This window comes from Catonella sp., assembly GCF_052173895.1.
Taxonomy (GTDB): Bacteria; Bacillota; Clostridia; order Lachnospirales; family Lachnospiraceae; genus Catonella.
In genome coordinates, this window is the sequence record NZ_JBQMXS010000009.1 from 1 (window position 1) to 57671 (window position 57671).

Genomic DNA, 57671 nt, shown 5'->3' on the forward strand with positions numbered 1-57671 from the left:
AAAAATCAGAATAGCTAAGGATATGAAGAAAAAAAGTCTGCCTTTTAGCTTGATTGCAGAAATTACCGGCATTTCTGAAAAGAAGATTATGGCTCTGTAACATATTTAATATCGCTCTTATTCTAGACTATAACAAAAGAAACAATATAGTTTCAGGATATGTACACTGCACTAAAAAGGCTCTCCACATTCAATAAAAAACTTGCAGAGAGTCCTTAAAAAATCTTAATTAATTTAGTAATTAGCCACAATGTTATTCTACATACTTTTAGAGATACCTTCGATTCATATCCTATCCAAAAAGGAATACTGATAGAGGTTTTACCCCTCTTTATTATGGCAAGAAAAAGTTATTCTATGAAAGTTTGTTATATATCTTATTACCAACAAACTGAACAGCCTGTACAAATATAATTAGAATTAAACTTGTAACTACCAGATACGCTGTATTTCTGGACTGATAACCATAGCGAATAGCAACATCCCCCAGACCTCCTGCACCAAGGGCTCCACCCATAGCCGAATAGCCTATTACAGAAATAAGCGTTAAAATTATACCGGAAATTATTCCCGGAACAGCCTCTTTTATAACTACCTTTCTTATTATCTGCATATTGGTCGCACCCATACTCCTTGCAGCCTCTATAACTCCCTTGTCCACACTGCGCATAGCTGTTTCTATGACTCTTGCAACAAAGGGAATAGTGCCTATTGTAAGCGGAACTATTGCTGCTGTTGTACCTATAGCCTTACCTGCTATAAATCTTGTAACCGGTATAAGGATAACCATGAGTATGATGAAAGGAAAACTCCTAAAAATATTTACTATAAAATCTAAAACACCATAAACTGCCTTATTAGGACTTAGTCCATCACTAGATGTGAGGGTGAGTACTATAGCAGGAATAAATCCCAAAACTACAGCAAAAAATGTTGAAAAAATACTCATATACAAAGTTTCCACGCAAGCTCTTAACACTACTTCATTCATCAGATTACCTCCCATTTCACACCCTGCTCCTTAAGGAAGGCAAAGACCTTGTCTTTTTCCTCCTCCTTAATCTGCACTGTAAGACTTCCAAGTACCGTTCCCCTAAAATCATCAAGTCTAGCCCAAATGATAGATGCCTCAACTCCAAGCTCCCTTGCCATCATTGCAATTACAGGCTTTCCAGCAGTTTCATTATCAAAGAAAATATGCATATTGATACCACCTTCCGGCAACATATCAAGATTTTCTCCAAGAAAATTTTTAACATTTTTATCCGGATTTATAAATATATCCTCCGGTTTACCCTCTGCAACCATTTTACCGTCTTTAAGAAATGCAACCCTTTCGCAAATTTGTTTTACCACATCCATCTGATGGGTTACAACTATAATTGTTATACCCATTTCTTTATTTATCTTCTTAAGTAAATCAAGGATTTCCCTTGTTGTCATAGGGTCAAGTGCAGAAGTTGCCTCATCACAAAGAAGTACTTTAGGATTTAAGATGAGTGCTCTTGCTATAGCCACCCTCTGTTTCTGACCTCCTGAAAGTTCGGATGGTCTCTTGTCGATTTTATCTAAAAGCCCTACCAACTCAAGCATCTTAGTAACCCTCTCCCTTACCTCCGGAGAATTCTCTTTCTTTCCTTCAAAAACCAAGGGAAGAGCTACATTCTGATATACATTCTTCCTTGATAAAAGATTAAAGTTCTGAAATATCATTGCCACTTCTTTTCTAAGTCCATTTATTTCAGTTGTATTTAATTCTTCAACCTTTCTTCCTAAAACCTCCACACTGCCTGCACTAAAACTTTCAAGCCTATTAAGACAACGGAGCAAGGTTGATTTTCCAGCCCCACTATGCCCAATTATCCCATAGACTGTACCGTCTTCAATCTGAAGACTCACATCACTCAATACCTTTATATCCCCATAATTCTTCTCTAAATGATTGATTTTTATCATGTCTTCTCCATTTCTCTCTAAAGTCACATAGATAGGCTATATCTCCTATCAGAAACATAACCTATCTATAATTTTTCTATGGTTTTAGAATGCAGGAATTACCGACCCCTGATACTTCTCCTCTATAAACTTCTTAACTTCATCAGAGGTAAAAGCCTTTTTAATTGCCTGAATTTTCTCAGAATTTTCACTTCCTTTTTTTACTACCAAATCGTTGAAATACTGTTTTATAGATGCTGAATCAGTACTTTCAAGTATGAGGGAATCATTTTTAGGATTGAATCCTGCTCCAAGAGCATAGTTTCCATTGATAACCGCTGCATCTACATCGCTTAAAGTTACAGGAAGACTTGCTGCCTCTATTTCAGAAAAATTAAAGTTATGAGGATTCTCCTCAATGCTTGTAAGATTATAAAGTTCTTCTGTTTCTTTAAGTTTTATAAGACCATTGTCTGAAAGTAAGGCAAGAGCTCTGGATTCATTTGAACCGTCATTAGGAATTGCTATGGTTGCACCGTCTTTAAGCTCTTTAATGTCCTTAAGAGTCTTTGAATAGAGTCCCATCGGCTCAAGATGAATTTCTGCAACTGCTACAAGGTCAAGTTTTCTTTCCTTATTTTCATTTTCCATGTATCTGGTAGTCTGATAATAGTTCGCATCAAGCTCACCCTCCTGAACTGCTGTATTTGGCTGTACATAGTCATTAAACTCTACAACCTCAACCTTATACCCCTCCTTCTCAAGAGCAGGAACTACAGCTGCCTCTACTATCTCTTGATGAGGAACAGGAGTTACTCCTATCGAAATCTTCTTGTCATCAGACTTAGAATTTCCTAATGCTCCACAGCCTGCAAGCGATAAGACCAAAACTCCCGAAAGAACTAACGCTCCTATTTTCTTAAAACTAGTTTTTCTCATATATCTTATCCTCTTTTCTTTTGATGTTTTGTTTTATTTTCTATGAGCCATATTGTATACTATTCTTCTTGGTATTACAAATACATTATACCAATACTTTGTTATAAAATATTTTTATAATCTTTTTATTACCATATACAGATAAGATATTATCGTGTATAATAATACCTATAAAATGTATAATTGTATACAATATGTTAGGAGGAGGTCTATGGCTTACAAACTAAGTATTACACCTGAAATTGAGAGGCTTACAGAAATATGTCTAAATAATTCACGAATCAATACTGAACTTTATAAAGAACTTGATATAAAGCGAGGACTTCGTGATATTAACGGTGCAGGTGTAAGGGCAGGTCTTACAAAGATTTCAACTATCAACTCTTTCAAAATGATAGATGGAGTGAAGACTCCCTGCGAAGGAGAACTTTATTATAGAGGTATAGACATCCATGAGCTTACTGATGGATTTATAAATGAAAAACGCTTTGGTTTTGAGGAAATGACTTATCTTCTCCTCTTCGGAAAGCTACCTACAGATAATGAGCTTGCTGATTTTATAAAAGAGCTTGCAAGCCAAAGAGCCCTTCCACGCAACTTTGTAAGGGATGTAATTATGAAAGCACCTAGCAAGGACATGATGAATACTCTTGCAAGAAGTGTACTTACCCTTTATTCTTACGATTCACTTGCAGACGATATTGCTCTGCCAAATGTTATGCGTCAATGCCTCAACCTCATAGCAGTCTTTCCTATGCTCTCGGTTTATGGCTATCATGCCCATAATCATTATAATAATGGCAAGAGCCTTTATATACACCAGCCGAAAAGATCGCTTTCTACAGCCGAAAATATCCTCAGACTCTTACGCCCTGACAAAAAATATACTGAAATAGAGGCAACTGTACTTGACCTTGCTCTCGTACTCCATATGGAACATGGCGGCGGTAACAACTCTACCTTTACTACTCATGTAGTAACTTCATCAGGAACAGATACATACTCCGCCGTAGCCGCTGCCCTCGGCTCTTTAAAAGGCCCTAAGCATGGTGGTGCAAACATAAAAGTTATGGGTATGTTTGAAGATCTTAAAAATACAGTAAAAGACCTTACTGACGAGGATGAAATTGCCAATTACCTCAGAGGACTTTTACATAAAGAGCATTTTGATAAAAAGGGACTGATCTACGGTATGGGGCATGCTGTATATTCCATTTCTGACCCTAGAGCAAATATTTTCAAGGGATATGTAGAAAGGCTTGCAAAATCCAAAGGAAATGATGCAGACTATGCTCTTTACAGCCTTGTAGAAAGGCTTGCACCAAAAATAATTGCCGAAGAAAGACATATATACAAGGGAGTAAGTGCAAATATCGACTTCTATAGCGGTCTTGTTTATCATATGTTAGGACTTCCTCCTGAACTCTACACCCCTATCTTTGCCTGTGCAAGAATTACAGGTTGGAGCGCTCACCGACTAGAAGAACTTATCAATACCGATAAGATAATAAGACCTGCTTATGTAAGTGTACAGGATAACGAATCCTATGTATTAATGAAGGATAGATAAAACTTATCAAAAAATCAGGCTGTATACTAACAATAAAAATTAGTACACAGCCTGATTTTATCAGCTAAGCTCCACCTTAATTGCATCATAAGGCTTGAACTCATCGTAAAGATCATAAATATTATGTCCTGTATATTCACTCAATAGACGTTCATTAAGTGAATAATATCTTACAAATCTTTTATCCGAAATAGCCGTCCAATGCTCTATGTTCCAAGTCATATATCCATCCGGATCTGTCGTATTTTCTTTAAGAAATACATCCACCTGTCTTCCGGCAACCATTATATCAATCAATCCCTTTTCATCAAGTTCCACTGTATTTTTATTTACAGTGTCATAGACCTTTAACTTTTCCATTTTTCTTCTCCTTGTAAAATATTGGATTTTCTCAAATGATATTTTTACAGAATATCATAGAAATATCTAACATGATATGCCTATTTATAGTTAAAGTCAATAATTAAGTTTATACTTAAACGTTTACTATAATTTAACCCTCATTATCACATCACCTTTTCTTACCTTTCCTGTTTCCCTATAAATAATTTCTTTACATTCATTCGGATTACAGATAACAATAGGTGTAATTATACTATATCCTGCCCTCTTAATACTCTCAATGTCAGCAGTTAAAAGGAGAGTTCCGGTTCTTATACCTGCTTTTCTGCTCACTTTAGCCTCAAAGCCAACTCCTCCTAAATTAACTGTATCTATTCCAACATGTATGAGTATTTCAACTCCCTCTTTAGTGGTGATGCTTATGGCATGAAGAGTAGGAAAAATAGAATTAACTATGCCTCCTACCGGCGAATATACATTACCATCTTCAGGGATTATGGCAACTCCTTTCCCTAAAGTCCCCACGCTGAATGTAGTATCAGGCACATTTTCAATACCTATCAGCTCACCACTCATAGGTGCCAGTATCTCCAATTCTTTCTTTTTTAGAAACATAACCCCTCCATATATACAAAGGCTGCATTTCCCTCTCAGTTTATTCTATATAACTTTGATAGAGAAATGCAACCCTTTAACAAAATTTCTAATACAATTTTTTAATATTCATTATTAGGTTTAGCTTTTCATTTATAACATCTTATTTACTTCATCAGCAACAAACTGCACCTTAGGTCCTATAACTACCTGAACTGAAGTCTTGCTAGGTCTTATTATACCTGCAACACCTGCAGATTTAATCTTCTTTTCATCAACTGCTGTATAGTCCTTAACTTCAATTCTAAGTCTTGTAATACAGTTATCAACTGATGTAATATTAGCTTTTCCGCCAAGTCCCTCAATGATGATTTTTGCTACTTCTGTAAAATCTCCATTTGAAAGTACTGCTTTCATTTCTTCTGCATTATCAGCATCATCTTCTCTTCCCGGTGTCTTAAGATCAAACTTAACTATAGCGAATCTGAATACTACATAGAATACTACAGCTGCAGCTATTCCTAAAGGAATTATGAGCCAGGTCTTCTGTGCAAGTGGAAGCTGTGAGCTGAATACAAGGTCAGTAAGACCTGCTGAGAAAGAGAAACCACCTCTAAATCCAAGAGCAACTGTTACTATTGTAAACACACCGTAAAGTATAGCATATACTAAGTAAAGAGCTGGAGCAAGGAACATAAATGCAAATTCAAAAGGCTCTGTAACACCACAGATAAATGCACAGATAGCTGCTGCTCTTAAAAGTGATAATGCATATTTTTTCTTTTCAGGCTTAGAAGATCGAATCATTGCATAAGCAGCCGCAGGAAGACCGAACATCATACAAGGGAAGAAGCCTGACATGTACATACCTGTAACCCCAGGTGTACCTGTATTTCTCCAGAAATTTCCAAGGTCATTGATTCCTGCTGCATCAAACCAGAATACTGAGTTAAGCGCATGGTGAAGGCCGAAAGGAATAAGCAAACGGTTAAAGAAGGCATATATACCTGCTCCTACCGCTCCAAGGCTTACTACCGACTTACCAAAACCTACAAGTCCTCCGTATATTACAGGCCAAATAAAGAAAAGTATACCTGATACCACTACCGACACAAGTGCTGTAACAATAGCTATGGAACGCTTACCTGAGAAAAATGCAAGAGCATCAGGAAGTTTTGTATTCTTAAACTTGTTATAGCATACTGAACCGATTATACCTGCTAAAATACCAATGAACTGGTTCTGTATTTTACCAAAAGCGACATTTGCTTCTGCCTGTGTTATAATAGCGATTGTACCCGGATTAAGTAAGGTAGTCATCATAAGCCATGATACAAGACCTGCAAGTGCTGAAGTGCCGTCTTTATCATCAGCCATACCAACTGCAACACCTATGGCAAAGAGCCATGACATGTTGTCAATAAGAGCTCCACCGGCTTTAATTAAAAAGAAACCGATAATTTCAAGTGTACCTGTGATATCACCACCCTGCATAGCATGAGGTGAAATAGCATAACCGATACCCATAAGAATACCTGCAACAGGAAGGCAGGCAACAGGCAGCATCAAAGAGCGACCTAATTTTTGCAAATACTTCATCATAATATTCATTCCCCTTTCTTTGCTAAACCCAAATTATTTTTGTCTTTAGAAATTTTCTTTCAAAAAAGCCTCAAGTACTCTTGCAGCCTCTTCTTCATCTTCACCCTCAGCAGAAATCACAACACTGTTTCCCTGCTTTACACCAAGGGCCATAACCGCCATAAGCCTTTTTAAATCAGCTTCCTTCCCGCTTTCTTCATTCAGAATTTTAATATTGCTTTTAAAGGATGCTGCCTGTTTTACTAAAAGTCCGGCCGGTCTGGCGTGTATCCCCGCCTCAGCCTTAACGGTATAAGTAATAGATTGCATACTCTCCTCCTTTCTTATATATTTCTTACGGCTTTTCTAAGCGAAAGCACCTTTGAAGGAGATACTGATAATTCATCAATTCCCATATCTACAAAGGTTTTGGTAAGTTCTAAGTCACCTGCAAGTTCGCCACAAATTCCTACCCATATACCATTTTTATGTGCGTTGTCGCAGGCCATTTTAATAAGAGAGAGAATAGCCTTATGGTGAGGCTTATAAAATTCTCCCAATTTCTCATTCTGCCTATCTACTGCAAGTGTATACTGTGTAAGATCATTTGTGCCAATACTGAAAAAATCTACTTCCTTTGCAAGTTCATCACTAATAAGTGCTGAGGCAGGAGTTTCTATCATAATGCCAAGTTCAGGACTCCCAACTTCCTTACCTTCTAAGATAAGCTCTTCCCTAACTCTTACTGCAATTTCCTTTATCTTCCTTACTTCATCAACAGAAGTTATCATAGGAAACATAATTCCTACATTTCCAAAAGCTGCTGCCCTATACAGTGCTCTAAGCTGAGTCTTAAACAATCCTTCATTATTTAGACAAATTCTGATAGCCCTATAACCAAGTGCAGGGTTTTCTTCTTCCACCAATCCAAGGTAATCCACCTTCTTATCTGCTCCAATATCAAGAGTCCTTATAATTACCTTCTTTCCTTCCATCTTTGCTATTGCTTGCTTATAGCTTTCGAACTGTTCCATCTCACTAGGGGCTTGATTTCTTCCAAGATACAAAAATTCACTTCTGAAAAGTCCTATTCCACCGGCATCATTTTCAATAACTGCATCTACATCTTTTTCGCTGCCGATATTTGCGTAAATATTAATCTTTCTGCCATCCTTTGTTACATTGTCTAACCCTTTTAAAGTATTAAGTTCTGCCCTTGCAAGACCTAGTTCTGCTTTAAGTTTTCGGGCATTTTCAATAACCTCGTCACAAGGCTCTACATAAAACTTCCCTGCCACTGCATCTGCAATAGCAAATTTACCATTGAATTTTGATAGATCTTCTAAATTAAAGTCTACATTAACAAGTGCCGGTATATTCATACTTCTAGCAAGGATAGCCGTATGAGAATTAGAAGAACCTTTCTCTGTGACAAATGCCAAAACTTTAGACTTATCCAAGTTAATTGTTTCTCCGGGAGTAAGGTCTTCCGCCAAAATAATAACAGGCTCACTACTTTCAAGCGACACCTCAGCCTTTCCCGTAAGCTTTCTAATTACTCTTTTAGAAACATCTATTACATCTACAGATCTGGCCTTCATATAGTCATCATCCATATCTGCAAATGTTTTTGAAAATAACTCTCCTGTAGCAAATACTGCATACTCAGCATTTACTCCCTCATCCTTTATAAGCCTCTCTATATTTTCAATATAATCCAAATCTTCAAGCATCATCTTGTGAATGTCAAAAATCAGTGCATTTTCCTCTCCAACCTTATCTATTGCATCATTATAGAGAGTTTCTAGCTCTTTCTTTGCAAGATCCAGAGCATCATTAAGCCTTTTTAATTCCTTATCAGTATCTTCTACTGACTTTTTTTCAGGCTCACTCTCTTCTTTTGCAAATACTGCTATATTGCCAAGTGCAACTCCCGAAGATACACTATTCCCCCTAAATTCTTCCATTATGTCCTCCTGATTATATCTGAATCTTCATGATTTCATCACCTTGTTCTACATCCCCAGGTGCTGAATAAGTTATATTTTTGAAATCATCAGGATTACATACTATTATAGGTGTTTCCAAGGTATAACCCTTAGCTTTGATACCTTCAAAGTCTGCCACAATCAAAAGATCTCCTGCCTTTACATGCTTTCCATCTTCTACCTTTACCTCAAAGCCTTCTCCCTTAAGATTGACAGTATCCATTCCTATATGTATAAGTAAGTCCACACCCTCTTTAGTTGTAATGCCAACTGCATGTCCTGTTATAAAAACCGTTGTAATCTTTCCGTCAACAGGAGAATATATTTCATTTCCCTCAGGTATAATTGCTACACCTTTTCCCACCATTTCCTCACTAAAAGTCATATCCGGCACATCTTTAATACTGATAAGCCTTCCTTTTACCGGTGATACTATTTTTACTTCCTTCTTCTTAAAAAACATGATTTTCCTCCCAAATATTTAATCAAATAAATCTTTAACTCTTTTTATCTGAATTGTAAAATAAAGTTTTTCTTCTTCTGTAAAACAACATTTATACTCTTTTTTAACATAAGTATTTATTTTTTCTGTCAGTTCCCACTCATTAGGATAATTCTCTTTTATAAAGTTATAGAGTTTTTCATCGCATTTATCTTTAATCGGCTGTGCCATCACAAGACGGCAACTAAGCATTTTCAAACTGGTTGCAAAACTATCCTTCTCCATTCCTTCTTCTTTTAAGCCGGTTATCTTTTTAGAAATTATGTCCAGCATATCACCTGTCATTTTAGTTATAACCCAAGTATCACGAACTTTAATACCAAATTCTGCATTTACAAAATGAATAGCTATAGCTGCTGCCTCTTCTTTAGGAAGTTCATAACCAAGTCTTTTATAAATTAATTCCACAGCCTGCGTACCAACTACATATTCTTTTGGGAAAAACCTTCTCACCTCATTTTCCATAGGTATCTGAAAAAGCTGTCCCTCTTCTTTTCTCCTTATCGCAAAGCTAATGTGATCAGTAAGCGTAAGATAAATATTAGGATGGAGCTCTGTATCCAGTTTTTCTTTTGCAAATGAAATTATCTCATTTGACACCTGTAAATATTCGGGTGGAATACTTACTAATAAATCCTTAAACTGCTTTAATGCTGCCTCATCTTCTATGGTAAAAATTTTATCTATCTCTACATCTAATAAGACATCACCCTTTTTTCTACCAAAAGCAATTCCTCTCCCCATAACAACAACTTCTTTGCCGTCATCATCCCTTGAGCTTACAACATTATTATTGATAATCCCTTCTATAATCAATGTACTTCTCCCAATATAAAACACCGTCTGCCTGTTTTTGTTGAATAAAAATTCTAAGTAAATTTCCTATTCAATAAAAAAAGCCAAACTTTACAGAATATTAACCTGTCTGTAAAATTTGGTTTTGCCCTTATCGGTAACAATCCGTCAAAATTTATAAAATTATTATACTATAGTATTGTTACATTGTCAATATTGTTATACATATCACCTGTAATAACTTGACATAGCTCATTCCACTGGCAGTCTCCACATATTTCCTCCCTCTTCCCTGCAAGTAAAATATTGTCATACACTGCCTTTTTAAAATCTAAATACGGCAGAACCATCCCATCAGACAGTCCACACCTCTTTAGAACCTCCCTATCATACAACCCCACCTTATCTGCACTTTTACATACTCCACAAGCATTGTGCGGACATTTTGAACAAAGTTCATCCGTACCGACAGAAAGATATACAAGTGGATTCTCCTCAAGAATCGGTATCATCTCCTTCATATGAGCTGTAAATTCTTCGCTGTAGCCTTTACCTTTAAAAAATGCTATACACATCCCATGATGGGGACGGATTTTGTATTTATATTCCATTCATTTATCTATCCTAACATAAAATGTATTTCTTCCAGAACCCTGCTTGCGAACAAGTCCTTCTTCGGTTAATTTCTTTAATGATGCAAGAACTGAAGACCTTCCAATATTCGGACAATGTCTAATTACTTCCGCACTTGTGAATTTTCCGAGCTTTTCTTCTATATATTTTTTAACAATATCATAAGCTAAACTACCTACACCTGTCTCTTTTAATATTCCGGTTCTTTCCTCAAACTCCTTATAACAGGCTAATATAACTTGTAGCATATATCGTATAAAAGGAGTTGAATCATTTTCCCCTTCATGCCATTTATAATCTGATTCCTCAAGTACAGAATAATATCTGTCTTTTGTCTTTTCTATTTGCTTCTCAACACTTATATACTTTCCCACTTCGTATCCATTTTTATATAAAAGCAATAATGTAAGCAATCTACTCATTCTGCCGTTTCCATCATTAAATGGATGAATACACAAAAAATCGCAAATGAATGATGGTATCACAATTAGAGCATCTATTTCCTCGCTTGCCAAGACTTGTTCATAAGCAACACATATATTGTCTATCGCTTCCGGAGTTTCGTGTGGAGATACCGGAGTAAACCTTGTGCTAACACTTCCATCCGGCTGAGTTTCATTTATATAATTTTGTACATTCTTAAATCTTCCTCCATAGGAAACTCCTGATTTTTTAAGCAACTCCTTATGAAGCTGAAGTATATATGAAGAACGAATCGGTATATACTCGTAGCTTTCATGAATTGTATTTAATACATCCCGATATCCCATAATTTCATCTTCATTACGGTTGCGTGGTGTAGTTTTATCCTTAAAGAGCTGTTTCATTCTTGTACTTGTGGTAACTATTCCTTCAATTTTATTTGAAAACTCTGTACTTTGTATCTTTGCAATTTCCACAAGTCTTTCCAGCTCTACCGGCTTTTGTCTTACAAACAACTCCTGCCTACCTTTACATTCATGTATTTTTGCGATAAGATTCATTATATCAGTATCCCAAGTCTTTTTTGCAAGCTTTCTATAATTAAAATCTCTCATGTTATCTCCTTTCGTCCAAATTCATAGTCTTTAATCCAATTATAACAGTTTTTGGACTATATTGCAATTATATCGGACGAATATAATCTACTTTTCAACTCATTAATAAGCAGCTCACCCCAAGACACAACATATATTTCTATTATTACCTTAAGCAAGTTTATTATTACTTCTTAAACTCTTTTAATACATAACAATGTTCCACTTTTCCCACCAGCTTATCCCCTTCAAAATCAAGCTCTATAACATAAGGCATCCAGTCTATAATTCTTAAAAAATCATCACAACCAAAACCCTTATCATAAAAATTAAGTATTGTACTAAGTGCAGTTCCATGTGTACCAACTACAACTTCCTTATCTATATTATCTCTTAAAATCTCAGTCAAGGCTCTCATGTTTCGCTTCTGCACCATAGCAATAGATTCTCCGCCTTCTTCGTGATAATTATGGTCATCCCAGCGTTTCTGAAACATTCCATGATTGTTACCGTTTACTCCTTTTTCACGCTCTCTTAAATCTTCATCTGTTATTATGTCCTTACCAAAAAAATCGGCAGAATCAGCAATCGTATCCATACTTCTTTTATACGGACTGGAATAAAATGCGTCTATATGTTTATCTTTTAAAAATTCAAATACAATGGCTGAGTCTTTTTTCCCCTCTCCCGTAAGCGGTCTTGTTCTGTCATCTTCCCAAGCATGTTCAGGCTGTGCATGGCGCACAAAATAAATTTTTGTCATAATATATCTCCTCGTAATCAACTAGTTTTCTTCTTAATCCAGTTTACCACCAATCTGTTAACTTTTCCATATTTTACGAGTTCTATTCTGTATTTTTCAGAGTTTTTACCCGACACTTTTCAAAACTTTACTGGCTGTTTAATTTATTACACTTTTTCGTTGTAAAAAATGTGATATCAAAACACTTTTTCGTTGTAATTTTTGTTTTAATATAATATACTCTATATATAATTAGTTTTAAACTCTGTTTTGATTTTATATGGAGGTAGGCAATGTATAGGAAATTAATAGAAGAACTTTATAAATGGAAAGATAAAAAGAATCGTAAACCCCTTATTATCGAAGGTGCAAGGCAGGTCGGAAAAACTTGGCTTATGAAAGAATTTGGAGATAAGGCTTATTCAGACTATATCTATATAAATTTTGACTCCAACTCTGTAATGGCAGATTTATTTTCCACTGATTTGAACATCGAACGAATTATAATGGGGATTGAACTTTATTCAGGAAAAAAAGTCAATTCTGCTAATACTCTGCTTATATTCGATGAAATACAGGAGGTACCAAGAGCACTCGCCTCGTTAAAATACTTTTGTGAAAATGCCCCTGAATACCACATTATATGTGCAGGCTCTCTACTTGGAATTGCACTTCATAGTGGAACCTCATTCCCGGTTGGCAAGGTGGATTTTTTGAATCTTTATCCACTTACCTTCAAGGAATTTTTGATAGCTGTTAAAGGTGAACGCTTTGCTAAGCTGCTGGAAACCTCTGATTATTCAATAATTACTTCTTTTAAAGAAACTTATATTGAAACACTTAAACAATATTACTTTGTAGGTGGAATGCCGGAGGCTGTTCAAAATTTTATAGACGAAAAAGATTTTAACGAAGTAAGAAATATCCAAAAAAAAATACTTATGGCCTATGAGCAAGATTTTTCAAAACACGCACCAAATGATATAGTTCCTAAGATAAGAATGATTTGGAACAGCATTCCTTCACAATTGGCAAAAGAAAATAAGAAATTTATCTATGGACTTGTGCGTGAGGGTGGAAGAGCAAAGGACTTTGAAACTGCAATTATGTGGCTTAGCGATTGTGGACTCATTCATAAAATAAGCAGGGTAAATTCAGTCGGAATACCACTAAAGGCCTACGAAGACTTAAAAGCTTTTAAGTTATTCCTTGTGGATATCGGACTTCTTGGCTGTCTAACAGGTCTGTCCAGTCAGACTATTCTTTATAAAAATGAATTATTTACGGAGTTTAAAGGTGCAATTACGGAGCAATATGCCTGCCAACAATTAAAGTCCGTTTCTGACTTAGGACTTTATTATTACACCAACGACAGAGGTTCCTGTGAAATTGATTTTGTTATCGATACAGGCGAACAGGTTATTCCTTTAGAAGTAAAAGCAGAAATTAATCTAAAAGCCAAAAGCCTTAAAACTTATCGTGAAAAATTTAACCCTAAGCTCTCCATCCGTATGTCAATGGCTGACTATAAAGCTGAAGATGGCCTTATCAATCTTCCCCTTTATATGGGAGAAGATATTTTTCATATAGGCAAACTCCCTATATTATCTTAATTTTTTAGTATAATTTTTTTAAATTATTTACCATATATTTGACATAATAAAATATAAAAATAAAAATATTATAACAAGTTAAATATACCGTTAAAACAAGGAGGAAAGCTATGAAAAGTATCAGAAAAATTTTTCTGACTGTATTATCAGTTGTTGCAGTAATTACAGTATTTACAGCTTGTGGAAACAGTAAGGATAAAGAAAAAGCACAAGATTCGGTGAGCAAAGATTTAATTAAAAGCAATGTATCAGATGAAAAAGCAGGAAATGAGGATAATAACTTAAATTCTACAGTAGATGCTGATGTAGCAAGGATAGATAGTTCAAATACTGAAAAATCATCTAAAAATAAAAGTGAAGTGAAAAAGATTCGAATGGTCATGGTAGATGACAGGAAATATAGGGATATGGGCTGTGCTCTAAGTGTATTAAAATGTGGTACAGCAGATGGAGAAATTCGTACAAGCAATGATGAGTCCCCTAAACAAAATGATGAATCAAATTTTGGTACAGGATATAAATATCAGAAAGCAGGTATTAAATATTTATATGTGAAGATAGATAATAAATGGCAAGTTTTTCAAGATGGTGCAATAAGTTCTTTAGTAATACCTGAAGGTGTGGCACATTTTGAGGCGGAAATAATAGAAGGAGATAAGGAAAGAATATTAGTTAAAATTACAGATTTACCAAATGAATTTAACTATATTTTCGGAGATAAAAAGGTAGATGAAATAAAACCTGTACAGATAACTCTTAAAGATTTAGGTGTATCCAATGGTATTAAAAATATAAAAAAAGATAAGTTACCGGGTAAAAGGATACAGGTGTGGTTTAATGGGGAAATAAAGGGTGATAAGTCTGAGATGTCAAATCCTATAGAATTGGGAGAAATATATGATGCAGTATTGGCTGCGGAGGAAAAATAAAGCGATACCGCTACTCTTAGCATTTTCTCCTTAACCAACACTGCCTTCCGGAGAATGAAAAAACAAGAATTTATCTATTGCATAAAAATCCCCAAGACCGATGTTATTATCCAACAAAAGTCTTGGGGCATCTTACTTCTTAATCATCAAATTCGCTTACAATAGCAGATACCGTCTGCTTTGCATCACCATAAATCATAACTGTATTATCCATAGTAAAGAGAGGATTTTCTATACCTGAGAAACCTGTTCCTTTACCACGCTTAAGCACAAATACTGTTCTTGCCTGATGTGCGTTAATAATAGGCATTCCGTAGATAGGACTTGTAGTATCGTCAAGGGCGGCAGGGTTTACTACATCGTTTGCACCTATGACTATTGCCACATCCGTCATAGCCATCTGAGGGTTCATCTCATCTGCTGTTTTAAGCTTCTCATAAGGAATATCAGCCTCTGCAAGAAGTACATTCATGTGTCCCGGCATTCTTCCTGCAACCGGATGAATAGCAAAGTTTACTTCTGCACCGTTATTTTCAAGTTTTTCTGTAAGTTCCTTAACTGCGTGCTGAGCCTGTGCTACTGCCATACCGTAGCCCGGTATAAATACTACATTTTTAGCAGCTTCAAGTATCATGTATGCATCTTCAGTAGAAATAGCCTTCGCCTCTCTGCCATCTCCCTTGCCTGCACTACTGCTGCCTCCGCCAAAACTGCCAAAGAGGAGATTATAAAAACTCCTGTTCATCGCCTTACACATAATAAGTGTAAGTATGAGTCCTGATGTACCTACAAGACAACCCGATACAACAAGTACTGTATTATTTATAGCAAAACCTGCAAATGCAGCCGCAAGTCCTGAGAGAGCATTGAGGAATGAAATAATAACCGGCATATCTCCTCCGCCGATGCACACTACTAAGGTAAGACCGGCTATAAGATAGGTTGCAGTAACTAAAACAATACCATAGAAACCAAGCTCTCTATCTAAAAAGACATACATCACAATGCCGACTATACCTGCTATTACGAGTATTCCGTTCAATAAGTTCTTTGCAGGTATTGTAATCTGTTTCTTAAATAACTTTCCCGAAAGTTTACCCCAAGCAACAATAGAGCCTGTGAATGCAACTGCACCGATTGCTATTGTAAGACCGAGGGTAATATCGGTAAAGGCATCTGTCTTAGACCCATCGGTAGACATATACTGTGCAATAGCTACAAGAAGTGATGAAAGACCTCCAAAACCATTGAAAAGAGCTACAAGTTCAGGCATTCCTGTCATTTCAACCTTTTTAGACCAAATAGCCCCTATAATTCCTCCCACTGCTATTGCCAAAATGATATAAAAATAACCATTTTTTAATATGTCATTATTCCAAGAACCAAGTACATCCTTTTCACACATTACGGTAACGGTTGCAATAAGCATACCGACCGCAGACATAAAATTTCCTTTTCTTGCTGTCTCTGCTTTACCTAACAGCTTGATACCCCTGATAAAGAAGATGCAGGCTATCATATATGAAACCATTATTATGTTATTCATTTAACTCTTTCCTTTCTGCCTCATTATTTCTTTTTCTTAAACATACCAAGCATTCTGTCTGTTACCATGTAACCGCCGATTACATTGATGGTAGCAAATACTATTGCCAAAAATCCCAGTGCTGTACCTATTGGTCCTTCTATGTTTAAGGCTGTCACTGTAATTGCTCCAACTATGGTTATTCCCGAAATGGCATTAGTTCCCGACATTAAAGGAGTGTGGAGCTGTGATGGTACCTTTGCAATAAGCTCAACTCCGAGGAAACCTGCAATTACAAATACGAATATAAGCATTATCATAATCTGTATTTCCTTTCTTTATATAAATCTTTCATGGATGATTTTTCCATTCTGAGTCAAAAGACAGCCCTTCATTATCTCATCATCAAGATTAACTGCCAGTTCATTTTTCTCCTTATCATGGAAATGTGTTAAGAATGCACTTATATTGCCCGAAAGCATAAGAGATGCATCAAATGCCACCTGTCTTTCAAGCATATCACCTGACATAATAGTTACTCCATTTTCAGTAACTACATTTTCAAACAGCTTAGAACCCTCCACATTACCTCCGGTAGATACTGCCATATCTACTACAATAGAGCCCGGCTGCATACGGTCAAGCACATCCTTTTTTATAAGTACAGGTGCTTTTCTGCCAAATACCTTAGCAGTGGTAATAACTACATTTGCTTTCTCACACACCTTAGCCTGTGCTTCCTGCTGCTTAGCTATCTGCTCAGGAGTAAGCTCCTTTGCATATCCCTGCTCAGTCTGTCCCATTTCACCAAGGTCTATCTTCACAAAGTTTGCTCCAAGTGATTTTACCTGCTCTTCTACAACAGGTCTGGTATCAAATGCATCAACCCTTGCTCCAAGACGCTTTGCCGTAGCTATCGCCTGAAGTCCGGCAACTCCTACACCTATGATAAATACCTTGGCAGGAGAAATAGTCCCCGCCGGAGTCATCATCATCGGGAAAATTTTAGGAAGTTTTGCAGCTGCATTAATGACTGCAACATAGCCTGCAAGAGAGGCCTGTGAAGACTGCACATCCATCTTCTGAGCAAGTGTTGTTCTAGGTATCATTTCAAGTGAAACTGCCTGAATGCCACTGCTTGCAAAATTATTCAACAGTTCCTTTTCATTAAAAGGGTCTAAGTAACTTAAATGGAGAGTATCTTTCTTAATCCCCTCTATACTCTCAGGCTTTAATATACGCACTACTATCTCGCTGTCCACATATCCAACTTCATTGCTTGCCACAATCTCAGCTCCTGCCTCTTTGTAAGCCTCATCTGAGAAACCGGATTTAATACCGGCACCACTTACAACCTTAAAAGAAAAACCAAGTCCTATAAGTTTTTTAATATCAGCAGGCACCATAGCCACTCTTGTTTCCAGAGCATCAGCTTCTTTACAAACCAATACCTTCTTCATATATAATGTCCTTTCTAAAATATTATAATTAATGCGGATAGTATATAATAATAAGAGTATGTATTTCAACTTTTTTAGTTCATCAAATTTTATTTCGTTGTAATCTACTAAATTTATAGTTAGTTAAAACTAATTTTTATTCAATTATTTTATGATGTGGGCGTCAAAAATATAAAGGTTTGATACAAGCTTGCTTATAAGATAAGTTATTATCTTCCAGTACCCACATTATTTTAAAAAATTTAAGGTTATTTATAGAAGTTTATGTTTTATTCTAGAGCCTTTTAGTGTATAATATCCCTTGTATTACTATATTGAGGTTAGGAGGTATTATATGTTCCTTAAATTTAATTGCCTGTCCGAAGGAAATACTGAATCAACTGAGATTTGCTCATTCCAAGGAATAAGATTTAATAAAATAGGTTTTGCTGTACTTTCAACAGAACATGTGAGGCATGATTATCTTTTGCCTATGGATATTTCTGCTTATGACAACTTTTTAAGATTATTAGAAAAATCCATTGCGAGTGGAGCTACAATTATTGAAGTAACAGGCGGTAATGTCTACAGAGTTGTAAAAGGTAGTTTTCTTAATGTTAAAGAGGCTAAAACTGCCAATTTCAGTATCAGAGTATCTGACTCTAAGAAGTCATGAATTCCGAACTACAAAGCAGCAGATTAATTTTGCGCACATTAGATGAAAGCTATGCTCCTGCTGTTTGTAATTTTTATAATAAAAATTATGACTGGCTTTCAGCATGGGAACCCAATCTTTCAAAACACTTTCTTTCAATACCGGCGATGGAAAAATTTATGAAGGCTGAATTCAAAAATATGCTCTTAGAAACAAGTTTAAGATATTGGTTTTCTCTAAAAACTTCCCCTAACATACCTATAGGTTCTGTTAATTTTCAGGGCATTAAAAAAGGGGTATTTAAATCTTGTCAAATAGGATATAAAATTGACCGAGATTTTTCCGGAGAAGGGCTTACTACCGAGGCTGTAAGGTGTGCAATTTCACATTTATTTACTGACGAAAAACTTCATAGAATTGAGGCTCTTATCGCAACTGATAACCTAATTTCTATAAAAGTTATTGAAAATTTGGGATTTTCTAAAGAAGGTATCAAAAGAGAATGTGTAAATATCAACGGAAACTGGAAAAACTGTTTTCAGTACTCTTTATTAAATGGAGAATTATAAAAACGGAGTATGTCTTGCACATACTCCGTTTTTTGCTTTTATAAACTAAATTTAGATACTTCACTCTGAAGTTCCATCGCAATATTAGCAAGATTCTCACTAGCCTGTGAAATATCTGCAATAGACTGAACCTGAGTATCCACACTTGCTGATGCCTCTTCTGTTGTAGCCGCATTTTCTTCGGCTATAGCAGATAAGTTTTCAACAACCTTAATCACATTACTGTTTTCCGTTTCAATAGTCTTAGAAGATTCATTAATTTCATTTACAATTACCTTAGAATTTTCTACCGCCTTAGAAATCTCCTCAAACTTATAACTGGTCTCACTAACTTTTTCACTTTGCTCAGTAACCATTTTATTTGAATCTTCCATCATGTTAACCGCAGATTCCGCCTTTATTTTCAATTCATCAATAACAGCTCTGATTTCATTAGTAAATCCTGCACTCTGCTCAGCAAGTTTTCTAATCTCATCAGCAACTACTGCAAAGCCTTTTCCTGCCTCACCTGCTCTTGCTGCTTCTATTGCTGCATTCAGAGCAAGGAGATTAGTCTGGTCAGAAATAGACTGTATCATCTCAGATGCACTTGAAATCTTTTCAGTAGCCATACTGGTTTCATCTATTACACGACTAACCTTAGCTGAAACTTCTTTATTTTCATCCGAAATCTTGATAAGCTCCCTAAGTGTAGCATTACCTTCATTCTTGCATTTATCAATTGTTTCAGTTGCATCAGAAAGCTCATGTAAAGTTTCAATCATTTTACTAAGAAGTGAATTAGCTTTTTCAACCGAACCTGCAGCACTCTGTGTATCCTGCGCTTGACTTGTAGCACCATCAGCTATATTAGTAACTGCTACTGATACATCATTTGCCATATCAGAAGTTGCCTGAGCTGTAGCTGTAAGTTCCTCTGCCGTAGCTGCAGTATTCTGTGCATGAGAATTAATATTTGATACAATCTCAGTAAGATTATTGACCATGAGTCTGATAGATCTGACCATAGCGCCAATTTCATCCGGACTCTCTCTATACTTAGTAAGAATTTCTCTTTCTTCTGATGTATCCAGATTGTAATTAGCAAGCTTTCCAATAGCTTTTTCTATAACCGATATAGGAGTAGAAACATAATACTTTATAAGGAAAAATATTAAAACTGCAATTCCAATTATTGTGATAATATTTAAAAATATATTCAAATACATATTTTTAACTGCATCATGTGTAAAATTTGACATTGAAACTATGGCAGAAAATGCCCAGTTTGTATCTACACCTTCAACATCAACCGGTACAAATATAATTTGGGATTCTTTTCCTGTTGTTATTGATTTTTGTACTTCCAAAGCTTCACTGCCTGATTTAGCAGAATCAAAAAGTGTTTTTAAACCAGCGTTAGATGAAAGTGCATTTTTTAACAATAGCTCTTTATTGGTAGAATGTGCAGCAATGACTCCTGTATCTGAAAGCAATACTGTGAATTTATTCTCACTATTGCCCTCTTCAGCTGCAAACTCATCAGATAAGCCGGTTAGATCTATGTCTACATTTATTGCACCTATTATTTTACCACCAAACTTTATTGGCATACCATAGGTTGTAGCTATATTACCTCTAAGCTCATATGGCTCAAGCATAATAGTTTTACCTGAATTAATTACAGTAGTATACCAATCACTTTTGAAATGATCATCTTCAAAATTTACTTCATTTCCTGTAACATATACAGCAAAGGCTCCACTTTTATTTGCACCTTTGATATTTTTTGCATCTTTACCATCAAATGCATCATGGTCAAAAAATACACCCACACCACTTATATAGCTATTTTCTGAAATTACTGTTTTAAGAGTATCAATTATTACTTTTCTACTTCTTTTTCCTTTTTTATTGTTTTGCATCTCGGCCTTAATTACCGAATCAATACCTACTGCCGCCTGATAAGCTGATGAAAACTGTTTTTCTACTTTACCTGCCAACTTTCTTGTTCCTTCAAGCTCTATACTTCTCCTGTCATTTACATTGGTACTATAGCTGCTAACTGTATCATAAACTGTTTTTATGCCTAATACCACTAGCAATAATATAGCAATAATAAGGCTCAGTTTTACACCAACACTTTTAATACCTTTTGGAGCTGCCTGACTTTGTTTCATTTAATTCATCCTCCCAATATTTTTTCCTTATAATACATATGAGCTAATAAAACAACACACTTATCATCGTAGATTTACTTTATTCTACTATCAGAATCATTAATTTTCAAGCCACTTTATCCTATAAAACTATTTTCCTAATAAGCCTAATTTTACCTGAATTAATCATATCATTTTTATAACTAAACAACAAAAGAAACTCTTATATAGAAAGTAACTTTAGCTTTTATCCGGCTATAGCTTAAACTGAACTTCTATCTCTTCTTTTAATTTCTTCTGCCCTTTAGATGCAACTTTCTTAGTAATATGGAGGGTATAAACTTCGTCTTTTGCATAAGGCTCAAGAGGTTCTATCTGAACTTCATTTCTTGACGAATCATAGCTTATATCCACCTTAAGCATACCCGATGCTGAAGTCACATACATGGTATTGCTATTTACTGTCCTTGGGTCTAATGGAGTATTGAATCTCACCCTCCATACAAAATTACCTGTCTTAAATTTAAGCGACTGCCTTACCGCCATGTCAAGCCCTGATGTGGATTCAATATCAACATAATTTGACATAAGCATTATCCTCCAATTCATATAATTTTACGGCATTATTAAATGTTATTTTTATAACTTCTTCTTTTGAAACACCTAAAAGTCCGGCAATTTCTTCTGCCACATAGTTTATATTACCTGAATCATTCCTGTTTCCTCTATGTGGTACCGGAGCAAGATAAGGTGAATCAGTTTCAAGCACAATGTGTTTAAGTCCTAGTCTCTTGACTGTTTCCTTGGTTTTTTTAGCATTTTTAAATGTGACTACACCACCTATACCAATGTAAAAGCCAAGCTTTACAAACCTCTCTGCCATCTCCGGAGAGTAAGAATAGCAGTGTATCACCCCTTTGTTGTATCCAAATTCTCTGAGCAAATTATAGGTATCTTCTGCTGCATCCCTACTATGTACGACAACCGGTTTATTTAACTCTTTTGCAAGCCTTAGCTGTTCTAAAAACCAATACTTCTGTCTCTGTTTCAAGATGTCATTTTTATCACCGGCCTCTCTTTCAAAATAATCAAGTCCAATCTCACCAATCGCAACTACTTTAGGATTAAGTGCCAAATTCTTAATTATTTCTATGCCCTTCCCTTCAGGTAGTTCTTCAAGACAGCTTATTACATCAGGATGAACTCCCACTACAGCTAAAACCCTCTCAAACTCTTCTGCAAGTCTTACTGAATTTTTGCTGGTTTCTATATCTGCCCCTATATTAGCTATGAAAGAAATATCCGTAGCTAACAGACGGTTTATCAATTCTTTTCTGTCTTCATCATACCATTCATCATCATAATGTGCATGAGTTTCAAATATTTTATATTCCAAATCCGTTCCAACCTCTAATCAATTATATTGTTTGCAAGGACACTCACCTTGAACAGGCTTAAATTTAGCTCCCATTGAGTTCTTGTACTCATCATAACCAAACTTTACATAATTCAGATTCTTATACCCCTCGTCCTTAAGGAGATTAAATGCCATACCTGACCTATTTCCAAAATAACATATAAGATATATCTTATAGTTTTTGCCTGCATATTTATCTAAATAGCTTAACATTCTGACACCGCCATCTGTATAAGGCATATTTATAGATTTATCTATATGTCCGGCTTCGTAATCTTGTTCATCTCTTAAGTCTATCAATAATGTATGTTTATCACCAATTGCCTCGTTTAGCTCATCCACTCCCAAAATAATATTGTAACTTGGCTTTGGTGCGGTCAAAAGAACCGCTGTCACGGTAATTGATGCCAAGGTTGCTATTAGCAAAAATAAAATTATTCCTTTAACAATTTTTTTCTCTTCGTACATTAAACACTTCCTTTATCAAATTATTTTTTGGTAAATACATCACTGAGACAAGCAAATTCTTTTAGCGTAAGTGTTTCCCCTCTTATAAGCGGATTCTGCTTCTTACCTAAAATTTCCTGCATCTTAAGTATAGCTTCTGTAATCTCCTCTTTAGTAAAATCAAGTTCTGACGAATTGGCAATGCCATTTTGCAGCGTTTTTCTCCTCTGTGCAAATGATGCCTTTATCAACTTAAACATCAGTTCTTCATCTTCTACTTCTACTATCGGTGTTTTATGGCACTTAAGATTTACTACTGCACTCCCTACCCCCGGACGGGGCATAAAACAGTTAGGCGGTACAAAGGCTGCCAAATAAGGATTAGCATAATATTGGACAGCAAGTGAAAGCGCTCCGTAGTCCTTACTTCCGGGGCCTGCCTGCATTCTCCTTGCAACCTCCTCCTGCATCATAAGTGTCATATCGGTAACAGGCACTCTTTTTTCAAGCAAGGTCATAATTATAGGCGTAGTTATGTAGTATGGAAGATTGGAAACTACTTTTATAGGTTTTCCTTCATTCTTTTCCTTTACAAGCTCCGCTATGTCTACTTTTAAAATATCTTCATTGATGATTTCCACATTATCATAGGCAGACAGTGTATCCTTTAGTATCTTTATAAGTTTTCTGTCTATCTCTACTGCAACTACCTTTCTTGCTGCCTCACAAAGATACTGGGTTACTGTACCTATGCCGGGGCCTATCTCAAGTACAAGGTCTTCCTTTCCTATATCTGCTGCATCTACTATTTTTTCAAGCACATGAGTATCTATAAGAAAGTTCTGACCAAATTTCTTCTGAAATGTAAAATCATACTTTTTAAGTATCGCTATTGTATTTTGTGGCTGTCCTAAATCTGCCATTAAATCTCCTCTACTTAACGAATTTCTGCTCCACTTGGCATCATATTTTCAGGGGTCATAAGTGAAAGATTGCCCTCTGCATCCTCTGCACAAAGTAACATTCCCTGCGACAGGACTCCTGCAAGTTTAGCCGGCTTAAGGTTGGTAAGCACCATTACTTTTTTCCCAACCATTTCTTCTGCCTTATAATTTTTTCTAATTCCTGAAACTATCTGTAAAGTTTTACTTCCTACCTTAACCTGTGAACAAAGTAACTTCTTTGACTTAGGCACTTCTTCACACTTTATTATCTCTCCCACCTGAAACTGGCATTTCATAAAGTCATCAAACTCTATCTCAGGCTTAGCCTCTAAGTTAATTAGCTCTGTATCTTCCGGTTTAGTTTCTCTTCCAAGCAGTTTATCAAGCGACTCCTTAGCCTCTGTCTCGCTTATTTTTCCTGCTTTAAGCAGATTTTTTATAGCAATTTCTCCTGTCCTTACAAACTCTTCCTTCTGCCTTGCTACTATTTTTTCCGTTTCTGCAAGCACTTCCTTCACATCTTTTCTTGCAAAAAGCATTTCAGGATTCTCCGCCACCTTTGTACCTACTTTTAACAAACCGAATTTATCAAGGTCATCTAATTCTCTGAGTTCAGCGTTAAAGGCCTGTTCTATTTTTTTTGCCGTATTAGGCATAAATGATTCCAAAAGTGATGCACCTATAATTATGCTCTCTGCAAGATTGTACAGCACTGTTTTAAGCCTAGGTAATTTTTCTTCATCTTTTGCAAGTATCCATGGCTCTGTTTCATCTATATATTTGTTACAACGCTTAAACAAGGTAAAGATTTCTGTAATTGCATCTGCCACACGAAGTTCCTTCATTTTATCAACTACCTTATCTTTACAGCTTACAGCTAAGGATTTAAGCTCATTATCTACCACTTCTTCTACAGTTGTAGAATCCATTATTCCGTCAAAGTATTTATTACTCATTGCAACAGTCCTGCTTACAAGGTTTCCAAGAGTATTGGCAAGGTCTGAATTAAAACGCTCTACCATAAGTTCCCAAGTTATAACTCCATCATTTTCGTAAGGCATCTCATGCAATACAAAATAACGAACTGCATCCACCCCAAAAAGATTTGCCATGTCATCTGCGTATATAACATTTCCTTTGGACTTACTCATCTTCTCTCCACCCTGCAAAAGCCAAGGATGACCAAATACCTGTTTAGGAAGAGGTACATCAAGAGCCATAAGAAAAATAGGCCAGTAAATTGTATGGAAACGAATAATATCCTTACCTATAAGATGTAAATCAGCAGGCCAATATTTCTTATATAAATCACCATGGTTTCCATCAGTATCGTATCCAAGACCGGTAGTATAGTTAGTTAGTGCATCAAGCCACACATAAACCACATGGTTTTTATCAAAGTCTACCGGTATGCCCCACTTAAATGAAGTTCTGGATACACATAAATCCTGAAGACCCGGAAGTAAAAAATTATTCATCATTTCATTTTTTCTTGAAACAGGTCTTATAAAATCAGGATTATTATTTATATGCTCTATAAGTCTATTTGCATACTTGCTCATCTTAAAGAAATATGCCTCTTCTTCAGCAGGATGTACCTCCCCATGGCACTCAGGACATTTTCCATCTGTAAGCTGTGAGTTAGTATAAAATGCCTCACACTCAGTACAGTACATTCCCTTATAAGCACCCTTGTAAATATCTCCTTTATCATAAAGTTTCTTAAATATCTTCTGCACCTGTTTTTCATGGTCTTCATCGGTAGTACGGATAAATCTGTCATAAGTAGTGCCGCAAAGATCCCAAAGACGCTTAACCTCTCCTGCTACACTATCTACGAATTCCTTAGGTGTCTGTCCTGCCTCTATTGCCCTTGTTTCTATCTTCTGTCCATGCTCATCTGTCCCTGTCTGAAACCTTACATCATATCCTTCTTTTCTCTTAAATCTTGCAATCGCATCTGCAAGTATAATTTCATAAGTATTTCCAATATGTGGCTTACCCGAAGTATAGGCTATCGCCGTAGTAATATAGTATGGTTTTTTCTCTGACATTTTCTTCTCCTAATTCTTAATATAAGTTTACCATTTAGTCTACTTTCAAGACTTCAATTTGTCAACTATATCAATTTTTTCTCTTCTTTGCCAGCCAGCCACTAAAAGTAATAATATATGCTAAAAATATTATTCCAAATGTAGTACCGACCAGTATAGTTACCTTCTTGTTCCGCTTATGCTCAGTTTCCCTTGTAATTACTGCCCTTACGTTACTTTTATTGCCTGCACTGTCTATAGCCTGAATTTTTATATCGTTTTCTCCTATGCTAAGGTTCTGAGTAAAACTGAAACTACCCTTTTTCACTTCTTTCTTCTGACCGTTCATATTAAGCGTAACATCTTCCGAGCACTCTCCTGTCACATCTATTACATTTTCAGTAGTCACAGCACCATCTATTGCCTTTTCTAAAACTATCTTCGGACTTATGGTATCTACCTGAAGTTCCTTCTTGTAGTTTCTTATATTGCCGTTCTCTCCTGTAATACTTATTTCTATTACAACATATCCCTCCGGCAAAGAGAGGGTATAGGTACGGCTCTCCTCAGAACCGCTTACTTCAACTCCGTCATTCAGTTTAATATCTACCTTACATTTCCCTGCAAAAAGCACATCAATATCTACATCATTATTATTTACTGTCTGACTTTCCGGAAACCTTACCATTGCATTCGGACTGTTTCTTTCCGGCATATTGTAAAGTATAAAATCTCCATTATTACCATTTTGATTAGTATGGGCTACAAAATAAGCTACATTTTCTATCTCCTTAGGCACATCTGTAATATAGCTTGTTTCATCAGTATACTTCTCTGAAATAGTTTCCATAGTATAACCGTTGTAAAGTCTCACCAAATATCTTCCATTTTCAGTACCATTCCAGTTAATCTCAGCCTTATCATCCACATATCTTCCTGAAATTCCTTCTACTAAGGGCTGTTTACCTCTATCTCTCATAAACTCAATACCTGCCAGATACCTGTCTCCGGATACATAGACAGGGAAGTCTATTATTTTCTCAACACTCTTCTTTCCCTTTTTAGATATTATCTTAAAGTAATAATATCCTGAATTTGGCACTCTTACATTTATCTTCTCTTCACCACCTACAGATGTGCTTTTCAGATTTATTTTTGCCCAGTCCACATCAGTTTTTGCAGAAGAATAATATATAGTATGGTTAAGCTTTGCATTCTTATCAACGCCTGTAATACCGAATTTTACCGTTACTATGGCTCCACTGGTTGCCCCTTCCTGAACTTTATCCTGCTCTACCAAAAAAGAGTTCACTTTCAAGGCCTTACCCTTTTGTGGAGAGGCCTCTGTGTGAACTATTTTATCCATCATTATAATTGTTACAAAAAATAAAACCAAGAAAATCAAAAATCTAACATTTCTTTTTTTCATACGCTTACTAAGCCGGAAGTCAGGCACGAAATCCCCTATCCATAGATTCAGCATCTAAGAGTGTTTCATCTAAACTCAAACCTTTTCCATAAGTCATTCCTGCATAAACCTGCTGTGTATTTTCCATAACAGGTTTGGAATTATCAGACTTTGCTACTTCTCTGAAACTGTCTCCAAGTTTTATAATAACCTTTCTTGCGGCCTCTATCTCCTCTTTCTTTCCACTCACCAGTGCAAAGTTAAGACATCTGCTTACATAGATGTAAAGGCTTGCAAGATTTTTGCTTACCTCATAATTCATATCTAAGCTCACAAGCAGTTCTTTCACAAAAGAAACTGCTTGTTTTAATTCATTGCTAAAGCTTTCTTTATCACCGTTTGCCAATGCCTCTTCTGCCAAAGTGAGATTTTCTTCTATTATATCATATATTATTACAATTAGCTCACTTTTATTTGCAGAAGTTACTCTTCTCGTATATATTTTTATCGACTCAGCCTTCAATCAGCCTTCCTCCCTTAGCTTTGTAACAAGGTCAGTATAGTGTTAGGTCTTTCATTTGCCTGTGCAAGTACACTCGTTCCTGCCTGAGAAAGTACCTTCTGCTGCGTATACTCTGTTATCTCTGCTGCCATGTCTGTGTCCATTATTCTGGAAAATGCACTTGTCATATTTTCTGTAGTCTCATCAAGACTTAATATAGTATGTTCGAATCTGTTCTGGTACGCACCAAGTTTTGCCCTTTCAGCCGATACCCTGCTTGTTGCTATATCTACTCTTGATATAGCCCTTTCAGCCTCTTCTCTGGTTCTCAAATTAATTCCTTTAAGTCCAAGAGTCTCACTGTCAATCCTACCTATGCTTACATCAAAGCTGTCACCTGTATTTGCACCTACCTGCATTGTCATATACCCTGCATCTAGCACTGTTAGGTCAACCTCTCCACCTTTATCATTTTCAGTGGTGTAGTCCTTCACTTTAAGCTCCATTTCAAAGCCACCATTGTCTTTAACTATAACCTTATCTCCATCCGTCCTCACTGTTGCAGTTTTACTAAAGCCCTCAGCTAATTCAACAGTCGTATCAGTTCCTCTCTTAGGCTCATTCATCTCCGTAGGAAGTCCCAGTGCTGCTGCAAGATTTGTAGCATTATCCTCGGCTGATTCTAATACAGTACCGTCTTTATCCTTAACCTCTATTCCCTCTACCTTTATATCTATTTTTGCCTTACTTCCATACTGCTTGGATACTAAGAGCAGGCTGGCACCTCCTTCAAATTTTTCATACTCATAACCACCATACAATTCTTTTCCCTCAGCACTAGGACCGCCTCCATTTCCAATAAGGCTAAGACCTGCCCTCTCTGCTCCTTTAATTAGCTTTTCTCTCACTGAGTCAAAGCTTTCGCCTTTATTAATAGTTATTACTTCTCCATTAATAGTAATTTTTCCTGCTATGTTAGAATCCTCTCCAAAGGCACTCTCATCAACTGTACCTCCCTCATACACTGCTTTCTTTGGATCTCCAGTAACATTGAGCTTGTATTTGCCATGTGGCACTACATCTGTAGAACGAAGAACATCCACACCTTCATTCTTAGTAACGGATTTCCTACCAACTTCTCCATTCAAAAGATTTTTTGTATTAAAACCGGTAGTGCCGGATATTCTATCAATCTCATTATTAAGTTCATCTATTTCTTTTTGTATTGCATCCCTGTCTTCACCGGAATAAGTATCATTTGCTGCCTGTACTGCAAGTTCTTTCATTCTTATTAATATGGCACTAACTTCATTAAGAGCCCCTTCTGCCGTCTGAATAACCGAAATTCCATCTGCTGAATTCCTAGATGCTCTTTCAAGAGACTTTATCTGAGTTCTCATTCTCCTTGAAATAGAAAAACCTGCTGCATCATCTGCTGCCGCATTTATCTTATTACCTGACGAGAGACGCTCTGTACTTTGGGAAAGCCTTTTATCTACCCTGCTAAGATTTGTATTTGCCCTAAGAGCTGAAATATTATTATTAATCCTCATTTTACCTTCTTCTCCTAATCTCTTATTTTCAAAGCTTTCAAGACGTATGCTGTTACTGCCTTAGCTGTCTTATATATATCAGAAGTTTTAACGCTATCATAATATATATCGTCTGAATTTGTAATTTGTGAAGTCCCCCCACCTAAATGATATGAAATTTCTCCAACCTCCATATTAATTGCTGCCAAGTTTTTCTTAAGCATTTGCTCATTAAACTTAAGCTCATCAAGACTTTCTCTTGAATCAGTCTTAAAATAACCTGTAATTCTCTCATTTACAATTCTAAATTCTGATGTAACACTGCCCTCATTCGTAGTTAAAATTATAACCGCCTTGCCCTTATCTGCCTCTGCTCTTCCCTTTCTAATAGTAATTGACAAATCTGCAAGCTTATCCTCATCGTAAATAAATGGGATATCATAGGTTTTACTCTCCACCCTTTTAACCGATAATTCAATAGTCTTTTTAACTGCTACAAGTCCATTAAGTTTTTCATATGTAAGTTTCTCATCTTCCATTAGCTTAGTTACTTTTTTACTAAGTGCATCAGTAACAGCCTTTTCATTTTCTGCTGCAAAGCGGTCACTGTCAAATTCATCAATGAACTTAGCTGAAAGATTGTTGACCTTTCTTTTTTCTTCTCTTGACATTTCAGAAACAATCCCTATTAAACTTCTTCGTCCTTTTGAAATATCCATCTGCGCCAAAATGTTCGTAACTGTCATTTCAGCCCTTTCATCTAAAATTTTTTCTACATCTGTAGTCTTAAATTCTTTTGTAACTTCAGCCAGTTTCTCTTCATAATAAGAATGGTCGGTTTCTGATAAACTTTCTTTAATATTCCCTGCAAGCATCTTCATGTAAGCCCTGTCTATCTGACTATCAATCTTGGAACCATCACCTAAAATTTTTGTAAGTTCTCCAAAACTTTCATCAATTTTCTCATCAAAACCTCCTAATTTTCTAGTCCTTACTGCTGAAAGCATATTTCTAAGAGTGAGGCTCTGATTTGCAAGACTTACACTTCCTATCGCTGCATCATCACCTTTTTCAATCTGATTAAGCAGGCGATAAATCCCTATATAAGCCTCTCTTTCAGGTTCACTTACCTCTCCTGCCTTTTCTAGCTTATAGAGATAACGGCTGTAGTTTTCATCGTTTCCAACTATTTTTTCATTCATCTCTTTTGCCGCCTCAAAAAGCTCCTCCATACTCAGGTCAAGCGGATTTAATCCCGACTTTATAAGACCTGCAACTGTAGTCGGCTTAAGCTCTCTTAGTGCACTTTCTGTAAGCGATATCACAAACTTCATCTTAGTTACAGCCTCATAACTTACCTCTGCCTTGTTATATGCTAAAAGCTTTACCGCCTTTCTGTTTGCCTCTGTCAGCTCCAATTTATTTTCTTTTAAAACCTCATCTATATTGCCAAAAGCCTTACTGATACCATCTCCCAAATCAGTCCTAATTTTAGTTTCCCCTTTTTCATAAGCAATACCTGCCTCATGATAGGCTGTAAGGGTAATCTCCTCTTTATAAGCCTTAGATAATGCCCCTATTTTATATTCAGATTCATACTGCTTATTAAGAGCATAGGAGCGAATAGATACTACATTTCTTAAGAGTTCCAGCTGAGCATTGTCAACTTCCAACAATTCCCTACTTTCTGCCTTAACTTTATGCATATACTTAACCTGCTCATCACCGTCCAAAGTTTTAGCCCCTTCAAGCAGAGCCTCGTAATAACTTTTTTCCTCTTTTCTAAGTTGTTCTACAAGTCCTTTAAGGTCTGTTACATCTATTTTTATACCTTTATTTAACATATTTACTGCTGATTCTTCTGTAAGCTTAAGCCTTATTTCTTCCAAATACCTTCGCTGGCTGATTTCTGTAATTGTAACATCGGCAGTACGCCTAAAATAATTCATGACATAGTCTGCCTGTTTATTATTAGCAGTACCAATTACCGCATTTAAAACTTCCTTCCCTTCTACCAACCCTTTTACAAGTCTTTCAGTAAGTTTGTCATCTCCTTTTAAGCTTTCATTTTCATCCTTCAACTCACAAAGACTTAGATACTTGGCTATGTTTTCCGATGTGATTTCCATCTTTTTATTAAATAGCCAGCTTGCCGCCTCAAGATTCTCTTCATCTGCATTTATACCTTTTTTTTCTAAAAATGCTATTACTTGATTTTCAACTTTCTCCCATTCTTTGCTTTGCTCATAATTTTCTACATAACCCATAATATGCTCTGCCTTATATATGTTTGATACTGTTTCCGGCAGATTTTCTTCTATCATATAGCCTATAGCTGACTCTGTTATATTATTCACAATCTCTTTTGTAAATTTTAATGATTCTGAAAGTTTATCTATATTCTCTCTAGTTACAGCCATTCCCGAAGATGCGAGCTGTTTTGCAATTCTTGCATCTTCTACTGATGAATAAGAGATTTCTTTTATTTTTTCTGCATCCTCATCTAATTTTTCTGTCTGTTTTAAAAGATTTTCTTTATCTATCTTCCTATTAGCAACGATATTCTCTATACTCTTTTTAACTAAGTTTGCATCTGAATCTGAGGCAGATACTCCCTCTTCTTCCATCTGTTTCATTACATCCGGAGTCATTGCTTTTGTACTATATTCAATATCATAAACAGCCTTTTTTGCTTTTTCTTTAAAGTTCTGAAGTTCTCTATCTTCCTCTTTTAACTTGCCTGTCGCATCTCCATAAGAAATAACCTTAGTTCTGATATTTTTGTTAAATTCCTCACCAATGCTTATTTTATTGCCAACAGTTTCTTTCTCCTGAATCCCTTCTTTTTCATGAAGTCCTAATTCAAGTATCTTAACCTTATCTTTTAAGCCATTTATCTGCATAAGCACTCCTTTACCAAATTATTATACTTACAAGATATATTTCGGCAAAATTACTGCTTTTGTTAATCACAAAATAATTCACATTTCTATAAAGTTTTTATCTGTCTGAATATTCAAACTAATTTATAATTATAAAAGAAAAAGATAACATTACAAGGCATATAAAAAGGTAATATGCGTGTATTGTTATCTTTCTCTCAAACCATCCCCCGACATTTGATTTAATTTCGCTACAATCAATCTTCCTGCTCTCCTGTCGACATAGTTAGTTTACCATAACTTTGTGCGAATTGTCAATAAATTTAAATAAATTTTTAGAATATTTTGTATATTTCTCTTCTACTCAGAATAAGTCAATACTATTTTCTTCAATAAATCCACAATTTTAAACATAGCATCTACTGATACAAATTCATATTTTCCATGATAATTCATACCACCTGTGCAGATATTAGGGCAAGGCAGTCCCATATATGAGAGTGATGCTCCATCTGTACCACCCCTTATCGGTTCTACTCTCGGCTCTATTCCAAGCTCAATCATGGCTTTCTTTGCATTTTCTACAAGGTGCATATTTGGCTCAACCATTTCCCTCATGTTGTGGTATGAGTCCTCAATCAATACCTCCACTGTCCCTTCACCATATTTTGCATTAAGAAATTCTCCTACTTTTGCAAATAGAGCCTTTTTAGCCTCAAACTTATCTGCATCATGGTCACGAATTATATAGTTTAACTTAGTTTTTTCGGTATTTCCCTCTATCTCCGTAATATGGAAAAATCCCTCGTAGCCCTCAGTACAGTAAGGGTCTTCATATACGGGGAGCATAGTCTGAAATTCCATCGCTATCCTAATCGCATCCTTCATCTTCCATTTTGCAGAACCGGGATGAATAGACACACCATTAACTGTAACCCTACCACTTGCAGCATTAAAATTTTCGTACTCAAGTTCTCCCAGCCTGCCACCGTCAACAGTATAGGCATAGTCTGCACCAAATTTTTCTACATCAAAATATTTTGTGCCATTCCCTACTTCTTCATCAGGGGTAAAACCTATCCTGATTTTTCCATGTTCTATCTCAGGATGCTCTTTAAAATAAGCTACCATGCTCATAATCTCAGCAATTCCTGCCTTGTCATCTGCTCCTAAGAGGGTAGTTCCATCAGTTACTATAAGCCTTTCTCCCTTAAACTCAGGAAGGAAAGGAAAATCACTGACTTTCATAATTACATTTAGAGTCTCATTAAGCACTATGTCCTTGCCATCATAGTTATCTATCTCACGTGGCTTAATATTAGCACCTGACATGGCATCACTTGTATCCATGTGTGCAACAAAACCAAGCACCGGCAAATCTCTTTCTGTTGTAGCCGGCAAAGTTGCAAATACATAGCCATGGTCTAAAAGTTCTACCTCACTAAGCCCCAGCTCCTTAAGCTCTTCTGCCAAAAACTTTGCAAGTTCAAGCTGTTTGGCTGTACTTGGTACTTCCTCAACTCCATCCTTTGACTGTGTATCAAATGATACATATTTTAAGAACCTGTCTTTAACTGTTTTCATGGTATTCTCCTTTTCCTATTACTATTCTAGGGACGCTCAGAATTATAAAATGTCCAGACTCGCTCCGGCATCCGCTTCGCTTCGCCTAATGCGCTCGCTTAGGCATTTATAATTCTAAGCTGTAAATTAAAGTTTAAATGCAAGTAAAATTCCCTTCGCTTTTCGACTAAGGGGATAAAATTATAATACTTTTCGTAATCATTTCCAAAACTAAGCAAATAACATCTTTGTATTTCTCAATAATCAGCCCCGTTTGTAAGTGTGCTCGGAAGCGAATGCGCCCTCTCAGCTCTGAGCTTCCGAGTACCTTACAAAGGTAGGGGCGTGACTTAGTGGGTACAAAGCTGCCTACTTAATTTTATCTCCCTTAGGCAGTTCCCTCTTTGTCCCATAATTCAGGATTAGCATACTTTGCCAGGGAGCCTTTCGCAGCCTCGGTGGTTCTGGTTTTTTTCGGACTTTCTTCAATAAATTCATCCAAAATTGTAATTATCACTTTTTGATTTTTCTTTGCCTGTATCTTTTCCAATGCCTGTACAGTATTGCCATCATAATATCCACTTAGTGTAAGCATAAGCATCTCCTCCTTTTCTTCTATTAATCACTCTCAACAAACAACCTACTTAATTTTATCTCCCTTAGCAGCCCTCTTTTTAAGTTTGAACTTAGCTACCTTATAGCTGTCACCATCAAATTCTACTTCTGTAGTAGCACTGACCTCAACAGCCACGCCTTTCACCTCATCATCTTCGGCAAGACTAATTCCCTTAACTCCTCTGCCGCTTTTCTTCATTTCAACCACTTCATCAAGGAGGTAGGAGAGTCCAAGCTTTTTCTTTGTGAGCATATAAACCCTTAAGTCATGTGAAAGTATCTCTGCAGCACTTAACACCCTTACACTTAGCAGTTCATCTCCCTCTTCAAGCTTAGTTGCAAGCATTACTGAACGGTTTGTGTCAAATTCCACACCCGAAACAAGCTTTACAAAACCTTTCCTAGTAGCAAAGAAAACCATAGACTCAAAAAGCTCTGCAAAAGAGGTATAAAGTATAATCTCCTCCTTGCCAACCTTTGAGATATTGTGTACTAATATTCCCTTGTCCCTAAGCCTTACCTTAGGTATGTCCTTAGCCTTGACCTGATGCATATTTCCGCTTGCTGTAAATATACAAATTCTGTCAGTATTCTTTATCAGGATTTTAGTCGGATACTCGTTAAGAGCCTCTTCATTTGCCTTTGAAATACTGCTTACATCAACGCTCTTAGCATAACCAAAGCGGTCTATCAGTACATATACATCTTCTTCTTTTACTTCTTCCACATAGACCTGCTTCTCCTCATTTAAAAGCTCAGTACGTCTTGGCTTCTCAAAGTTTTTTACATTTGCCTTTAAATCAATCTTTATTACCCTATGAAGTTCTTTTCTATCTGATAATATTTTCTTATATTCTTCAATATTATTTTTAAGGTTTTCTGCCTCTAACGAAAGCTTTAAGACCTCAAGCCCTATAAGTCTGCTAAGCGGCATAGCAAGTATTGCATCAGCTTGTGGCTCGGTAAAGTCAAACCCCTTCGCAGCCTTTTTTGATGCCTCACTCTTAAACTTTATTTCCGCTATATTACCATTTACAAGACAGTCCTTTGCCTGCTTTATAGACTCTGAACCTCTAAGCACCTCTATAATAAGGTCAATTACATCTACAGCCTTAATAAGACCTTCCACAACCTCTGCTCTGGATTTTGCTTTTTCCAGTAAATGTGTATATTCCTTGGTATAAAGCTCTTCTTCAAAGCCCAAAAATTCTTCTAAAATTCCCTTTAGTGAGAATACCTTTGGCTGCTTATCTCTTACTGCAAGCATATTTACTGAATAGGTATCTTCCAAAGGAGTTTTCTTAAATATTCCGTTAAGGAGGTTTTCTACATTTCTTCCCTTCTTAACCTCTACCACTATACGTACATCTGATGAAGATTCATCCCTTACATCTGCAATCTCATCAAACACCTTATCCTTCATAAGGTTTACAAGACTTTCTACAAGCCTAGACTTGTTACCTGTTGAGGTAAAAGGAATTTCAGTTATAACTATATTTTTCTTGCCATATTCACCATCTTCTATTACATACTTGCCTCTTACACGAAGCCTGCCCTCACCGTTTTCGTAAATATTTGCAATCTCGTCTGCATTGGCTATGATACCGCCGGTTGGAAAATCAGGCCCCGGTATATATTTCATCAATTTTTCTGTGGTAAGTTCAGGATTGTCAAGGAGGGCTATTGCTCCCCTTATAATCTCTCCCGGATTGTGTGGAGGTATATTGGTAGCCATACCTACAGCTATTCCTGTAGTTCCGTTTATCAGAAGAAATGGGAGCTTTGCAGGAAGTATAACAGGCTCTTTTTCTCTCTCGTCAAAGTTTGGCACGAAGTCAACAAGATTTCTGTCAAGCCCTGTAAGCAGGTTCATAGCTCCCTTTGAAAGCCTAGCCTCCGTATAACGCATAGCCGCAGCCGAGTCACCATCTATAGAGCCAAAGTTTCCATGTCCGTCAACCAGCGGCACTGACATAGACCATTCCTCAGCCATATGCACAAGGGCATCATAGATAGAAGAGTCACCATGCGGATGATATTTACCCATGGTATCTCCGACTATACGGGCTGATTTTCTATGCTGTTTATCCGGTGCTAACCCCAGTTCATTCATAGCATAAAGTATTCTTCTCTGAACCGGCTTAAGACCATCTCTTACATCAGGCAGGGCTCTTGATATAATTACGCTTACAGAATAATCTCTGTAGGAATTTTTCATTTCCTCAGAGAAATCCTGAATTATAATGTTTTCTTCTGTTACCATACTTTCCACTTCCTATAAATTAGTCCCGATTATCTACAAACTTTTATTATATGTCCACCTTCGCATATTTCGCTTCATTCATAATAAATTCCCGTCTTGGGGGAACTACACTGCTCATAAGCAGACTTGTAACCTCATCTGCTTCAACTGTATCACTTATATCTATCCTCGCAAGCGAACGTGTCTTAGGATCTAAGGTTGTCTCCCAAAGCTGTCCCCCATCCATCTCTCCAAGACCTTTGTAACGCTGTATCTCAAGGATTTTACGATTTTTATTCTTCTTAAATTTTTCAAGTTCATAGTCATTGAAAATATATTTCGACTTCTTTTTCTTTTTTCCTGACTTAGCCTTAGGCTGTTTTTCAGAAGGCTTATCTTCTACTCCAAGCTGAAAGATATCAAGCTGTCCTTCACCAAGCTTTTTCTCTTCTAAGTCTTTGTCTCCGCTCTCCTCATAGTCCACCTTATATAGTGGTGGGAGCCCTCTGTATATTTTACCCTCTTTAATAAGGTCAGGCATAAACCTATAAAAAAATGTAAGCAAAAGAGTACTTATATGAGCACCATCTACGTCAGCATCTGTTAGAATAATAATCTTATCATAGCGAAGCTTACTTATATCAAATTCATCACCTATGCCGCAGCCAAAGGTAGCTATCATTGACTTTATCTCATTATTTACAAGTATCTTCTCAAGTGCCGCCTTCTCTACATTTAAGATTTTACCCCGAAGTGGAAGTACAGCCTGAGTCTTACGGTTTCTGGCTGTCTTAACCGTACCACCTGCCGAATCTCCCTCCACAAGATAAATCTCACATTCTTCTGCATTCTTAGACGAGCAGGATGCAAGCTTACTTTTTACATCAAAGTCATTTAAGCTTTTAAGTACGGCATTTCTTGCCTTATCACTAGCAGTTCTTGCACTGTAGGACTTCTGTGCAAGGTCAAGAATGGACTTAAGCACCTCTATGTTTTTATCAAAATATCTTACGATTTCCTTTGAAACTACTTCTTCTACAGCTGTCTTAGCATCTGTATTGCCAAGTTTAGTTTTGGTCTGTCCTTCAAACTGAGGGTCAGGGTGCTTTATCGAAATGATTGTAACTATACCATTGCGGATATCTTTTCCGTCAAAATTATCGTCCTTGCCCTTAAGATAGCCAAGTTCTCTCGCATACTGGTTCATGACCCTTGTAAGTGCAGTCTTAAAACCTGTTACTAGAGTTCCTCCATCTACTACATTTATACGGTTACAGTAGGCATTTATCTGCTCCGAAAAGCCGTTAGTATATTGAAATGCCACTTCAACCTCTATATCACCCGACTCACCCTCTACATATACCACCTCATCATGAATTACTTCTGTTTCACGATTGATGTATTTTACATAGCTTTTAATTCCGTCTTTTTCTTCGTAGGTCTTTTCTTCACCTGTAATTTCATCCTTAAAGTTTAATTTAAGCCCCTTATTTAAAAAAGCCGTCTCTTTAAGTTTTTTCTTAATTATATCAGCCTTAAATTCAATGGTTTCAAAGATAGTATTATCAGGGTAAAAGGTAACGCTAGTTCCCTTGTCAGACTTTTTACACGTTTTAACCGCAGGGAGTTCGCCTTTAACAAGGGCTGTTACAGGATGTCCGCCGTTTTCATACTCATCCACATAAACATTGCCGTCTCTTCTTATTTCAACTATCATTTTGGTAGAAAGAGCATTTACCACTGATGCACCCACTCCATGAAGTCCACCCGACACCTTATACGCTCCGCCTGAGAACTTGCCTCCTGCATGTAGAACTGTATACACAACTCTTTCTGTCGGTATCTTCTTGGTTGGATGTATGTCTACAGGTACACCTCTTCCATAATCCCTTATAGTGATACTTCCATCTCGCCTAAGAATTATATCTATCTGAGGACAAAAGCCTGCAAGATGCTCATCTATACCATTGTCAAGGATTTCCCATATAAGATGGTGAAGTCCTCTTGTGCCTGTACTTCCTATATACATACCCGGGCGTTTTCTAACCGCCTCAAGTCCTTCTAATATAACTATCTGACTACCGTCATAATTTTCACTCATAAATTATTACACCATCCTAAGTCCTAAATATACTCCTGCTATACTACAAGCTATGGATAAAAAAATATAGCTTCCTGCCGACAAAAACTCTCCCTTATCGATGAGGCTGAAAGCTTCATACGAAAATGTAGAAAATGTGGTTAATCCACCGCAAAAACCTGTTTTTAAGAGCAATAATTTTTCAGGTCTCATACCCGTTTTATCGGCATAAGAAACAACCATACCTATAATTATAGCTCCGATTATATTTGTAATAAGCGTATTTATAGGGTAATTTATTTGTTTAATGGGAATTTCAGACAGCAGATATCTTAAAATAGAACCCAAAAATCCTCCTATACCTACCGCAAGACATTTTATGAACAATTTTCATACCTCCATGCTTGTAATACAAATATATAAGTTATGTTAAAACATAGCAAAATTATTTCATCGACAATTTAGTATAGCAGATTAAATGCCTGTTTGCAAGAAGTTTCGAACATGAGTTCTTTCATTGTGCTTAAAACAAATTATTATGATAATTTAAACTCCATAAGCATAAAATATTACTCTTATATAAATAACCCTTAAAAATTTCATTCTTCGAATGGAAAAACAGGATATTCTCCTCTATAATCTATCTGAAAGTATTTCTCTTTTTCCACATCTATTTTTAATATATTCAATATATGATGTTCCAAAACATTCCCATCAATATAAAAATGTGATTCTCCATCATAATAAATATCATGATATTTGGGGTTATGTGCTATCTCAGAAGTATAGACATGACCTGCTATTATTTTCATTCCATCATTAAATCTTCCAAGTTCAGGAGGGAATTTCCACAGAAACAAGTATTTATCAACATCTCGTTTAAATGTCAAATTTCCTTCGTTTTTCTCATCTAGACCTGCATGGCAAAAAATATTGTTTCCTTCTATATAGTACAACGGAAGATTTTTCATCCAATTTATGTATTTCTTTTCTAAATTCTCATCAAATATATCAGAATAATTTGAACTCTCAATAGGCACACTGCCTCTTATACACATTTCCTCATGATTACCCATTAGAACTATAATCTTATCATTACCATATTCCCTTTGGAGTCTCATAATTTCTTCTAAAACTCCATAGCTGTCAAATCCTCTATGAACATAATCTCCCAGCAATATGAGTTTATTATTCCCAGATAAATCAATGAATTCTAAAGCTTCTTTAAATTCATTAAGGCAACCATGAATATCGCTCATACAATAAATTATTTTCAATTCCATTTCCTTTCTTTATTCTCCTTGCTAATTAAAATCTCCAAGCAAGGAACAAAGGAAGAACTATTTGTACTTTGTATTAGGTTTGAAAATTCACTCTTAATTTCCTTAATCACCCCAAATCCCAAAACATAATACTCATCGTACTTCGCAGACACCTTTGAAATATCATCAAAGTTTTCATAAGAATTATCTTCCTGCAATATCTGAATAGGATCTATTTTTGAAATGTAACTTCTTATATCTTTTAACTTCAGCTTACTAACAAACTTCTCCATAGTTTCTTCCTTTCTTATACCAATATCATTTGATTGTGTCCCCAAGGAATACTTTTTATCCTTCTTTCAATATCCGATAATTGGGTTACAGCTTGTAACCCAATTAAGCAATCATTATAAAAAATATACCAATATCTAATATGTTTTAAGTTTTCGGCTGAAAATACTTTCATATCCGGAAATTCTTTTCTTAAATCACTGCTCAATTCCTCCCCTGTCCTTTCTCCAGCTCTTCCTCATAAGCTCCTGCCTTCCTATTTATATACTTAGTCCTGAACTTGGAATATATAATGTTCTGCTCTGAGTAAAGTCCAAAATAGCCTGACATTATGTAGCTGATGGTAATAGCCAGTAAGAAGTAGATATTACCCTCTTTAAATCCAAATAATTCTGAAATAATAAGCAGAGAGGCTATAGGGCAGTTTGTAACTCCCACAAATAAGGCTGCCATTCCACAGGCTACAGCAAGAGAAGTAGGTAAGCCAAAAATATGGGCAAAGAGATTGCCAAAGGTTGCTCCTATGAAAAGTGAAGGCACTATTTCGCCCCCCTTATATCCGGCACCTATACAAAGTGCAGTAAGGAGCATTTTCATAAGAAAGGCATACCATACAACCTCGCCCTCTACTGCCCTTTCTATCACAGGCATACCTGCTCCGAGAAAATCCTTTGTATCAAGCAAGGTATTTATAACAACGAAAATTGTACCACCTACAAAGATTTGACAATAGCGATTTATATGTAACTTTGAAAATGCTATCCCTGTCCCTTTTAATAGTAAACAGAAAATTATACTTAAAAGTCCACAAATAATAGCAAGAGCAGCTATCTTCCATGCCACTTCAAAATTAACTCCTACATCCGTCACCCTACCAAGATGTTCCTTTTCCAGTCCGTATAAATGGGCTAACCACCTTGCCGTTATAGAAGAAACAAAACAAGGAAACATAGCAGAATACTGTATTATACCTATACTGGCAACTTCCATAGGAAAGAACACTGCTGCTATGGGTGTACCAAAAATAGCAGAAAAAGCAGCACTCATACCACACATAATAATCATGCGTTTTTCTTCTTCGCTTAGCTTAAGCCATTTTATCTTGTTTAAGCTGGCGGCTGCCGCACTACCAAGCTGTAGGGCTGCCCCCTCCCTGCCTACTGAGCCTCCGAAGGCATGAGTTATAATAGTGGAAAGAAAAATTAAAGGTGCCATAACTACCGGCAGTTCTGTTTTTGCCTGTATCGTACTTATTACAAGATTGGTTCCCCTAGACTTATATACTCCTTCAAAATGATATAAAAATACTATAATAAGACCTGCTGCAGGCAAACCGAAAATTATACCGGGATTTGCATTTAAAAGATTATTTGCCTTTCCATCAAGTGCTGAAAATGCCACACTGATGCCTCCTACAAAGAGGCCAACCACTGTGGCAAGAATATACCAGCGAAATAAATTAAAAATATTTACCCTTATCTCTGTTATAATTTTATTCAACTTTTTTACAACCTTTTCATTTAATATTAAGATTATCTAGCCTTAACTTTAAGTGCATATTCTTTTTCACCTGTTGTTCCTTTAAGAACAGTTATTTTCTCATAATTTTCCACCGTAGAATTTTGCAGCACTGCTCCTGATGGAACATAGTAAAACTCTGCAAATCCTGAAGATATATTTTTCTTAATATAAAAATATGAACCTAACGATGAACTTATAATACTTGAACCCGGCATAATAAAAACCTGCCCTGCTCCATTGTCGCTTAATCCCAGTACAGAAAGCACTTCATCATATTTTGTCACCTGCACATTAGATGTATTGGTAAGAATATAAGTAATCATACTCTCCTTTCCAACAACACCCTCTCCTGCTATAGCAAGCGAACCTACACTGCCACCATCTGTTACCTTAGAATCCAATGCATGGCTTGCTGAATTTCCTACTGCCACAGCCCTTATATTAACTGTACCTGTATTTAATCTGGCAGCCCTAAGAGGATAAGTAAGGAAGGTCTCTCCATCTATCGTAATTGGTGATATTGTCTGTATTTTTCCATCTGCCGTATCAAGGGCAAGACCTGTATTGCCGGAAATCACAAGAGAAATTTTACTCTGTGGAATACCGGAATTATAAATACTGTTTCCATAACTATCCTTTGCCCTTACTAGTACATAATAAGAACCCGGTACTGTATTCAATACGGAATTGCCTCCAAAAGAGGTAATTACAGTTCCATTAGCTAAAAATGTACTACTATCCATTACCTTAGAATAGCCTGTAACTGTCCTCTTATATATACCCATAATTTCTATACTTTTAATATAACTTGGGCTTCCAATCTTTATCTGTACTTCCTTACTGAAACTTCCTTCTCCTCCGTATGTTATATTTAACTTTCCCATATATCCCACTGTCTGGTTTGGCTCTAAATCAATTAAGAACTTACCATCTGAGATTAATTTTACAGGCTTATTTCCTTCCCATACTGCACTACATTTACCTGCAAACCTCAAATCACGAGTAACATCATTACCATACTGGTCTAAAAGCTTATACCTTACCTCTGCTTTCATTCCACTGTCGCTCAAGGTTGCTAAAGGTGCTTCATTATTTTCAACTATTATCTCCTTAACTGCAGACCTTGTTGGAATCAGCACCCTATCCTTTATTTCCACACCTATAACATTACTTCGTATTCCATCTGTAGCAGTCCTTCCTGCCTTCACAGCCGCCCTTACATATACCTTAGAAACACCACTTCCTGCTACCATAAACCCTGAAGATGTGATGGTTGCAACAGAAGGCGCTACCTGTACTGTACAAGCCTCATCCGTAAAAATTTCATAGAATATTCCATATGTAGCTTTTCTTCCCGGATTTATCTTCATTTCTTCAGAACCGGCCTTTGCTGTAGCCTTAAACTGTATAATGGAATCTGTAAACATTGTACCGTCAAACTTACCTGTTCCAGCTATTGAAAGACTATCTACTCCACTATTTACCTTAATTTTACATTTAATTGTAACCTGCTTTTTTACTTCCTTATAAGTGAAACTTATAATTGTACTCCCCGGTTTTTTAGCAGTTACTATACCCTCTTTAGACACTGATGCTACATTTTTGTCTGAAGATTTCCATCTTCCATTTATTCCGGAAGTCCTACCCCCTATGCTGTATTCAAGATCCAAATTCTCCTGACCTATAAATACTTCTTTTATCTTTTTTAGTGTTAGCATAGAGCTCGGAGTATACTTGTCATATAAAAATGCTATTGCCGCCTTTGCCTCTTCCTTTGGAGCTATGGCAGTAAAACTCCCAAAAGCAAGAGTTCCTGCAAGGACTAAAGCCCAAAATCTATTTTTCATTTAAATCTCCCTTCAACACATTTATAACTATCTCTGAACTTAACACCTAAATATGTCCGAACTGTGTTAATTTTCTTACCTATTTCCCACTTTTTAACAATTCTCCAATTTCTTCAGGCATAAACTCGTACTTCTTGCCACAGAACTGACAGCATAACTCTACCGGCTTTGCCTCTTCGTAAAGTCCTCTTAGTTCTTTTTCCCCTATACTTAAAAGTACCTGCTCTACTCTTTCTTTATTACAGTCACAAAGGAAAGATGTTTCTACTTTATCAGTTATTTCAATTCCCAAATCTTCAAGAATGAAGGTAAGTATTTCCTCCGGAGTCATATCCTCATCAAGCATCTGTGTCACTGAAGTCACCATAGGAATCTTTTTTTCAATTGCATCTATAGTTTCATCACCGGCACCCGGCATAAGCTGAATAATGAATCCCCCTGCTCTTCTTACACTATAATCTCTGTCTACAAGCACTCCAAGTGCTACTACACTTGGTACTTGTTCACTAGATGCAAAATAGTATGTAAGATCCTCTGCTATTTCTCCTGTAATCAAACTTGTTCTTCCTACATAAGGCTCTTTAAGTCCCAAATCTCTGATGATAGTAAGCTCTCCATTTCCTATTGCCTTGCCTACATCAAGCTTACCTTCTGCTTTAAGTGGAATATCCACCTCAGGGTTAAGTACATATCCCTTTACCCTTGCCTTAGAGTCTGCTGTAACAACTACCCCACCTATAGGCCCATCTCCCTTTATCTGAAGTGTTAGCTTATCTTCCTCTCCCTTCATCATAATGCCCATCATAGACCCGGCTGAAAGCAGCCTCCCTAAGGCTGCTGTTGCCACAGGAAGACTGTCATGATGAAGTCTTGCCTCCTCCACTAAATTTCTAGTTGTACAAGCAAAGGCTCTTACCTCTCCTCCTGCTGCCACCGCTCTTATTACATAATCTTTCATAAATTTACCTATATGTTTTTCCTTCCTGATATTTCTCCCTAGCTATAAAATATAACCTTTCACTATCCTCTTTTGGGGGATTCTTAGAAAATGCATCATACACTGCTATAAACTCCATCCCCGCCTCCTCTAAAGTTTCTTTTATTTCCTCTATAGTATAACCCTTTTGATAGTGAATTTCATCAAATCTTAAAAATCTTCTTTGTTCATCTTCACTATCTTCTAAATAAATGGTCAGATCATACTCATTTATCCTCTCGCTGCTATCATAATAATTGTCCCAAATAAAACTCATATTCTCACGATTCTCTGCTATTGTCTGCTCGCCTAATATCTTTTCATATTTATAAACAGTGTTTAAGTCAAAAATAAATATTCCACCTGTATCAAGATAATTATTAATCAGCTTAAATACTTTTACAAGGTCTTCTTTTTCTAAAATATAATTCATTCCATCGCAGATACAAACAAACGCCCTCACAGTACCATACAAATCCAATTCCCTCATGTCCTGACATAGATATAATATGTCTTCACTATCTTTTTCTAATGCTACCTGGAGCATTTCAGCAGAATTGTCTACTCCTATCATATCATATCCTGCCGCCTTTAGTCTACCGGTTACATTACCTGTACCACACCCTAAGTCTGCTACCAGTCCGCCCTCTACTCCATTTTCTTTAAGCAGTCCCACAAGATAGTCAGTCCACTCATCATAGGGAACATTGTCCATAAATTTATCGTACACCTCTGCAAAACCTGAATATGCTGACATTTTCTTCTCCTCTCCAACTACTTCTAAAGTAAAACTTCTTTCCCCAACCCAAACGAATAAATTATCTTCTCCTTAGGTTTTTTTCCCGTTATCCTCCTTAAGGCTTCTGAATAATTATCAAGCTGTATTCTGTATCTTCTTGCCAATTCCAAAGCTCCCTCTTCACCAAATACTCTGTCCGTTTTATAGTCCATAAGGATTACATCTTCTCCCTCAAAAAACCACGCATCTATGATACCCTGTACCAATACCATCTCCTTTGTATCTCCCACTTCCTCATCAACACCTATTACAAAAGGAGTTTCTCTAAATAACTTGCCGGTAGTAAATGCCGTCTGCATCCGCTTGTATAGACCTGTCTCAAAAAATCTTTTAAAATCTTTTACTTTTATGCTGTTTAATTCTTCCTTTGTTATTTTTTTATCAAACAAAAGGTTCGACAGATATTCACTAAATTCCGACTCTGAATAATTTTTGCTAAAATCCAGTTTGCTAAGAATTGAATGATAAAGTGTTCCTCTTGCCGCTCCCTTTACCTCTTCTTTATCTTCACGCATAAATTCAGGTATATAGCCTTTACTCTCTATATTTTCATATTGAGGTACAATCGGTAAAGTTTCTTCTTCCTCTGCTATATCTAAATGAAGTCTTTTAAGCTCAGAAACTGTTATCTTATTTTTTAAGTCTATTGCTCTTTGATAAGGGTATATATATTCATTTTCACTGTTTATAAAATCACTTACTTCTTTATAAACTACACTGTCAGGAAGATTTGCTATCAGCCTTATATCACTCTCAACCAGTTTTTTCTTCGCCATCCCATCTATTTCTGATTTGACCAAGTCTTTTGCAGTCTTTACTGTAAGTACGAGCCTGCCTTTTTTATGTTCGCCTACAAGAGCAGGCATTGCAATGTCTAAAAGTGAATTTACTTTAGAAAGTGAAATATAGTCCTGCTCATCCACTTCCCAAGTTTTTATCTGTTTATCACTGTCTTTAATGCTTGCAGTTAAAATCAGCTTATCCTCTGCTCTTGTCATAGCTACATATAAAAGCCTTATTTCCTCTGCAATATTTTCAAGTCTTAACTTCCTTGCTAACATCTTCTTTAAAATCGTACTCTTTTTCTCTCTGGTTTCTATATTGAAAAAATCTATTCCAATTCCAACATCAGGATTGATAACAAGAGCCGACCTTGCATCCTGATTATTCATTTTTTTTGCCAGCCCTGATACAAAAACTACAGGGTACTGTAAGCCCTTACTTTTATGAATTGACATAATCCTGACAGCATCTACACCTCCTATGCCTGCCTCTCCAAAATCAACTTCATATTTTTTTAACTTATCTATATATCTTACAAAATGCACTACTCCATGCAAAGAAGTTTCCTCATACGCCTTTGCTTTTGCTACAAGCATATCCAAGTTTGCCCCCCTTGTTTCCCCTGAGGGCATTGCCTTTACATAGCTGTAAAAATTATTCTCTGTAAATAATTTTTTGATAAGTTCATGTACAGGCATAAATATCATCTCAGCCCTTTTTTCATTGAGCCATGTTACAAATCTAATCGCTTTTTCATTTTTTGAATTTACTACCCTTGTCCACAAATCTGCATTGTTATCCACCTCTTTAGTTGAGTCTATACGAAGTACTGCAAGTTCCTCCTCATTAAAGCCTCCTATCGGCGAAAGCAGAACTGTTCCGAGGGGCAAATCCTGATGAGGATTATCGAGAATTTTTAATAAGGCTACCATAACCTGTACTTCCCATGCAGAAAAATACCCCACACTAGACTCACAAACTGCAGGTATTCCCTCAGAAATTAATACTCTTCTAAAACTTTCTGCCCATTCTACATTTGTTCTTAGAAGAATAGCAATGTCACTGTATTTTAACTCCCTTTCTTCTCTAAGACTCTTAATCCGGCCGGCCACCATATATGCCTCAAGCTCAATGTCACTAAATTTTGTAAAATTCTCAGGTACTTCTCCCTCTTCATCAAACAGCAATACCTCTGTTTTATTTTCCTCATTATCAGTCTTCTTGTCATTACCCTTAACCAACTTTGCCGCCTCATTATAGACTATTCCGCCGAGTGCCTCAGTCATTGTCCTTTCAAATACGGCATTTACAGACTCAATTACCTCAGATCCACTCCTAAAATTTTGACGGAGAACAATCCGCCTGTCATTCTCTCCATCTCCATACCTATTATACTTTTCAATAAAAAGTTCAGGCTTTGCTTGGCGAAATTTGTATATACTCTGTTTTACATCTCCAACCATAAAAATATTTGATTTACCATTATCATTTCTTGCAATAGATGTGAGAATTTTTTCCTGTAAAAGATTAGAATCCTGATATTCGTCTATCATTATCTCTGCAAACTGCTCCCTGTAAGACCTAGCTACATCAGACGGTTTTCCTCCCTTTTCTAACAGCACCTTAATTGCAAAATGCGCCCAGTCCGAAATATCTGCTACATTTCTTTTTTTCTTTTCCTCTGCATAAGCCATATCAAAACTTCTTGCAAGCCTTAGTAACTCCTTTAAGACTCTACCTGTTACCTTTCTTGACTCTTCTATTTCATCTATACTTTCTGAAAAAAAATCCTCTCTCAGCTTGTTAAATCCATCCTTATAGCCATCTCTTACTGCCTTGGCAAGTTCTTTTTTCTCATCATCAAGGTCTTTTACTTTCTTCGTAGAAAGCCTGCCAAACTCTATATTTTTAACACATTCAGATAATTCTTCATAATCTTTTGCCTGCATACAACCATTAAATAAGCCTGCATCTTCACTTCCTGTGTCTGCATAGTGAACAGGTCCATAAGGCGAGCAGGCAATACTTACAAATTTCTCTACTTCCTTATGAAACTCTGCTATATTTTTTTTACAATATTCAAATAATTCAGCCTCTAATTCAGAGTTTGTAAACTTCTCATCAGCCTTTGTTAATTCTTTATCAAACCATTCTTCCCTATCAGGCAGACTCATTGAAAATCTATAAACCAATAAAATAAGTTCTTCAAGAATCTTATCTGACTTCCCTCTTACAAAATATTCCACAAAGTTTATAAATTCAGCATCTTTCTTTTCATACTCAGCCTCTAATATTTCTTCAAGTATCTTCTTTCTAATAATTACTCCTTCATTTTCATCCATTGTACGGATACCTGAATCTATGTCCGCCTCCTTAAAGTTCTCCATAACAATCTTTTTACAAAAACTGTCAATGGTACTCATATTAGCCTCTGAAAGCAGGGCAGACTGTTTCATAAGGCGAATAGACAGGGCAGAATTCGGATTTTTTTCTACCTCTTCCTTAAGTCTTACAGCAATGGCATTACCTATTCTCTCTTTCATCTCCCTTGCCGCATCTCTTGTAAAAGTAACTACCAAAAGTTCATCTAAATTAAGTGGACAATTTTCATCCATTATCCTGCTCATTATTCTTTCTATAAGTACAGCCGTCTTTCCTGAGCCTGCAGCAGCAGCTACCAACATATTTCCGCCTCTGTGACTTATTACAGAAAGCTGCTCTTTAGTCCACTTTTTTTCCATTACTTCCCTCCAGCTTATCTTTAAGTTCATCAAAAAACTTATCTTTTTCTATCGGTCTTAGCCTGTTGTAATTATAATCAGGAAGTTTTAAATCAAATCCACAAAGCCCCCTATACTCACAATAAGTACAGCCTTTCTCATTTCCAAGACTATATGGCTTTGGACTTATTTCTCCCTCTAAAATCTTATTTTTGTATTTTTCTATCTCAAATTCCGCATTATCAGTGAGCTTAGTTATCTCCTCACTGCTATATAGCCTTGTGATACTGCTAGGCTCTCCATCCTTTTTGGTTTTCAGCTTTATTACCTTAGAATCAGCCTGAGCTTTAAGCCCTTTTCCATCTGCCATTTCTCGGTCAATAAGACCTATGTGGTAACTTCCACCAAGAGTTATTCCCTCAAGTCTCATCTCCTTTAATATAGCCTCTTCACCCTTTCCAAAATCTATAACAGGGTCATCTACATGAAAATAATATGCCCCAGACGGAATAATTAGATTATTTTTATGCTGCAACTTATTTCCAAGTTCCTTTCTCACATAGTTAAGATAGGTAAAAAGCTGTAAATCAAGCCCATAAAAGGCTCTGTCAAGGTCTAAAGCCTTGTTACCCGACTTATAATCAATTACTCTTATATATTCAACTTTCTTAAAATTTGAATATTCCTTATTTTCTGTAAGCAGTCTTCCATCAGGCAAGTAATCCGAAAGTACCGAGTCTATCCTGTCTATCCTCCCCTTAAAGCCCTTAGTTACAAACTCCTCTTCAATCCCTAACGGCACAAATCCTCCTGCCTTAAACTGTGAGAGTACAGCCCATACTGCCCTTTTAGTAATCCTCTTAAGCCTATCAATTTGATACTTATTTCTAGCTGAGGAATTAAAAATATCATCTCCATACTTAAAAGTTTCTTCAAGGCTCTCTGTCAAAATTTTTCCCTGTACATTCTCTGAAATGGATGCAAAACTCTCACCCTTTTCTATAACCTTTCTTGCGAATCTCTCCAAAGCCTCATGCAATATATTCCCTACATCCATAGGCCTTATTTCAAATTCTTTTCTCTCTTTAAGTCCAAGCCCATGCCTTATAAAATGCGCATAGGCACAAGAACTAAAAAGTTCAAGCCTTGTCACACTTCCCTTTAGCTCTCCATAAAGATTTTTAGCTATCTCCTCCTCCAGTTTATTGCCATGTGCCTTTGAAAGAACCCCACCTATTATCTTATTATATTTATCAAACGGATGACCCTCGTAATATTTAATAAGGGCAACAACAGCCTCATCTTTTATATCTTTTCTTCTTATCGCCTGTAATATAAGTTCCATTCCACCATCTTTACGAATTTCGTCTTTTAATGAAATTCCGTCTGCTCTGTCTTCTATACTTTCATCCTTAAATACCTGCCTCAGTCTTTCCACAAAGTATGATGGTTTTAAAGGTTTTCCCTCCATATCTGAACTGCTGTAAGAAACATAAAGTTTTTTACTAGGCTTTGAAAATAACATATACACATAAAACTGCTCCCTAAAAGCCTTCTCCCTAGCTGTTGGTGCAAGTTCTATATTTATGCCTGCAAGTTTTTCTTTTTCTGCATCTGTTATTATTCCACGAGTCTTAGCACCCTTTGGCATCTTTCCATCGTTAAAGCCGAGACAAAAAAGTACTTTAACATCTTTCAGTCTACTTCTTTCCACATCTCCTACTACTATCCTGTCTTGCCCCTGTGGTATAAATCCTGCCTTTCCCTCTGAAAAACCTGATTCTAAAATAGTTCTAAATTCTTCTATACTAAGCCTTTCATCTCCCAAAAGTTCGTACATTTTTTCAAAAACCGACATTACTATTTTGTAACAGCCTGCATATTCCTTAGCTACTACCATCTTGCCTTTAGCCTCAAAATTCTCACTAAATGCCAACAGCCTTTGTTCACTGCCTGAAACTGCAATAAATTCATATAAAGCCTTTACCAAATCTGCCGTTTTTGCCTGTTTAGATTTGAAAATATCATATAGTGGTGTAAAAGCATCTAAGATACTAATTCTTATACTTTCTGCAACCTTCTCTTCTTCAGTAGGGTCTTCACTTAAAAAACTCTTGCTATATCTTTTATATCCTTTTATACCCTTTGCCAAAATATAATTTTCAAATACATCTATCTCGGCTGTATCCATATTACTAAAACCACTTCTAAGATATCTCATAACTGCATCATAAGAAAACCTATCCTCAATAACTGCAATAGATGCCTTTATATACTCTACAAAAGGATTATCTGAAATTGTTTTCTTACTGTCTAAAAAACAAGGCAAACCCTTTTCTGATAATGCATCAGCTACAAACTCTCCATATTCTTCCAAATCACTTGCAACTATAGCAATATCCTTATACCTTAATCCCTCATCTCTTACCAATGACAGGATAATAGGCACAAGCCTTTCTGCCTCTTCTTTTGGATTTTTACAGACAGTTATATTTACTGCCTCATTCTCAGGTGTAATTACCTCAAGTGGATACCTGAATATGTGCTGTTCTAAATGACTGAGTTCTTTTACCTTGTTATCAAAGTCAGCAATTATAGGCTCTTCAATCCTAAGCCCTCTTTCTATGGCAAGTTTATTTATCCTCTTAATTGTATCCCTACTCATATGGAAAAGTCTAAACTTCTCATCATCTCCACCAAAATAATCCTTTTCAGAAATGGTAAGTGTAAAAAATATGTGTTCCGCCTTTGACATAATGATGTCTATTACCTTAAGCTGAGTCGGTGTAAATCCCGTATATCCATCAAAGCAAATAACAGCATTTTCCAAAAGTTTTGATTTACCCACTTCTTCTGCCAGTACCTCAAGAATCTGCTCTGCTGAAATATATTTTTCTTTTTTATAATCATTAAATGCCCTGTAAATAAGCCCTACATCATGCAATTTAGCTGCTAAGACCTTAGATACCGCCCTTTCTTCAATCTCAGCTAATCTGTCAGGAGTAATACCATACTGCATAAGCTCACTTAAAAGCGACTTCACATCTTCTGTAAACCCCTGCTTGCCAGCAGCATTTTTATAAAACTTCAGCTCTTTCTTAAGATAGAAAAGAAGTTTGCGTACTACCATATTTTTTCCTGTATCTTCAAGTATGAGTCTTTCCTTTATATCAAGTTCATCAAATATCCTGTAAGCAAGACGCATAAAAGAAAGGACATCTATATTCATTATTGCTTTATTCTTACTAAGGTGTACAAGCTCTCTCTGAGTCTGCAAAGTGAACTGTTCAGGCACTATTACAAAATAGTTTTTCTCTAAATTTGTCTCAGCCTGCTCTACTATTGTCTTAAAGCATTTCTCAGATTTTCCCCTCCCTGTTCCTCCTATAATATATTGAACAGCCATATCTTCCTCCAATATTCAACTTTTATCTCATACCAGTATAACATATAGTTAGAACATTAAAAATATCAGATTAAACAAAACTAAGGCTGCCTTCTAACGAAATCATCCGTTATGAAGACAGCCTACGACTTTCTTAAATATAAGTAAGATTCAATGGCTTATGTCCAAAAACCAGCTAAGGTATTAAAGGCAAGATCCTCGTCTTTACCATCAATTTCAATCACAAGCTCATTACTTTTTACAGCCACGAGAGACATAACACCCATTATACTTTTAAGATTAATTCTCTTTTCATCTGCAATAGCATAACTACTACTCTCGAATCTACAAGCTGTCTGAACAAGCTCTGCAACTGCATCAGGTAACATAGCAAAATCTTTGGAAATAGTCAGTTCTTTTGTACGCATTTTTCTCTCCTTACAAAATCTTAAAACCTCTAACGACTGAATTAAAATCCAAATTATTTATATTGAAAATAATTTTATTTAATTTGATTTTAACATGACTTTTCAGAAATTACAAACAAAAAAATATTATAGTCACAATAATCCCCAAACTAAAGCCTGCGAACACTTGTATGTGTGTATGTCCTACAAATTCTTTTAATTTATCTTCGGTACTTAGGTTATTTTTACCCAAGTCTTCAAAAATTTTTAGGAGTTCATTGATGACTTTTGCTTGTTTTCCGGTTTCAAGTCTTACACCACTGGCATCGTGCATTACCACAACTGCCAAAATAAATGCTATTCCAAATATCGGAGAATCAAATCCTGCTACAAGTCCCGACATAAGTGCCACTGCAGTTACAGTCGCACTATGTGAACTAGGCATTCCTCCATCTCCAAACAGTCTCTCAAAATTAAGCTTTTTATTTACAATCCAATACAGCAATAGTTTTAAGCACTGTGCTGCAGTCCAGCTTACAATACCTGCAACAATTATCTTATTTGAAAAAAACTGGGATATATAATCCATAATTTACCTCTAATGTCTTTCCCTTTCAATATTGACAAATTTGGTAAGCTCACTCTTCCAGCCAAGCTCCACTGTGCCAATTGGCCCATTTCTTTGTTTGCCTATAATAATCTCAGTAACTCCCGGCGACTCTGTATCTTTATTATAGTATTCATCCCTATAAATAAACATAACAACATCTGCATCCTGCTCTATCGCTCCAGATTCACGAAGATCCGATAACATAGGCCTCTTATCATCCCTGCTCTCTACCTTTCTTGAAAGCTGCGACAAGGCTATAATAGGTGCATTGATTTCTCTTGCCAAAGCCTTTAACGAGCGAGATATTTCTGAAATTTCTTGTTGTCTGGATTCGGACTTGCCTCCTCCTGTCATAAGCTGTATATAATCAATAATTACAAGTCCCAAATTTTGTTCTAATTTCAGTTTTCTACACTTACTCCTTAGCTCTGTAACTGAAATTCCGGGAGTATCATCTATAATAAGGCTTGTTCCACCTATTATTCTTGCACTATCTATAATCTCCAGCCATTCTTTGTCTGAAAGATCACCGGTTCTAAGCTTTTGTGAATCTACCTTTGAATTCATCGCAAGTATACGCCTTGCAAGCTGCTCTTTAGACATTTCTAAAGAAAAAATTGCAGTTGTCACATTCTTTTTCACTGTAACATACTCCGCTATATTTAGTGCAAAAGCTGTCTTTCCCATAGACGGTCTTGCTGCTATCAAAATTAAGTCTGAATTTTGAAGTCCTGCTGTCTTATAATCAAGGTCAGCAAACCCCGTAGCTATACCTGTAACCCTGCCTCCACTTTTTGAGGCTGCTTCAATACTCTCTATAACCGATATCATTACTGTCTTGATGTCAGCTGCATCTGCGATATGACGCTTTCCTATCAAATCAAAAATCTTCTTTTCTGTATTCTGTAAGATAACATCTAAGGAAGACTCTCCGGCATAACAGCTTAGCGATATTTCATCTGCAGCCTTTATAAGTTTTCTAAACAAGGAATACTTATATACAATTTCAGCATGTGTCGCTATATTGACAGAAGTAGAAACTGCCATAACCGCTTCCCTTAAAATATCCATATCAATACTTCCAAGAGACTTATCCATCTCCTTTATTTTATTTTCTATAGTCAGATAATCAATAGGTTTTCCTTCTTTTTCAAGTGCCACTGCCGCAGAAAATATAATTCCATATCTTTTATCATAAAAGTCATCTGCTTCTAGAATTTCAGCTGCTGTTATTACGGTTTCAGTATCTAAAAGCATTGACCCTATTACTGACTGTTCTGCCGATTTACTGTGAGGTGGGGTTTTCCTAATAAACTCCTCATCTGCCATATTATACCTCTTCTTTTACCTCTACCGTAAGTTCTCCTGTTACCTTAGCATGAAGTTTGACAGCGATTTTATATGTGCCTGCCGCCTTTATTCCCTCACTCACCATTTTTTTCTTGTCTATCTCAAGTCCAAACTGTTTCTTTGCCGCATCTGCAATTTCTTTGGTTGATATCTGTCCAAAAACTTTGCCTTCTTTACCTACCCTTATAGAAAGTCTTACTACCTTATCTTTAAGTTCTTCTGCTATCTTCTGAGCCTCAGCTAAAATCTCAGCCTGTTTCTTCTCCTCATTTAACTTCTGCTGCCTAAGGTCGTTTAAGTTCTTAGGGCTTGCCTCTACTCCTAATTTCTTAGGTATGATGAAATTCCTTGCATAGCCGTCATTTGCCTCTACAAGCTCACCTTTTTTACCAAGATTTTTTACATCCTGTAATAAAATAATTTTCATAATATCCTCCTTTTAATTACAAATCAGTCTTTCATCCATCTATCATAGTATCAAGTATCACTTTTACCATATTCTCAGCCTCTTCGATAGTAACATTTTTAGGCTGTGCCCCTGCTACTGAAAGATGTCCTCCACCTCCCAGCTTTTCCATAAGCACCTGTACATTCAGTTCATCAATAGATCGTGCTGAAATATAAATTTGGTTGTCAATAGGTGTAAATACAAATGAGGCCTTTACATTAGATATACCCATAAGCTCATTGGCAATTTTAGCCCCCAAAATAACCCTATCTTTATCATTTTTACCACCTTCAAGACATCTTGCAAAAGCGAAACATCCTCGGTATATTTCAGCCATACTGGCAACCTTCGCCTTAAGCTTAAACTCCTCCATCTCCGTCCTGAATTCTTTTCTAATCTTAGTTACATCTGCCCCATTTCTTTTTAGAAAGGCAGCTGCTTCAAAAGTCCTCACACCTGTTTTGGTAAGGAAATTATTGGTATCTATCATAATTCCCGAATACATAGCTGCAGCCTCAGTAGAGGTCATCTTCACATCTAAGTCGATATACTGAAGTATTTCAGCTACAAGTTCACAAGATGATGATGCATAAGGCTCTATATAAGATAGGACAGTATCGTTTATAAGGTTTTCTCCCTGCCTGTGATGGTCAAGCAAGACTATTGTATCCACTTTATTTAAAAGTTCCTCACACTCTACAAACTCTCTGTTATTTACATCTACAACTACAAGCATGGTATCCTTATCTACCATTCCAAGTGCTTTTTCACCGGTTACAAAAAGTTCCTCACCATTTTCAGCTGTAGCCTTCATTTTTTCAATAGTCGGTGCTATCGAACTCGAAATATCATTTATTACAATATGGGCTGTTTTATTAAATGTTTTACAGATACGGTATACTCCAATAGCTGCTCCTACAGCATCCGTATCACTGTTTTTATGTCCCATTATAAGCACATTGTCCTTAGCCTCTATAAGTTCGCTTAATGCATGTGCCTTTACCCTAGCCTTGACTCTGGTGTTTTTCTCAGTTCCCTGACTTTTTCCACCAAAATAAACTATACTGTCTTTTTCTTTTATTACAACCTGATCTCCACCTCGTCCAAGTGCCATATCTATAGCAGCCCTTGCAAAGTCGGAGGACTGAGTATAAGACTCTTTTGAAATACCTATTCCAAAGGAGATAGTTACCGGCATATCATTTCCTATGTTTACACTTTTTACCTCATCTAATATTGAAAATTTATCTTTTTCAAGCTTTTCAAGGTACTTATTCTTAAAAATAATTATATATTTATCTTTTTCAAGTTTTTTAGTAATTGCATCTATGCTCTGTGTAAACTTTGTTAATTTTCTCTCAACCAACGCAGATAAAAGTGAGCGTTTCACTTCATCCACATTATCAAGTACCTCCTCATAATTATCTATGTAGAGAAGTCCCATTATCATCTTATTTTCATTATTTTCTTTTAAAAGTGCATTTATCTCAGTTGTATCATAAAAAAATACCGAAATTTTACTTCCCTGATTTTCTGAAATATCTTCACGCATATTTTTTCTAAATACTACCCTATATTCCCTATCATCCTTTATAGCTATTTCTTCTATGTCCTCCTCTCCCAAGCTGCTTAGGGCATTTTCAAAGTGAGGAAAGATTTTCAAAAGCGAATTTCTATCAACATTGTCTGAGTTAGAAATATCATAAAAGGCATTGTTACACCAATGGATATTTCCTCTCTCATCAACTATTGCGTAAGGTACTTCCATCTCGTTAAGCCTTGCCTTTTCTGTCTTTGCAAGCCTCATCGCATACTGAACCAATTCGGTGTTAAAACCAACCTTGCCAAATGTATAAATTACTGTTGCAAAAATAATATATACTAGCAGAAACATAGATATAACAATAGCTGCATCTGCATCAATCATATATACTGCAACATTCATTGCAATCAAAATTGTACATAATACAATAGGCCAGGCAAAATAAAATCTCAGTTTACCTGAAATTTCCTGCTTACTTTGTCTATCAGATTTCATTCTATTATCCTTTCCTACCTACACTCAGAGTGTCTGCTCTTTCCTTTCTATTACATCATAGATT

50 protein-coding genes are annotated in these 57671 nt (G+C 36.3%); 5 read left to right on the forward strand and 45 right to left on the reverse strand.

Annotated features, from left to right (window positions below):
* Positions 1–355: 355 nt before the first annotated feature.
* From ACTTG8_RS03375 to ACTTG8_RS03385, 3 genes are read right to left on the reverse strand one after another with little or no spacing between them, the layout of a single operon-like run.
* Positions 356–991, reverse strand: a complete 636-nt coding sequence (locus tag ACTTG8_RS03375; RefSeq protein ID WP_442560714.1) for a methionine ABC transporter permease — start codon at positions 989–991, stop codon at positions 356–358.
* Entirely contained in the window at positions 991–1983 is a 993-nt protein-coding gene (locus ACTTG8_RS03380; protein ID WP_442560715.1) for a methionine ABC transporter ATP-binding protein, read from the reverse strand. The genes ACTTG8_RS03375 and ACTTG8_RS03380 overlap by 1 nt, the downstream gene beginning before the upstream one ends.
* Positions 1984–2040: 57 nt before the next feature.
* Complete coding sequence (locus ACTTG8_RS03385; RefSeq protein ID WP_442560716.1) at positions 2041–2874, reverse strand: MetQ/NlpA family ABC transporter substrate-binding protein; 834 nt, start codon at positions 2872–2874, stop codon at positions 2041–2043.
* 211 nt (positions 2875–3085) lie between these two features.
* Here ACTTG8_RS03385 and ACTTG8_RS03390 point away from each other — a divergent pair, with 211 nt between their 5' ends.
* Positions 3086–4444 (forward strand): citrate/2-methylcitrate synthase, encoded by a 1359-nt coding sequence (locus ACTTG8_RS03390; protein ID WP_442560717.1) that lies wholly within the window; start codon positions 3086–3088, stop codon positions 4442–4444.
* A 60-nt stretch (positions 4445–4504) separates the two neighbouring features.
* On the opposite strand, the gene ACTTG8_RS03395 is transcribed toward ACTTG8_RS03390, so the two are convergent.
* The 10 genes from ACTTG8_RS03395 to ACTTG8_RS03440 all read right to left on the reverse strand — a co-directional run bounded on the left by ACTTG8_RS03395 (position 4505) and on the right by ACTTG8_RS03440 (position 12658).
* The gene (locus tag ACTTG8_RS03395; RefSeq protein ID WP_442560718.1) at positions 4505–4804 is read right to left on the reverse strand and encodes a hypothetical protein; all 300 of its coding nucleotides are present in this window, start codon (positions 4802–4804) and stop codon (positions 4505–4507) included.
* 126 nt (positions 4805–4930) lie between these two features.
* On the reverse strand, positions 4931–5401 hold the full coding sequence (locus ACTTG8_RS03400; protein ID WP_442560719.1) for a PTS sugar transporter subunit IIA: 471 nt from the start codon (positions 5399–5401) through the stop codon (positions 4931–4933).
* Between the two features lie 132 nt (positions 5402–5533).
* On the reverse strand, positions 5534–6982 hold the full coding sequence (nagE, locus tag ACTTG8_RS03405) for an N-acetylglucosamine-specific PTS transporter subunit IIBC (protein ID WP_442560720.1): 1449 nt from the start codon (positions 6980–6982) through the stop codon (positions 5534–5536).
* Positions 6983–7027: 45 nt separating this feature from the next.
* Entirely contained in the window at positions 7028–7291 is a 264-nt protein-coding gene (locus ACTTG8_RS03410) for an HPr family phosphocarrier protein (protein WP_442560721.1), read from the reverse strand.
* 14 nt (positions 7292–7305) lie between these two features.
* Positions 7306–8928: a phosphoenolpyruvate--protein phosphotransferase gene (ptsP, locus tag ACTTG8_RS03415; protein ID WP_442560722.1), complete on the reverse strand. Its 1623-nt coding sequence runs from the start codon at positions 8926–8928 to the stop codon at positions 7306–7308.
* 13 nt (positions 8929–8941) lie between these two features.
* Positions 8942–9412 (reverse strand): PTS sugar transporter subunit IIA, encoded by a 471-nt coding sequence (locus ACTTG8_RS03420; RefSeq protein ID WP_442553399.1) that lies wholly within the window; start codon positions 9410–9412, stop codon positions 8942–8944.
* A gap of 18 nt (positions 9413–9430) precedes the next feature.
* On the reverse strand, positions 9431–10267 hold the full coding sequence (locus ACTTG8_RS03425) for a PRD domain-containing protein (protein WP_442560723.1): 837 nt from the start codon (positions 10265–10267) through the stop codon (positions 9431–9433).
* Positions 10268–10437: 170 nt separating this feature from the next.
* Positions 10438–10857 carry a DUF1284 domain-containing protein gene (locus tag ACTTG8_RS03430; protein WP_442560724.1) on the reverse strand — a complete coding sequence of 140 codons (420 nt, stop codon included), beginning with the start codon at positions 10855–10857 and terminating at the stop codon, positions 10438–10440.
* Positions 10858–11916 (reverse strand): Fic family protein, encoded by a 1059-nt coding sequence (locus tag ACTTG8_RS03435; protein WP_442560725.1) that lies wholly within the window; start codon positions 11914–11916, stop codon positions 10858–10860.
* Between the two features lie 166 nt (positions 11917–12082).
* Positions 12083–12658: a histidine phosphatase family protein gene (locus ACTTG8_RS03440; protein WP_442560726.1), complete on the reverse strand. Its 576-nt coding sequence runs from the start codon at positions 12656–12658 to the stop codon at positions 12083–12085.
* A gap of 272 nt (positions 12659–12930) precedes the next feature.
* Here ACTTG8_RS03440 and ACTTG8_RS03445 point away from each other — a divergent pair, with 272 nt between their 5' ends.
* Complete coding sequence (locus tag ACTTG8_RS03445; protein WP_442560727.1) at positions 12931–14250, forward strand: ATP-binding protein; 1320 nt, start codon at positions 12931–12933, stop codon at positions 14248–14250.
* A 110-nt stretch (positions 14251–14360) separates the two neighbouring features.
* Positions 14361–15179 (forward strand): hypothetical protein, encoded by an 819-nt coding sequence (locus ACTTG8_RS03450; RefSeq protein WP_442560728.1) that lies wholly within the window; start codon positions 14361–14363, stop codon positions 15177–15179.
* A gap of 139 nt (positions 15180–15318) precedes the next feature.
* Here ACTTG8_RS03450 and ACTTG8_RS03455 read toward each other — a convergent pair whose 3' ends face one another.
* The 3 genes from ACTTG8_RS03455 to ACTTG8_RS03465 are packed head-to-tail and all read right to left on the reverse strand — an operon-like array spanning position 15319 to position 18164.
* Entirely contained in the window at positions 15319–16725 is a 1407-nt protein-coding gene (locus tag ACTTG8_RS03455; RefSeq protein ID WP_442560729.1) for an NAD(P)(+) transhydrogenase (Re/Si-specific) subunit beta, read from the reverse strand.
* A 23-nt stretch (positions 16726–16748) separates the two neighbouring features.
* Positions 16749–17024: an NAD(P) transhydrogenase subunit alpha gene (locus ACTTG8_RS03460; protein WP_442560730.1), complete on the reverse strand. Its 276-nt coding sequence runs from the start codon at positions 17022–17024 to the stop codon at positions 16749–16751.
* A gap of 18 nt (positions 17025–17042) precedes the next feature.
* On the reverse strand, positions 17043–18164 hold the full coding sequence (locus ACTTG8_RS03465; RefSeq protein ID WP_442560731.1) for an NAD(P) transhydrogenase subunit alpha: 1122 nt from the start codon (positions 18162–18164) through the stop codon (positions 17043–17045).
* Between the two features lie 334 nt (positions 18165–18498).
* Between ACTTG8_RS03465 and ACTTG8_RS03470 the strand changes: the two genes are divergently transcribed.
* Positions 18499–18819, forward strand: coding sequence for a hypothetical protein (locus ACTTG8_RS03470; RefSeq protein WP_442560732.1), 321 nt, complete (start codon positions 18499–18501; stop codon positions 18817–18819).
* Between the two features lie 29 nt (positions 18820–18848).
* Positions 18849–19367, forward strand: a complete 519-nt coding sequence (locus ACTTG8_RS03475; RefSeq protein WP_442560733.1) for a GNAT family N-acetyltransferase — start codon at positions 18849–18851, stop codon at positions 19365–19367.
* 38 nt (positions 19368–19405) lie between these two features.
* Here the strand turns inward: ACTTG8_RS03475 and ACTTG8_RS03480 are convergent, their stop codons facing one another.
* The 29 genes from ACTTG8_RS03480 to ACTTG8_RS03620 all read right to left on the reverse strand — a co-directional run bounded on the left by ACTTG8_RS03480 (position 19406) and on the right by ACTTG8_RS03620 (position 57607).
* Positions 19406–21526, reverse strand: a complete 2121-nt coding sequence (locus tag ACTTG8_RS03480; protein ID WP_442560734.1) for a methyl-accepting chemotaxis protein — start codon at positions 21524–21526, stop codon at positions 19406–19408.
* A gap of 234 nt (positions 21527–21760) precedes the next feature.
* Complete coding sequence (locus ACTTG8_RS03485) at positions 21761–22093, reverse strand: Ig-like domain-containing protein (protein ID WP_442560735.1); 333 nt, start codon at positions 22091–22093, stop codon at positions 21761–21763.
* Entirely contained in the window at positions 22077–22901 is an 825-nt protein-coding gene (locus ACTTG8_RS03490) for a TatD family hydrolase (RefSeq protein ID WP_442560736.1), read from the reverse strand. The genes ACTTG8_RS03485 and ACTTG8_RS03490 overlap by 17 nt, the downstream gene beginning before the upstream one ends.
* Before the next feature lie 18 nt (positions 22902–22919).
* Positions 22920–23390, reverse strand: coding sequence for a rhodanese-like domain-containing protein (locus ACTTG8_RS03495; RefSeq protein ID WP_442560737.1), 471 nt, complete (start codon positions 23388–23390; stop codon positions 22920–22922).
* Positions 23391–23410: 20 nt separating this feature from the next.
* Positions 23411–24292, reverse strand: coding sequence for a 16S rRNA (adenine(1518)-N(6)/adenine(1519)-N(6))-dimethyltransferase RsmA (rsmA, locus tag ACTTG8_RS03500; protein ID WP_442560738.1), 882 nt, complete (start codon positions 24290–24292; stop codon positions 23411–23413).
* A 14-nt stretch (positions 24293–24306) separates the two neighbouring features.
* Entirely contained in the window at positions 24307–26367 is a 2061-nt protein-coding gene (gene metG, locus ACTTG8_RS03505; RefSeq protein ID WP_442560739.1) for a methionine--tRNA ligase, read from the reverse strand.
* 70 nt (positions 26368–26437) lie between these two features.
* The gene (locus ACTTG8_RS03510) at positions 26438–27775 is read right to left on the reverse strand and encodes a hypothetical protein (RefSeq protein WP_442560740.1); all 1338 of its coding nucleotides are present in this window, start codon (positions 27773–27775) and stop codon (positions 26438–26440) included.
* A 19-nt stretch (positions 27776–27794) separates the two neighbouring features.
* Positions 27795–28277, reverse strand: coding sequence for a flagellar export chaperone FliS (locus ACTTG8_RS03515; protein ID WP_442560741.1), 483 nt, complete (start codon positions 28275–28277; stop codon positions 27795–27797).
* Between the two features lie 14 nt (positions 28278–28291).
* Positions 28292–29809, reverse strand: coding sequence for a flagellin N-terminal helical domain-containing protein (locus ACTTG8_RS03520; protein WP_442560742.1), 1518 nt, complete (start codon positions 29807–29809; stop codon positions 28292–28294).
* A 14-nt stretch (positions 29810–29823) separates the two neighbouring features.
* Complete coding sequence (locus ACTTG8_RS03525) at positions 29824–32691, reverse strand: DUF6240 domain-containing protein (RefSeq protein WP_442560743.1); 2868 nt, start codon at positions 32689–32691, stop codon at positions 29824–29826.
* Positions 32692–33030: 339 nt separating this feature from the next.
* Positions 33031–34254: a peptidase T gene (gene pepT / locus ACTTG8_RS03530; protein ID WP_442560744.1), complete on the reverse strand. Its 1224-nt coding sequence runs from the start codon at positions 34252–34254 to the stop codon at positions 33031–33033.
* A 367-nt stretch (positions 34255–34621) separates the two neighbouring features.
* Positions 34622–34828, reverse strand: a complete 207-nt coding sequence (locus tag ACTTG8_RS03535) for a hypothetical protein (protein WP_442560745.1) — start codon at positions 34826–34828, stop codon at positions 34622–34624.
* Positions 34829–34873: 45 nt separating this feature from the next.
* Positions 34874–37111: a DNA gyrase/topoisomerase IV subunit A gene (locus tag ACTTG8_RS03540; protein ID WP_442560746.1), complete on the reverse strand. Its 2238-nt coding sequence runs from the start codon at positions 37109–37111 to the stop codon at positions 34874–34876.
* Positions 37112–37157: 46 nt separating this feature from the next.
* Entirely contained in the window at positions 37158–39191 is a 2034-nt protein-coding gene (locus ACTTG8_RS03545) for a DNA gyrase/topoisomerase IV subunit B (protein WP_442560747.1), read from the reverse strand.
* Positions 39192–39197: 6 nt separating this feature from the next.
* Positions 39198–39557, reverse strand: a complete 360-nt coding sequence (crcB, locus tag ACTTG8_RS03550; protein WP_442560748.1) for a fluoride efflux transporter CrcB — start codon at positions 39555–39557, stop codon at positions 39198–39200.
* Positions 39558–39769: 212 nt separating this feature from the next.
* Positions 39770–40453, reverse strand: coding sequence for a metallophosphoesterase (locus ACTTG8_RS03555; RefSeq protein ID WP_442560749.1), 684 nt, complete (start codon positions 40451–40453; stop codon positions 39770–39772).
* Positions 40444–40725: a hypothetical protein gene (locus tag ACTTG8_RS03560; RefSeq protein WP_442560750.1), complete on the reverse strand. Its 282-nt coding sequence runs from the start codon at positions 40723–40725 to the stop codon at positions 40444–40446. Before ACTTG8_RS03560 ends, ACTTG8_RS03555 begins: the two co-directional genes overlap by 10 nt.
* 14 nt (positions 40726–40739) lie before the next feature.
* Entirely contained in the window at positions 40740–40898 is a 159-nt protein-coding gene (locus ACTTG8_RS03565) for a hypothetical protein (protein WP_442560771.1), read from the reverse strand.
* A 29-nt stretch (positions 40899–40927) separates the two neighbouring features.
* Entirely contained in the window at positions 40928–42223 is a 1296-nt protein-coding gene (locus ACTTG8_RS03570) for a chloride channel protein (protein WP_442560751.1), read from the reverse strand.
* Positions 42224–42255: 32 nt separating this feature from the next.
* The gene (locus ACTTG8_RS03575; protein WP_442560752.1) at positions 42256–44091 is read right to left on the reverse strand and encodes an Ig-like domain-containing protein; all 1836 of its coding nucleotides are present in this window, start codon (positions 44089–44091) and stop codon (positions 42256–42258) included.
* Positions 44092–44170: 79 nt separating this feature from the next.
* Positions 44171–45049, reverse strand: a complete 879-nt coding sequence (gene hslO / locus ACTTG8_RS03580; protein WP_442560753.1) for an Hsp33 family molecular chaperone HslO — start codon at positions 45047–45049, stop codon at positions 44171–44173.
* A gap of 4 nt (positions 45050–45053) precedes the next feature.
* Positions 45054–45824, reverse strand: a complete 771-nt coding sequence (locus ACTTG8_RS03585; protein WP_442560754.1) for a class I SAM-dependent DNA methyltransferase — start codon at positions 45822–45824, stop codon at positions 45054–45056.
* Positions 45825–45847: 23 nt separating this feature from the next.
* Positions 45848–49390, reverse strand: coding sequence for a helicase-exonuclease AddAB subunit AddA (gene addA, locus ACTTG8_RS03590; RefSeq protein ID WP_442560755.1), 3543 nt, complete (start codon positions 49388–49390; stop codon positions 45848–45850).
* Positions 49371–52775: a PD-(D/E)XK nuclease family protein gene (locus ACTTG8_RS03595; RefSeq protein WP_442560756.1), complete on the reverse strand. Its 3405-nt coding sequence runs from the start codon at positions 52773–52775 to the stop codon at positions 49371–49373. Before ACTTG8_RS03595 ends, addA begins: the two co-directional genes overlap by 20 nt.
* Before the next feature lie 158 nt (positions 52776–52933).
* Positions 52934–53182, reverse strand: a complete 249-nt coding sequence (locus ACTTG8_RS03600; protein WP_442560757.1) for an HPr family phosphocarrier protein — start codon at positions 53180–53182, stop codon at positions 52934–52936.
* A 109-nt stretch (positions 53183–53291) separates the two neighbouring features.
* Positions 53292–53750 carry a divergent PAP2 family protein gene (locus ACTTG8_RS03605; RefSeq protein ID WP_442560758.1) on the reverse strand — a complete coding sequence of 153 codons (459 nt, stop codon included), beginning with the start codon at positions 53748–53750 and terminating at the stop codon, positions 53292–53294.
* A 9-nt stretch (positions 53751–53759) separates the two neighbouring features.
* On the reverse strand, positions 53760–55100 hold the full coding sequence (dnaB, locus tag ACTTG8_RS03610; protein WP_442560759.1) for a replicative DNA helicase: 1341 nt from the start codon (positions 55098–55100) through the stop codon (positions 53760–53762).
* A 1-nt stretch (position 55101) separates the two neighbouring features.
* Complete coding sequence (rplI, locus tag ACTTG8_RS03615) at positions 55102–55548, reverse strand: 50S ribosomal protein L9 (protein ID WP_442560760.1); 447 nt, start codon at positions 55546–55548, stop codon at positions 55102–55104.
* A gap of 31 nt (positions 55549–55579) precedes the next feature.
* Entirely contained in the window at positions 55580–57607 is a 2028-nt protein-coding gene (locus tag ACTTG8_RS03620) for a DHH family phosphoesterase (RefSeq protein ID WP_442560761.1), read from the reverse strand.
* Positions 57608–57671: the final 64 nt, after the last annotated feature.

Bases quoted from the DNA above. Each gene is read 5' to 3' on its own strand.
- ACTTG8_RS03375 (WP_442560714.1), bottom strand. From the start codon at position 991: ATGAATGAAGTAGTGTTAAGAGCTTGCGTGGAAACTTTGTATATGAGT.
- ACTTG8_RS03385 (WP_442560716.1), bottom strand. From the start codon at position 2,874: ATGAGAAAAACTAGTTTTAAGAAAATAGGAGCGTTAGTTCTTTCGGGA.
- ACTTG8_RS03390 (WP_442560717.1), top strand. From the start codon at position 3,086: ATGGCTTACAAACTAAGTATTACACCTGAAATTGAGAGGCTTACAGAA.
- ACTTG8_RS03395 (WP_442560718.1), bottom strand. From the start codon at position 4,804: ATGGAAAAGTTAAAGGTCTATGACACTGTAAATAAAAATACAGTGGAA.
- ACTTG8_RS03400 (WP_442560719.1), bottom strand. From the start codon at position 5,401: ATGTTTCTAAAAAAGAAAGAATTGGAGATACTGGCACCTATGAGTGGT.
- nagE (WP_442560720.1), bottom strand. From the start codon at position 6,982: ATGATGAAGTATTTGCAAAAATTAGGTCGCTCTTTGATGCTGCCTGTT.
- ACTTG8_RS03410 (WP_442560721.1), bottom strand. From the start codon at position 7,291: ATGCAATCTATTACTTATACCGTTAAGGCTGAGGCGGGGATACACGCC.
- ptsP (WP_442560722.1), bottom strand. From the start codon at position 8,928: ATGGAAGAATTTAGGGGGAATAGTGTATCTTCGGGAGTTGCACTTGGC.
- ACTTG8_RS03420 (WP_442553399.1), bottom strand. From the start codon at position 9,412: ATGTTTTTTAAGAAGAAGGAAGTAAAAATAGTATCACCGGTAAAAGGA.
- ACTTG8_RS03430 (WP_442560724.1), bottom strand. From the start codon at position 10,857: ATGGAATATAAATACAAAATCCGTCCCCATCATGGGATGTGTATAGCA.
- ACTTG8_RS03435 (WP_442560725.1), bottom strand. From the start codon at position 11,916: ATGAGAGATTTTAATTATAGAAAGCTTGCAAAAAAGACTTGGGATACT.
- ACTTG8_RS03440 (WP_442560726.1), bottom strand. From the start codon at position 12,658: ATGACAAAAATTTATTTTGTGCGCCATGCACAGCCTGAACATGCTTGG.
- ACTTG8_RS03445 (WP_442560727.1), top strand. From the start codon at position 12,931: ATGTATAGGAAATTAATAGAAGAACTTTATAAATGGAAAGATAAAAAG.
- ACTTG8_RS03450 (WP_442560728.1), top strand. From the start codon at position 14,361: ATGAAAAGTATCAGAAAAATTTTTCTGACTGTATTATCAGTTGTTGCA.
- ACTTG8_RS03455 (WP_442560729.1), bottom strand. From the start codon at position 16,725: ATGAATAACATAATAATGGTTTCATATATGATAGCCTGCATCTTCTTT.
- ACTTG8_RS03460 (WP_442560730.1), bottom strand. From the start codon at position 17,024: ATGATAATGCTTATATTCGTATTTGTAATTGCAGGTTTCCTCGGAGTT.
- ACTTG8_RS03465 (WP_442560731.1), bottom strand. From the start codon at position 18,164: ATGAAGAAGGTATTGGTTTGTAAAGAAGCTGATGCTCTGGAAACAAGA.
- ACTTG8_RS03470 (WP_442560732.1), top strand. From the start codon at position 18,499: ATGTTCCTTAAATTTAATTGCCTGTCCGAAGGAAATACTGAATCAACT.
- ACTTG8_RS03480 (WP_442560734.1), bottom strand. From the start codon at position 21,526: ATGAAACAAAGTCAGGCAGCTCCAAAAGGTATTAAAAGTGTTGGTGTA.
- ACTTG8_RS03485 (WP_442560735.1), bottom strand. From the start codon at position 22,093: ATGTCAAATTATGTTGATATTGAATCCACATCAGGGCTTGACATGGCG.
- ACTTG8_RS03495 (WP_442560737.1), bottom strand. From the start codon at position 23,390: ATGTACGAAGAGAAAAAAATTGTTAAAGGAATAATTTTATTTTTGCTA.
- rsmA (WP_442560738.1), bottom strand. From the start codon at position 24,292: ATGGCAGATTTAGGACAGCCACAAAATACAATAGCGATACTTAAAAAG.
- metG (WP_442560739.1), bottom strand. From the start codon at position 26,367: ATGTCAGAGAAAAAACCATACTATATTACTACGGCGATAGCCTATACT.
- ACTTG8_RS03510 (WP_442560740.1), bottom strand. From the start codon at position 27,775: ATGAAAAAAAGAAATGTTAGATTTTTGATTTTCTTGGTTTTATTTTTT.
- ACTTG8_RS03520 (WP_442560742.1), bottom strand. From the start codon at position 29,809: ATGAGGATTAATAATAATATTTCAGCTCTTAGGGCAAATACAAATCTT.
- ACTTG8_RS03525 (WP_442560743.1), bottom strand. From the start codon at position 32,691: ATGCAGATAAATGGCTTAAAAGATAAGGTTAAGATACTTGAATTAGGA.
- pepT (WP_442560744.1), bottom strand. From the start codon at position 34,254: ATGAAAACAGTTAAAGACAGGTTCTTAAAATATGTATCATTTGATACA.
- ACTTG8_RS03535 (WP_442560745.1), bottom strand. From the start codon at position 34,828: ATGCTTACACTAAGTGGATATTATGATGGCAATACTGTACAGGCATTG.
- ACTTG8_RS03540 (WP_442560746.1), bottom strand. From the start codon at position 37,111: ATGGTAACAGAAGAAAACATTATAATTCAGGATTTCTCTGAGGAAATG.
- ACTTG8_RS03545 (WP_442560747.1), bottom strand. From the start codon at position 39,191: ATGAGTGAAAATTATGACGGTAGTCAGATAGTTATATTAGAAGGACTT.
- ACTTG8_RS03555 (WP_442560749.1), bottom strand. From the start codon at position 40,453: ATGGAATTGAAAATAATTTATTGTATGAGCGATATTCATGGTTGCCTT.
- ACTTG8_RS03560 (WP_442560750.1), bottom strand. From the start codon at position 40,725: ATGGAGAAGTTTGTTAGTAAGCTGAAGTTAAAAGATATAAGAAGTTAC.
- ACTTG8_RS03565 (WP_442560771.1), bottom strand. From the start codon at position 40,898: ATGAAAGTATTTTCAGCCGAAAACTTAAAACATATTAGATATTGGTAT.
- ACTTG8_RS03575 (WP_442560752.1), bottom strand. From the start codon at position 44,091: ATGAAAAATAGATTTTGGGCTTTAGTCCTTGCAGGAACTCTTGCTTTT.
- hslO (WP_442560753.1), bottom strand. From the start codon at position 45,049: ATGAAAGATTATGTAATAAGAGCGGTGGCAGCAGGAGGAGAGGTAAGA.
- ACTTG8_RS03585 (WP_442560754.1), bottom strand. From the start codon at position 45,824: ATGTCAGCATATTCAGGTTTTGCAGAGGTGTACGATAAATTTATGGAC.
- addA (WP_442560755.1), bottom strand. From the start codon at position 49,390: ATGGAAAAAAAGTGGACTAAAGAGCAGCTTTCTGTAATAAGTCACAGA.
- ACTTG8_RS03595 (WP_442560756.1), bottom strand. From the start codon at position 52,775: ATGGCTGTTCAATATATTATAGGAGGAACAGGGAGGGGAAAATCTGAG.
- ACTTG8_RS03600 (WP_442560757.1), bottom strand. From the start codon at position 53,182: ATGCGTACAAAAGAACTGACTATTTCCAAAGATTTTGCTATGTTACCT.
- ACTTG8_RS03605 (WP_442560758.1), bottom strand. From the start codon at position 53,750: ATGGATTATATATCCCAGTTTTTTTCAAATAAGATAATTGTTGCAGGT.
- dnaB (WP_442560759.1), bottom strand. From the start codon at position 55,100: ATGGCAGATGAGGAGTTTATTAGGAAAACCCCACCTCACAGTAAATCG.
- rplI (WP_442560760.1), bottom strand. From the start codon at position 55,548: ATGAAAATTATTTTATTACAGGATGTAAAAAATCTTGGTAAAAAAGGT.
- ACTTG8_RS03620 (WP_442560761.1), bottom strand. From the start codon at position 57,607: ATGAAATCTGATAGACAAAGTAAGCAGGAAATTTCAGGTAAACTGAGA.